At 63.9% G+C, this 57,671-nt stretch carries 51 protein-coding genes and 1 pseudogene (1 of these 52 running past the window's edge); 18 read left to right on the forward strand and 34 right to left on the reverse strand.

Going from position 1 to position 57,671, the window contains the following annotated elements:
* Positions 1-191, forward strand: a pseudogene (locus tag K288_RS50780) (IS701 family transposase); the annotation flags it as partial.
* A 214-nt stretch (positions 192-405) separates the two neighbouring features.
* Here K288_RS50780 and K288_RS49685 read toward each other — a convergent pair.
* From K288_RS49685 to K288_RS0123145, 7 genes are all read right to left on the reverse strand, one after another.
* Positions 406-1,077, reverse strand: coding sequence for a class I SAM-dependent methyltransferase (locus tag K288_RS49685; protein ID WP_051334684.1), 672 nt, complete (start codon positions 1,075-1,077; stop codon positions 406-408).
* A gap of 110 nt (positions 1,078-1,187) precedes the next feature.
* Positions 1,188-1,892: an ABC transporter ATP-binding protein gene (locus tag K288_RS0123120; RefSeq protein WP_027581698.1), complete on the reverse strand. Its 705-nt coding sequence runs from the start codon at positions 1,890-1,892 to the stop codon at positions 1,188-1,190.
* Entirely contained in the window at positions 1,876-2,607 is a 732-nt protein-coding gene (locus K288_RS0123125; protein ID WP_027581699.1) for an ABC transporter ATP-binding protein, read from the reverse strand. Before K288_RS0123125 ends, K288_RS0123120 begins: the two co-directional genes overlap by 17 nt.
* Entirely contained in the window at positions 2,604-3,596 is a 993-nt protein-coding gene (locus K288_RS0123130; RefSeq protein WP_027581700.1) for a branched-chain amino acid ABC transporter permease, read from the reverse strand. The genes K288_RS0123125 and K288_RS0123130 overlap by 4 nt, the downstream gene beginning before the upstream one ends.
* Positions 3,596-4,474 carry a branched-chain amino acid ABC transporter permease gene (locus tag K288_RS0123135; protein WP_027581701.1) on the reverse strand — a complete coding sequence of 293 codons (879 nt, stop codon included), beginning with the start codon at positions 4,472-4,474 and terminating at the stop codon, positions 3,596-3,598. Before K288_RS0123135 ends, K288_RS0123130 begins: the two co-directional genes overlap by 1 nt.
* A 172-nt stretch (positions 4,475-4,646) precedes the next feature.
* Positions 4,647-5,891 (reverse strand): ABC transporter substrate-binding protein, encoded by a 1,245-nt coding sequence (locus K288_RS0123140; RefSeq protein ID WP_027581702.1) that lies wholly within the window; start codon positions 5,889-5,891, stop codon positions 4,647-4,649.
* Positions 5,892-5,979: 88 nt separating this feature from the next.
* Entirely contained in the window at positions 5,980-6,798 is an 819-nt protein-coding gene (locus tag K288_RS0123145) for a putative hydro-lyase (protein ID WP_027581703.1), read from the reverse strand.
* A gap of 120 nt (positions 6,799-6,918) precedes the next feature.
* On the opposite strand from K288_RS0123145, the gene K288_RS0123150 reads away from it, so the two are divergent.
* From K288_RS0123150 to K288_RS49690, 5 genes are all read left to right on the forward strand, one after another.
* The gene (locus tag K288_RS0123150) at positions 6,919-7,836 is read left to right on the forward strand and encodes a LysR family transcriptional regulator (protein WP_027581704.1); all 918 of its coding nucleotides are present in this window, start codon (positions 6,919-6,921) and stop codon (positions 7,834-7,836) included.
* Positions 7,837-7,867: 31 nt separating this feature from the next.
* A complete protein-coding gene (locus tag K288_RS0123155; RefSeq protein WP_027581705.1) occupies positions 7,868-9,118 on the forward strand; it encodes a Zn-dependent hydrolase in 1,251 nt (416 codons plus the stop codon).
* 30 nt (positions 9,119-9,148) lie between these two features.
* A complete protein-coding gene (locus K288_RS0123160; protein WP_027581706.1) occupies positions 9,149-10,060 on the forward strand; it encodes an NAD(P)-dependent oxidoreductase in 912 nt (303 codons plus the stop codon).
* A 179-nt stretch (positions 10,061-10,239) separates the two neighbouring features.
* Entirely contained in the window at positions 10,240-11,823 is a 1,584-nt protein-coding gene (locus K288_RS0123165; protein ID WP_027581707.1) for a tyrosinase family protein, read from the forward strand.
* Between the two features lie 7 nt (positions 11,824-11,830).
* Positions 11,831-12,601: a DUF2182 domain-containing protein gene (locus K288_RS49690; protein WP_051334685.1), complete on the forward strand. Its 771-nt coding sequence runs from the start codon at positions 11,831-11,833 to the stop codon at positions 12,599-12,601.
* A gap of 207 nt (positions 12,602-12,808) precedes the next feature.
* On the opposite strand, the gene K288_RS0123175 is transcribed toward K288_RS49690, so the two are convergent.
* Positions 12,809-13,888: a tartrate dehydrogenase gene (locus tag K288_RS0123175; RefSeq protein WP_043160497.1), complete on the reverse strand. Its 1,080-nt coding sequence runs from the start codon at positions 13,886-13,888 to the stop codon at positions 12,809-12,811.
* Positions 13,889-14,123: 235 nt separating this feature from the next.
* Between K288_RS0123175 and K288_RS0123180 the strand changes: the two genes are divergently transcribed.
* A complete protein-coding gene (locus tag K288_RS0123180; RefSeq protein ID WP_027581709.1) occupies positions 14,124-14,897 on the forward strand; it encodes an SDR family oxidoreductase in 774 nt (257 codons plus the stop codon).
* 118 nt (positions 14,898-15,015) lie between these two features.
* Here K288_RS0123180 and K288_RS46335 read toward each other — a convergent pair whose 3' ends face one another.
* On the reverse strand, positions 15,016-15,729 hold the full coding sequence (locus K288_RS46335) for an alpha/beta hydrolase (RefSeq protein ID WP_244443225.1): 714 nt from the start codon (positions 15,727-15,729) through the stop codon (positions 15,016-15,018).
* Positions 15,730-15,965: 236 nt separating this feature from the next.
* On the opposite strand from K288_RS46335, the gene K288_RS0123190 reads away from it, so the two are divergent.
* The 4 genes from K288_RS0123190 (at position 15,966) to K288_RS0123205 (ending at position 21,060) form a co-directional block, all read left to right on the forward strand.
* Positions 15,966-17,393 carry an amidase family protein gene (locus K288_RS0123190; RefSeq protein ID WP_043160505.1) on the forward strand — a complete coding sequence of 476 codons (1,428 nt, stop codon included), beginning with the start codon at positions 15,966-15,968 and terminating at the stop codon, positions 17,391-17,393.
* 274 nt (positions 17,394-17,667) lie between these two features.
* The gene (locus tag K288_RS0123195; RefSeq protein WP_027581711.1) at positions 17,668-18,990 is read left to right on the forward strand and encodes an MFS transporter; all 1,323 of its coding nucleotides are present in this window, start codon (positions 17,668-17,670) and stop codon (positions 18,988-18,990) included.
* A gap of 6 nt (positions 18,991-18,996) precedes the next feature.
* On the forward strand, positions 18,997-19,662 hold the full coding sequence (locus tag K288_RS0123200; RefSeq protein WP_027581712.1) for a sulfite oxidase-like oxidoreductase: 666 nt from the start codon (positions 18,997-18,999) through the stop codon (positions 19,660-19,662).
* Positions 19,663-19,833: 171 nt separating this feature from the next.
* Positions 19,834-21,060: a bifunctional alpha/beta hydrolase/OsmC family protein gene (locus K288_RS0123205; protein ID WP_027581713.1), complete on the forward strand. Its 1,227-nt coding sequence runs from the start codon at positions 19,834-19,836 to the stop codon at positions 21,058-21,060.
* Positions 21,061-21,115: 55 nt separating this feature from the next.
* Here the strand turns inward: K288_RS0123205 and K288_RS0123210 are convergent, their stop codons facing one another.
* The 15 genes from K288_RS0123210 to K288_RS0123280 all read right to left on the reverse strand — a co-directional run bounded on the left by K288_RS0123210 (position 21,116) and on the right by K288_RS0123280 (position 34,223).
* Entirely contained in the window at positions 21,116-22,120 is a 1,005-nt protein-coding gene (locus tag K288_RS0123210) for a zinc-binding alcohol dehydrogenase family protein (RefSeq protein ID WP_027581714.1), read from the reverse strand.
* 84 nt (positions 22,121-22,204) lie between these two features.
* Complete coding sequence (gene paaK, locus K288_RS0123215) at positions 22,205-23,530, reverse strand: phenylacetate--CoA ligase PaaK (RefSeq protein ID WP_027581715.1); 1,326 nt, start codon at positions 23,528-23,530, stop codon at positions 22,205-22,207.
* A 24-nt stretch (positions 23,531-23,554) separates the two neighbouring features.
* Positions 23,555-24,019: a hydroxyphenylacetyl-CoA thioesterase PaaI gene (gene paaI, locus K288_RS0123220; protein ID WP_027581716.1), complete on the reverse strand. Its 465-nt coding sequence runs from the start codon at positions 24,017-24,019 to the stop codon at positions 23,555-23,557.
* 124 nt (positions 24,020-24,143) lie between these two features.
* Positions 24,144-25,223, reverse strand: coding sequence for a 1,2-phenylacetyl-CoA epoxidase subunit PaaE (gene paaE, locus K288_RS0123225; protein WP_027581717.1), 1,080 nt, complete (start codon positions 25,221-25,223; stop codon positions 24,144-24,146).
* A gap of 118 nt (positions 25,224-25,341) precedes the next feature.
* Positions 25,342-25,845, reverse strand: coding sequence for a 1,2-phenylacetyl-CoA epoxidase subunit PaaD (gene paaD / locus K288_RS0123230; RefSeq protein ID WP_027581718.1), 504 nt, complete (start codon positions 25,843-25,845; stop codon positions 25,342-25,344).
* A complete protein-coding gene (gene paaC / locus K288_RS0123235; protein WP_027581719.1) occupies positions 25,839-26,615 on the reverse strand; it encodes a 1,2-phenylacetyl-CoA epoxidase subunit PaaC in 777 nt (258 codons plus the stop codon). Before paaC ends, paaD begins: the two co-directional genes overlap by 7 nt.
* 108 nt (positions 26,616-26,723) lie before the next feature.
* Positions 26,724-27,011: a 1,2-phenylacetyl-CoA epoxidase subunit PaaB gene (gene paaB / locus K288_RS0123240; RefSeq protein WP_027581720.1), complete on the reverse strand. Its 288-nt coding sequence runs from the start codon at positions 27,009-27,011 to the stop codon at positions 26,724-26,726.
* Between the two features lie 10 nt (positions 27,012-27,021).
* Positions 27,022-28,014, reverse strand: a complete 993-nt coding sequence (gene paaA / locus K288_RS0123245; protein WP_027581721.1) for a 1,2-phenylacetyl-CoA epoxidase subunit PaaA — start codon at positions 28,012-28,014, stop codon at positions 27,022-27,024.
* Positions 28,015-28,088: 74 nt separating this feature from the next.
* The gene (gene paaX, locus K288_RS0123250) at positions 28,089-28,958 is read right to left on the reverse strand and encodes a phenylacetic acid degradation operon negative regulatory protein PaaX (RefSeq protein WP_027581722.1); all 870 of its coding nucleotides are present in this window, start codon (positions 28,956-28,958) and stop codon (positions 28,089-28,091) included.
* Between the two features lie 113 nt (positions 28,959-29,071).
* Positions 29,072-29,842 carry an alpha/beta hydrolase gene (locus K288_RS0123255; protein WP_027581723.1) on the reverse strand — a complete coding sequence of 257 codons (771 nt, stop codon included), beginning with the start codon at positions 29,840-29,842 and terminating at the stop codon, positions 29,072-29,074.
* Positions 29,843-29,983: 141 nt separating this feature from the next.
* Complete coding sequence (locus tag K288_RS0123260; protein ID WP_027581724.1) at positions 29,984-31,270, reverse strand: DUF445 domain-containing protein; 1,287 nt, start codon at positions 31,268-31,270, stop codon at positions 29,984-29,986.
* Between the two features lie 224 nt (positions 31,271-31,494).
* Positions 31,495-31,971: a phasin gene (locus tag K288_RS0123265; protein ID WP_027581725.1), complete on the reverse strand. Its 477-nt coding sequence runs from the start codon at positions 31,969-31,971 to the stop codon at positions 31,495-31,497.
* 178 nt (positions 31,972-32,149) lie between these two features.
* Positions 32,150-32,749, reverse strand: coding sequence for a GNAT family N-acetyltransferase (locus K288_RS0123270; RefSeq protein WP_027581726.1), 600 nt, complete (start codon positions 32,747-32,749; stop codon positions 32,150-32,152).
* Positions 32,746-33,843 carry an alpha/beta fold hydrolase gene (locus K288_RS0123275; protein ID WP_201449713.1) on the reverse strand — a complete coding sequence of 366 codons (1,098 nt, stop codon included), beginning with the start codon at positions 33,841-33,843 and terminating at the stop codon, positions 32,746-32,748. Before K288_RS0123275 ends, K288_RS0123270 begins: the two co-directional genes overlap by 4 nt.
* Entirely contained in the window at positions 33,840-34,223 is a 384-nt protein-coding gene (locus K288_RS0123280) for a hypothetical protein (RefSeq protein WP_027581728.1), read from the reverse strand. The genes K288_RS0123275 and K288_RS0123280 overlap by 4 nt, the downstream gene beginning before the upstream one ends.
* A gap of 174 nt (positions 34,224-34,397) precedes the next feature.
* Between K288_RS0123280 and K288_RS0123285 the strand changes: the two genes are divergently transcribed.
* Positions 34,398-35,318 carry an alpha/beta hydrolase gene (locus K288_RS0123285; RefSeq protein ID WP_027581729.1) on the forward strand — a complete coding sequence of 307 codons (921 nt, stop codon included), beginning with the start codon at positions 34,398-34,400 and terminating at the stop codon, positions 35,316-35,318.
* Positions 35,319-35,425: 107 nt separating this feature from the next.
* On the opposite strand, the gene K288_RS0123290 is transcribed toward K288_RS0123285, so the two are convergent.
* The 6 genes from K288_RS0123290 to K288_RS0123320 form a co-directional block, all read right to left on the reverse strand.
* Complete coding sequence (locus tag K288_RS0123290; RefSeq protein ID WP_027581730.1) at positions 35,426-38,665, reverse strand: cytochrome P450; 3,240 nt, start codon at positions 38,663-38,665, stop codon at positions 35,426-35,428.
* Between the two features lie 139 nt (positions 38,666-38,804).
* Complete coding sequence (locus K288_RS0123300; RefSeq protein ID WP_027581731.1) at positions 38,805-39,797, reverse strand: alpha/beta hydrolase; 993 nt, start codon at positions 39,795-39,797, stop codon at positions 38,805-38,807.
* Between the two features lie 11 nt (positions 39,798-39,808).
* Positions 39,809-41,356, reverse strand: a complete 1,548-nt coding sequence (locus K288_RS0123305; protein ID WP_027581732.1) for a wax ester/triacylglycerol synthase family O-acyltransferase — start codon at positions 41,354-41,356, stop codon at positions 39,809-39,811.
* Positions 41,357-41,430: 74 nt separating this feature from the next.
* Positions 41,431-42,231, reverse strand: coding sequence for an alpha/beta hydrolase (locus K288_RS0123310; protein WP_027581733.1), 801 nt, complete (start codon positions 42,229-42,231; stop codon positions 41,431-41,433).
* Complete coding sequence (locus K288_RS0123315) at positions 42,232-42,480, reverse strand: DUF6489 family protein (RefSeq protein WP_027581734.1); 249 nt, start codon at positions 42,478-42,480, stop codon at positions 42,232-42,234.
* A 146-nt stretch (positions 42,481-42,626) separates the two neighbouring features.
* Entirely contained in the window at positions 42,627-43,880 is a 1,254-nt protein-coding gene (locus K288_RS0123320) for an FAD-dependent oxidoreductase (RefSeq protein ID WP_027581735.1), read from the reverse strand.
* 195 nt (positions 43,881-44,075) lie between these two features.
* Between K288_RS0123320 and K288_RS0123325 the strand changes: the two genes are divergently transcribed.
* From K288_RS0123325 to K288_RS0123350, 6 genes are all read left to right on the forward strand, one after another.
* The gene (locus tag K288_RS0123325) at positions 44,076-45,668 is read left to right on the forward strand and encodes an ABC transporter substrate-binding protein (protein ID WP_027581736.1); all 1,593 of its coding nucleotides are present in this window, start codon (positions 44,076-44,078) and stop codon (positions 45,666-45,668) included.
* Positions 45,669-45,757: 89 nt separating this feature from the next.
* Entirely contained in the window at positions 45,758-46,738 is a 981-nt protein-coding gene (locus tag K288_RS0123330; RefSeq protein ID WP_027581737.1) for an ABC transporter permease, read from the forward strand.
* A gap of 66 nt (positions 46,739-46,804) precedes the next feature.
* The gene (locus K288_RS0123335; protein WP_027581738.1) at positions 46,805-47,764 is read left to right on the forward strand and encodes an ABC transporter permease; all 960 of its coding nucleotides are present in this window, start codon (positions 46,805-46,807) and stop codon (positions 47,762-47,764) included.
* Positions 47,761-48,747, forward strand: coding sequence for an ABC transporter ATP-binding protein (locus tag K288_RS0123340; RefSeq protein ID WP_027581739.1), 987 nt, complete (start codon positions 47,761-47,763; stop codon positions 48,745-48,747). The genes K288_RS0123335 and K288_RS0123340 overlap by 4 nt, the downstream gene beginning before the upstream one ends.
* Positions 48,744-49,739, forward strand: coding sequence for an ABC transporter ATP-binding protein (locus K288_RS0123345; RefSeq protein ID WP_027581740.1), 996 nt, complete (start codon positions 48,744-48,746; stop codon positions 49,737-49,739). The genes K288_RS0123340 and K288_RS0123345 overlap by 4 nt, the downstream gene beginning before the upstream one ends.
* Positions 49,740-50,099: 360 nt before the next feature.
* Positions 50,100-51,905, forward strand: a complete 1,806-nt coding sequence (locus K288_RS0123350) for a gamma-glutamyltransferase family protein (protein ID WP_027581741.1) — start codon at positions 50,100-50,102, stop codon at positions 51,903-51,905.
* Positions 51,906-52,031: 126 nt separating this feature from the next.
* Here K288_RS0123350 and K288_RS0123355 read toward each other — a convergent pair whose 3' ends face one another.
* The 4 genes from K288_RS0123355 to K288_RS0123370 form a co-directional block, all read right to left on the reverse strand.
* Positions 52,032-52,775 carry a hypothetical protein gene (locus K288_RS0123355; protein ID WP_027581742.1) on the reverse strand — a complete coding sequence of 248 codons (744 nt, stop codon included), beginning with the start codon at positions 52,773-52,775 and terminating at the stop codon, positions 52,032-52,034.
* A gap of 118 nt (positions 52,776-52,893) precedes the next feature.
* Positions 52,894-55,992 carry a MexW/MexI family multidrug efflux RND transporter permease subunit gene (locus K288_RS0123360; RefSeq protein ID WP_027581743.1) on the reverse strand — a complete coding sequence of 1,033 codons (3,099 nt, stop codon included), beginning with the start codon at positions 55,990-55,992 and terminating at the stop codon, positions 52,894-52,896.
* Between the two features lie 18 nt (positions 55,993-56,010).
* Positions 56,011-57,201 carry an efflux RND transporter periplasmic adaptor subunit gene (locus tag K288_RS0123365; RefSeq protein WP_027581744.1) on the reverse strand — a complete coding sequence of 397 codons (1,191 nt, stop codon included), beginning with the start codon at positions 57,199-57,201 and terminating at the stop codon, positions 56,011-56,013.
* Between the two features lies 1 nt (position 57,202).
* Positions 57,203-57,671 carry the 3' portion of a TetR/AcrR family transcriptional regulator gene (locus K288_RS0123370; RefSeq protein WP_027581745.1) on the reverse strand. 233 nt of this gene lie beyond the right edge of the window, so only the last 469 of its 702 coding nucleotides appear in the window; the start codon falls outside the window, past its right edge — the gene reads right to left on this strand; it ends in the stop codon at positions 57,203-57,205.

Raw genomic sequence — 57,671 nt, forward strand, 5'->3', positions numbered from 1 at the left:
GGCTCGGTCACTACGAAGGACGCGGTTGGCGTGGCTTCCATCATCACGCAACCCTGTGCATCGCAGCTTACGGCTTTCTGATCGCCGAACGGGCGACGATTCCCCCCTCACGACCTCGTTCCGCCGCGCCGGTCCAGGTACCTCCCTTACCCGACAATTATCGACCCAGAGGCTCCGCCCGCGCGGCCTGAGCGCCACATCCCAAACTCGATCGCAACCATGCGCATGCGCCTGATCCAGGCGCTCATCAAAACCTTACCGCGATGTCCTTGTTGCGGCGGCGTCGCTGCTTCAAAGGGACGAAGAAAACCCATGACGCAGTAAGATTAGCGTAGCATAGTCCGCCGATGGTCAGGCGAACGGCGCGGCGGATTACGCCTTCGGCTAATCCGCCCTACGTTTTTCTCAGCGTCGCGCCGAGACGATCGCGTAGCGGCGCTTCCAGGGCGTACCGTCGGGACGCGGCACGATCTCTTCGTAGTCCTCGATTCCGACCTGCCCAAAGCCCGCCTGCCGGTGCAGCGCGACCACGGTCGCGGCATCGCGCGCACGGAAGCCGAACTCCTCGCGGACGAATGGCGGCGGCGTCTCCTGCGGGTCGGGATTGACCGTGGCGACTACGCTCAGTCCATCAGGCCGCAAGATCCGACGCATCTCGGCAAGAGCACAGACCGGGTCGGGCCAGAAGTAGATGACGTTGACCGCGAAGACACGGTCGAAGCTTGCATCCGGATGGGGAATTTCCTCGGCGGACGCCAGCTCGAAGGCGGCGCGGCCGGATCGGACTACGTCGGCGTTGGAAGCCTTCGCGGCCTCGACCATGGTCGCTGAGATATCAATGCCCGCATAGGAAAGATCGTGCGCGCGAGAAAGCAACTCGGGCAGCAGCTTGCCATTGCCGAAACCGATCTCGAGGATGCGGTCACCGCTCCGAAGCTGCAGGCTTTGGTAGACCGCCGAGGTTATGGCGGCATTGATCTGGTTCAGCCTCTCGCTGATGGCGATGCCGGCTTCGCCCTCCGGCTTGCCGAGTAATCGCGCCATTTCCGATGGCGGCAAGGAATTGATATCGACCACACTCACCTCCTGATGCCGCCGGAATGTGAGCGAGCGATCAGGTGCACGCAAGCGATTACCGGCCACTCGCGGTCTTTTGAGCATGCGCGAGGCGTTCTCGCGAGCGCTCGTCACAAACCGAGATAAGCCTTGCGCACGTCGGGATTGGTGCTGATCTCGGCCGCCGGTCCCTTCATCAGCACGCGGCCGGTCTGCAGGATGTAGGCGCGGTCGGCGATCTCCAAGCATTCGGCCATGCGCTGCTCGACGATCAGCACCGTCAGACCGGTGTCGCGGATGCGCTTGACCGCCTGGAAGATCTCGTCGACCAGCTTTGGCATGATGCCCTGCGACGGCTCGTCGAGCATCAACAGCCGTGGGCGGGTCATCAACGCGCGGCCGATCGCGAGCATCTGCTGCTCACCGCCGGACAGCGTCTCGGCGCGCTGCTCCAGCCGTTCCGAGAGACGCGGGAACAATTTGAACACGAGATCCAGCGGCTCGTCGCGGTTAGCTTCGCTGCGGTAGAGATAGCTGCCGAGACGAAGATTGTCGCGCACCGAAAGGCGTGGAAACAGCCGGCGATTTTCCGGCACGAAGGCGATGCCGCCGGCGGTGATCATATGCTGCGGCTTGCCGTCGATCCGCGCGCCGTCGAAGCTGATGGTGCCCGAGCGCGGGCGCTCGGCGCCGGCGATCGATTTCAGCAATGTCGACTTGCCGGCCCCGTTGGCGCCGGCGACGCAGACGATCTCGCCCTTGGCGACCTCGATCGAGACGGCGGAGATCGCAACCAGCCCCTGATAGGCGGTGGTGATTTCATGCACCGACAGCATGACGATCCCCAAGATAGGCGGTAATGACCTTCGGATCGCGGACGACCTCGGACGGCTTGCCCTCGACCAAAACCTTGCCGAGGTCGAGCACGATGGCGCGGTCGACGAGCGGCATCACGATCTCCATGACGTGCTCCACCATCAGCACGGTGACGCCGGTCTCGCGCACCTTGCGCACCAGTTCGACGCCGGTCTTGGCCTCCACCGGCGTCAGACCGGTCAGCACTTCATCGAGCAGCAGCAGTTTCGGCTCCGTCGCGAGCGCGCGCGCCACTTCGAGACGCCGCTTTTCGGACGGTACCAGATCACTCGCGAGCACGTTGGCGCGCGCAGCCAGCCCGCAGAATTCCAGCACATCATAGGCCTTGCGGCGCGCTACGCGCATCACAGTGTTGCGGATCAGCGCGCCGACGATGACGTTGTCGATGACCGTCATGGTCTCGAAGCTTTTCACGACCTGGAAGGTGCGGCCGATGCCGCGCTGGCAACGTTCCGCCGCCCGCATTCCGGTGACGTCTTCGCCGTCGAACCAGATCGAGCCCTGGGTCGGCGGCAGCACGCCGGCGATCAGGTTGAACAGGGTCGACTTGCCGGCGCCGTTCGGCCCGATCAGCCCGACGATCTCGCCACGGCCGACCGAGATCGAGACGTCGCTGTTGGCGACGAGGCCGCCGAACCGCTGCCACACGCCACGGGTTTCCAGGAGCACCGTCATCGCACGGCCGCCTTGCGCCAAAAGAACTTGGGCCGTGCGAACAGGCTCACCAATCCCCGCGGCAGTGCGAGCGAGATCAGCACGATCAGCGTGCCATAGACGATCAGGTCCACGCCTCGTCCCGAACCGCCGATGAAGGATCGGGTCAGTTCGGTCAGCGGGATCAGGATCACAGCGCCAAGCACCGGTCCCCACAGCGTGCCGATGCCACCGAGCACCGCAGGCAGCGCCATCAGAAGCGAGAACTGGAAACCCATCACGCTTTCAGGATCGATGTAGGACACGAACTGCGCATAGAAGCTGCCGCCGACCGCGACCAGGAACGCGGACACCGCGGCCGCCCCCATCTTGGAATTGAACACGACGACGCCAAGGCTTTCGGCGGCGTCCGGATTGTCCTTCACCGCGCGCCACCAATAGCCCCATTTGGAATCCTCCAGCCACCAGGTGACAAACCAGGCGACGCAGGCGAGCGCCAGCGCGAAATAGAAATAGGGCAGCTTGCTACGCGTGAACTGGAATTTCAGCCAGCTATCGCCGCGCACCGGGATGTCGATGCCAAGGGCGGCACCTGCCCAGTCCCAGTTCTGGATCAGCAGCAGCCCGATCTCGGCGATGACGATGGTGGCGATGACGAAATAGTGCCCGCGCAGGCGGAAGCAGGGATAGCCGAGCGCCATCGCGATCAGCGCCGACAGCACGCCGCCGGCGAGCATGCCGAACCAGGGCAGCACGCCGAACTTGGTGAACAACAGTGCGGTCGTATAGGCCCCGAGCCCGAAATAGAGCGCGTGGCCGAGCGAGATCTGCCCGCAATAGCCGGACAGGATGTTCCAGCTCTGCGACAGCGCCGCATACATCAGTGTCAGCACCATGACGTTCTGGACGTAGACGTCCTTGACGAACAACGGCACCAGTGCGGCGACGGCCGCAAGACAAAAGGCGACGATCAACTCGCGGCGGCGGCGCCTGGCGAAATCCTTGTCCATCACATCGACCCGAACAGGCCGCGCGGGCGGACGAAGACGACGAGCAGATAGACCGCGTAAATGCCGACCGATTTCAGCGACGGCGGCAGGATCAGCGCGGTGGTCGCCTCGACCAGGCCGACGATGATGCCGCCGGCGAAGGCGCCGAACACGCTGCCGAAGCCGCCGAGCGCCACCGTGACATAGGCGATCAGCGCAAAGGACGCGCCGACGTCGGGATAGACATAGAAGAAGATCGCCATGATCGCGCCGGCGAGACCAACCAGCGCCGCGCCCAGCCCCCAGCCGAGCGCGAACACCCGGTTCTTGTCGATGCCGACCAGCGCAACCGCGCCGGCGTCCTCACGCGTTGCTTCCAGCGCGCGGCCGAAATCGGTGCGGTGGATGAAGAAGTACAGCCCCGCGAAGGCCGCGATCGACACCAGCGCGCCGACGAGCTGCGGCTCCGGCAGGAAGATGCCGCCAACCGAGATGGTCTTGCCGCCAAGCCAGGAATTGGTGACGCTGCGATAGTCCGGCGTGAAGAAGAACTGCGCCAGTCCGCGCATCACGATGGCAAGGCCGAAGGTCGAGAAGATCTGCACCATGCCGGCATTGGCCTTGGCGCGCACGGCAAAGCGCACGATCAATAGATAGACCACCGCCCCGAACACGAACAGCGCCGCCGCCACCAATGGCGCCGACAACAGCGGGTCGATCGCGAAGAACGCGAACAGGAAGAATGTCGCGTACATCGCAATCATCAGGAACTCGCCATGGGCGAAGTTCACGACGTCCATCAGGCCGAAGATCAGCGCCAGCCCGACGGCGATCAGTCCGTAGAGCAGCCCCATCAGGAGGCCGCTCGCCAGCGACTGGATAATGGTCTCGGCTGTCACTGCTGTTTCTCCGCACCGACCTCGCCATCCGTCATTGCGAAGAGCGAAGCGACGAAGCAATCCACTGTTCGATCTCGTGGCGGCGTGGATTGCTTCGTTTTACTCGCAATGGCGGAACGTGCAGTTATCATCGAGTCCAAGATCACGATAGTTCTTCCCCCGCCCGCGCCGCTTACTTCATCGGCCAGACGGCTTCGGCGACCGCCGCCTGCGGCGGGAAGATCGTGACGAACTTGCCGCCGACATATTGCAGCAGCACCGGATCGGCGTCGTTGTTCTGGCCCATGTCGTCGAACTTCACGCGCTTCCAGGGCATGATGGTCGTCTCGCCCGGCATATCGGTCGCAACTAGCGCCTCGCGGATCTTCTCGCCATCGGTGGACTTGGCGCGATTGATGGCGTCGGCCATCACGATCAGGCCCATGAACTGGCGCGACGAATAGTCGTTGAAGTCCTTGCCCGACTTCTCCTTGTACATCGCGTTGATCTTGCCGACCATCGGACGCTTGGCGGCGAGATCGAGCGAGAAGCTGCCGCGCGAGATCACGCCTTCGAGCTTGTCGCCGACCGCATCATACAGCGCCTTCTCGGAGAAGCCGGCGTCCTGCGCCACGATCGCGGGCGGCTTGTAGCCGAGCTCGGCCATGGTCTTCACCAGGAGGATGCCGTCGGTGGTGTAGCTCGAGGGCATCAGCACGTCGGCATTGCCGGCCTTGAGCTGCTGCACTTCGGCCGACAGCGACGGCGAGTTGGCGCGGTACTTGATGTCGGCAACGATCTTGTAGCCGCGCTCGCGCGCGAGCTTGGTCTGCGCGTTGCCGGAGTCGGTGCCGAAGATTGTATCCTCATGGAACAGCGACAGCGTGTCGATCTTGGTGCCCTTCTTCTTCATCGCATCGAAGAAGTCGAACATCGCGGTCGAGAACATCTCGTCGTGAGGTGCTGCGCGGAAATAGAACTTCAGGCCGCGGCGATGCAGGCTCGGCGAGGAATTGTCGGCCGAGATGAAGGGGATCTGGTAGCGCTCGCAGATCTGGCTGACGGTGACGGCAACCGCGCTCTGGTAGGTGCCGACGATGGCGCAGACCTTCTCCTGCGTGATCAGGCGTTCGGCTTCGGCGCGGCCCTTCTGCGGATCGGCCTGGTGATCGGCGAACACGAGACGGACTTTTGCACCGCCGAGGCCGGACAGGCCCTCGCCCTTGGCCAGCGGCAGCTCGAAATCATAGTTCTTGTTGATGATGTCGGCGGCGGTCTCGAATGCCTTCTGCGCGTCGACGCCGATCTGGGCGCTGGCGCCTGACAGCGGATAGATCACGCCGATCACCACCTCACTGGTTTGCGCGCGCGCAGCGATCGGCGCGAGCGCGGCGGCAGCAGTGGCTCCAAGCAGCACATTACGGCGAGTGATCGTCATCTGCGGAAATTCCCCTATTGAACGAAGGCTATCGAATGAAACGGAAGACGGCTGCGGTAAAGCCTCAAGAAACGGCAAGCGCTGCCCTTTAGAGCACGGCCAACTGCTTGTTCCTGAGATCGGTAATCAACATCAGTCCCGGCGCGTGCGTGATCGCGAATGGCAGCTTTGCATTCGCGATTACCGCCTGCGGAGTCACGCCGCATGCCCAGAATACCGGTATCTCATCGGCTGCGACCGGAACCGGATCGCCGTAGTCGGGCTTCGCGATATCGTTGATGCCGATCAGATGCGGATGGCCGAGATGCACCGGCGCGCCGTGCACGGACGGAAAACGCGAGGTGATCTGCACCGCGCGGATCGCATCGGCCGGCTTGAACGGACGCATCGACACCACCATCGGCCCCGCGAACGGGCCTGATGGGCTGCAGGCAATATTAGTGCGGTACATCGGCACCCGCACGTTGCGCTCGATGTGGCGGATCGGCAGCCCCTCGTCCATCAGCGCTTCCTCGAACGAGAACGAGCAGCCGAGCACAAACGCGACCAGATCATCGCGCCAGTGCTGCATGATGTCGGTCGGCTCCTCCGTCACCTCGCCGTCGCGCCAGACGCGATAGCGCGGCACATCGGTGCGGATGTCGAGGTCAAGGCCGAGCGCAGGGATGCGCGGGTCGCCAAGATCGGACATGCCGATGATCGGGCACGGCTTCGGGTTGAGCTGGCAGAAGCGGTGGAAAGCGCCGGCAAGCTTTTCCGGCAGAATGGCAAGATTGCCCTGGACGAAACCGTTGGCCACCCCGGCGGTGCTCGAAGCCATCCCGTCGCGGTAGGCCAGCCGGGCCTCTCGGCTCGGAAGCGTGGTGTCGGCGCCACCGGCTTGCTGCACTGCCGTAAAAACAGTCATTAAATCGACCTGCCTAATATCTCAACAAGCGCAGCCAACACCAAGCGTGCTATAAAGTCTAATCTTCCTTTCTAATCGAATTCGATAAATCCCATTTATCGAATGGGAAAAAAGCTTCCAATGCTTGATTTCAGGTCGATCGAAACGTTCCTCTGGGTGGTCAAGCTCGGAAGCTTCCGCGGGGCGGCACAGCGGCTCAACACGACCCAGCCGGCGATCTCGCAGCGCATCGCCCAGCTCGAACGCGAGTTGGGCGTGAAGCTGCTCAACCGCGACCATCGGGTGGCCTCGCCGACGCCGAGCGGCCGGCAGATGATGGTCTATGCGGAGAAACTGATCGGGCTGCGCTCGGAAATGATGGCCGAGATCGGCGACCGCTCCGCGATGCGCGGCGTGCTGCGGCTCGGCGTCGCCGAGACCATCGTGCACACGTGGCTGACGCGCCTCGTCAAAAGCGTCAACGAGGTCTATCCGAACCTGTCGCTGGAAATCGAGGTCGACATCACGCCGAACTTGAGCGCGCGGCTGCTCGCGCAAGAGATCGAGCTGGCCTTCGTGGTGGGGCCGCTGTCGGCCTCGGGCGTGCAGAGCCGCGTGCTCTGCGACTATCCGATCGGATTTCTGGCGAGCCCGGCGCTTGGTCTCGGCAATGGCACGGTGGCGCGGCACGAGCTGGCGCGCTTTCCGATGATCACCTTTCCCCGCAAGACAGTGCCTTATGAAAGTGTGCGCGCGGTGTTCGACCGGCCGGACTTGCCGCCGATCCGGCTGCACGCCAGCGCCTCGTTGGCAACCGTGATCCACATGGCGGTCGAAGGGCTCGGCATTGCGGTCATCCCCTCCGCCATCGTCGAGAACGAACTCGCCGACGGACGGCTGCAACTGCTCGATACCGACATCAAGATGGCGCCCCTCACCTTCAACGCGAACTGGCTCACCTCCCCCGACATTGCCGCGGTCGAGCGCGTCGCCGACCTCGCGCACCAGATCGCGCAAGCGAGCCCGTCGGTTGACGAGGCGCTGCGGGCGCGTCATTGAACAAATTCCAGAACACGAATGGAACGAGCGCATGAGCCGAGCCGCATCCAACCTGCAGATCGATTCCGCCCGCCTCTGGGGCGCGATTCACGAAACCGCGAAATTCGGTGCGACGCCGAAAGGCGGCGTGCGGCGGCTGACCTTGAGCGCCGAGGACAAGCAGGTCCGCGACTGGTTCCGCAAGGCCTGCGAGGACGCGGGGCTCGAGGTTCACGTCGACGCGCTCGGCTCGATGTTCGGCCTGCGCAAGGGCCGCGACATGTCGAAGCCGCCGATCGGGCTCGGCTCGCATCTCGACACCCAGCCGACCGGCGGCAAATATGACGGTGTGCTCGGCACACTCGCCGCGCTTGAAGTCGTGCGCACGCTCAACGATGCCGGCATCGAGACCGAGATGCCGATCTGCATCTGCAACTGGACCAACGAAGAAGGCTCGCGCTTCGCGCCGGCGATGATGGCCTCCGCCGCCTATGTCGGCGATTTCACCACCGACGACATCCTGTCGCGGAAGGATGCTGAGGGCGTCACGGTCGGTGATGCCCTTGACAGCATCGGTTATCGCGGCGCGACGCCGGTCGGCACGCAAAAGTTCTCCGGCTTCGTCGAATTGCATATCGAGCAGGGCCCGATCCTGGAGGCCGAGAACAAGACCATCGGCGTGGTCGATTCCGGCCAGGGCGTGCTGTGGTACGACGGCAAGATCACAGGCTTCGAGAGCCACGCGGGCTCGACCCCGATGCCGCTGCGGCGCGATGCGCTAGCGACGTTGTCGGAGATCGTGCTGGCGATGGAGAGCATCGCCAGGAAACACGGGCCGAACGCGGTCGGCACCATCGGCGAGGCCGTGATCGCAAACCCGTCGCGCAACGTCATTCCCGGCGAGATCGCCTTCACCGTCGATTGCCGCAGCGCGGACGCCGCCATCATGGACGCGCTGGACAAGGACCTGCGCGCCGCGATTGCCGAGATCGCCGCCCGCCGCAAGGTCGAGGTCGCGCTCGACCTAGTCTGGCGCAAGCCGCCGACGCATTTCGATCCCAAGCTTGTCGATGCCGTCGAGAACGCCGCGGAGCAACTCGGCTACTCGCACCGGCGCATCACCTCAGGGGCCGGCCACGACGCCTGCAACCTCAACACGATGATGCCGGCGGCAATGGTGTTCGTGCCCTGCAAGGACGGCATCAGCCACAACGAGCTCGAAGACGCAACCCAGCCCGATTGCGCCGCCGGCGCCAACGTGCTGATGCATACGGTGCTGGCGCTCGCCGGCGTCGCGTCCTGATCGGTCCATCAAGCAAGACGGAGAAGTGCTGTGCGCGGGGTTTTTGTCGACGCCAATGAATCGCTTGCCGTGATCTTCGAGCGGCTGGAGAAACCAGGCGATCCCAAGGTGCGAGTTCATCGCGATCCCGACATCACGCCGGACCAATATCCTGTTGTGCTCGACGGCGCCGAAATCGCCATCGTCGACCACACCGCGCTGCCAACCGATATCGCCAAGCAATGCGCCGGGCTGAAGCATGTCGTATTCCTCGGCACCGGCGCGCGCAGCTACATGAATCCGGAGGAGCTTACCGAGCTCGGCATCTCCGTGCATCTGATCAAGGGCTATGGCGACACTGCCGTGGCCGAATCCGCTGTTGCGCTGATGTGGGCCTCCGCGCGCGTGCTGGCGCAGATGGACCGCGAGATGCGCGCCGGCAACTGGCTGCGCGAGGACGGCATGCAGCTCACCGGCAAGACGCTCGGCCTGATCGGCTTTGGCGGCATCGCGGCTGAAGTTGCGCGTATAGCACTCGGATCCGGCATGAAAGTGATCGCCTGGAACCGCTCGCCGAAGAGCCATCCGGGCGTCGAGTTCGTCGACCTCGACACGCTGCTCGCGCAGAGCCACGTCGTCTCGCTGCATCTTCTGCTCAACGACGACACAAGAGGCTTCATCACCCGCGAACGCATCGCCGCGCTGAAGCCGGGCGTGATCTTCATCAACACCGCCCGCGCCGCCATCGTCGACGAAGCCGCGATGATCGATGCGCTGAAGTCAGGCCACATCCGCCACGCCGGCCTCGACGTCTTCAACACCGAGCCGCTGCCTGCGGATCATCCGCTGACGAAACTGCCGAACGTCACGCTGTCAGCGCACTCCGCCTTCCGCACGCCGGAGGCAAGCGAGAATTTGATCCATGCGGCGCAGGAGCATTGCCGCAGGATTGCGGCGTCCTGAACCGCTCACATTCGTTCTATTAGATCGGTGGCTTTTCCTGCTGGCTCGGCGCCGCAACGCGCCCGAGGCCATTTACGCGATCGCCGGCATGCACTATCATTGATTGTATTAGGTCATATAACTTTACCTTAAGTTTGATAACCAGATTTCGATAGTGCAGTTGTTTCGGGAGGCTTTCGATGGCTCGCGTGCGCAAAGACGTGTGGCAATTGCCGGCGAACGATAAGACCCTGTTCTGGTACGGCGAAGCGATCAAGGTATTGCAGGCCAAGCCAATTACAGACATCACCAGTTGGTGGTCGCTTGCCGCGATGCATGGCATCGACAAGCAGCTTTGGATCGATCTCGGTTATCTCGACGCCTCCGTGGCATTGCCCTTCGACCCGGACGCGGAAGGGTTCTGGAACCAGTGCCAGCACGGCTCCTGGTACTTCCTGCCCTGGCATCGCGCCTATCTTGCCGCATTCGAGGCCATCCTGCTCGATGCCATCGTCAAGAAAGGCGGCCCGGCCGATTGGGCGTTACCGTACTGGAACTACGATCCGACCAAGCGCGACACGCTGAAATTTCCTGCTGCCTTTGCACCCGAGCTGCTCGACGATGGCAGCAAGAACCCGCTGTGGGTCAAGGAGCGGTATGGCCGGACCGGCAACGGCAGCATCGTCATCCTGAAGACCGATGTAGCGGTTGGCCAGTTGTGGCAGGAGCCGGAATTCTTCGACGGACCTGGTGACATTCCGACTTCGTTCGGCGGCACCCAGACAGCCTTCAGCCACGGTGGAACGGGCGCCGGGCTGTTGGAACAACGGCCTCACGGCCCCGTGCACGTCCTCGTGGGTGGCACGAAGGAAGGCACAAGTTCGGACATCCTGAAGAACAATGGACTAATGGCGATGTTCGAAACCGCCGGCATCGATCCGATCTTCTGGCTGCACCATGCCAACATCGATCGTCTGTGGGAGTCCTGGCTTACCGCACGCCATCATCCTCAGGATCCGCCCGACGCCTACAAGAATCCAACCGACACCGACTGGCTGGACCAGCCGGCAGGTCAGTTCGTGATGCCGAGACCGGACGGCACGACGTTCACGACCACTGCAAGGCAGGTATTGAACACGAAGGATCCAGCGCTCAACTATGAGTACCAGGATATTGCGATCCCCGGTCAGCGCCCCCTTCTCGTGGCGCGCTTGAACAGGCTGGGCGTCGCCCCGGCCGATGCCAACCAACTCGCGGGAGCGCTTGCCATGGCGTCGCGGAAGAGCACGGAACTTGTGGGGCAAACCAGCACTGCGGTCCGGATTGCCGGCGCGGCGACCGATGCCAGCGTCCAGCTCGACAGCAGCGCAACCAGCAACTTGACCGCGAGCCTCTCCGTCAGACCGCAGGCTGCGCCCGGCGCGGCGCCGCAAGCGCCGGATCGCGTCTACCTTGCGCTCGAGAACATCACCAGCACCACCGACGCAGGGGTATTCAACGTCTATGTGAATCTTCCCAAGGGCGCCAATCCTGCGGAGCATCCCGAAAACCTCGCGGGTGTCGTCTCCCTGTTCGGCGCCCGCGCCGCCAGCAAGGCCGGCGGCCCTCATGCCGGTGCCGGTATGACGCAGACCCTGGAGATCACCGACATTGTCGATGCGATGCATCTGAAGGGCGAACTGAATACGCAAACGCTCGATGTCAAATTCGTTCCGCAGACGCCTATAACCGCGAACAGCAAGGTCGACGTCGGCCGGGTGAGGATCTACCGCCAGACCAGGTGACGTCGTGATGGGCCGCATCCCGCTGCCGACGATGGTTCGACAGATGTCGCCGGCGTTGCTGGTCACCAGCCTGTTCTGCTGGCTGCTGCTTTACGCAACCAGCCAGGAGCTGCAATCGGTCCCGCTGTGCACGCCATCTCAAACGCTGGTCACTGCGGGAGCCGCCTTCTCCACGATCTATGGCATCAATGTAACGGCAGTCCTGGCGACCGGATTGTGGATCATCATGGTCATTGCAATGACCGCGCCGCTGCTGGCACAACCGATCGCGCAATTGCGGCTGCGCAGCCTGGCGCGACGTCGGGACCGGTCGGTTGGCTTGTTCGCGGCCGCCTATTTGCTGCTCTGGATCGCTGCCGCGCCAGTGCTGCTGGCGGCGCCGAGGGCCATCGAGGTTCTTGCCGGCACCACGGGCCTGCCGGCGATCGCAATTGCTGTTGCGATCGCGGCCATATGGCAGGCAACGCCGTTGCGCCAGAGAGCGCTCAATCGCTGCCATCGCGCGCCGAATCTTTCGGCTTTCGGCAGAGCCGCCGATCGCGACTGCATCCAGTTTGGCCTGACGCACGGCTTCTGGTGCGCGGCGACCTGCACGCCGCTGATGCTGCTGCCGATGACGGCTCCAGCACTTCACCTGCCCCTGATGCTCCTGCTCTCGGTCGCCCTGCAGCTCGAGCGCCTTGCGCCCGCGCGGGCGCCGTCATGGACGCTGCGCATCCTCCCGGGCCAGTTCGCCGCGGTGACGTTGTTCAGATCGATCAGATGGACCTTGCGATGATCATCGGCATTCCCGTCTACGACAAAGTGGACCTGCTCTCGCGCACTTGACCCACCCCCTCATGGTGAGGAGGCGCGCCGCGCCGCCTCCGGACGATGCTTCGCATCGCCGGGAGGACCATGAGGCCCCAATCTCGCCCGCGACCATCCTTCGAGACGCACGCGATGCACGTTCCTCAGGATGAGGGCGACGCAGGCGGAAGCTCTGTCAGTCCACCATCTCCGCGACAGCCTTGCCGCAGGCGGTTGTGTCGGCGTTGCCGCCGAGGTCGCGGGTGCGGAGCGTGCGTTCGGCGAGCGTGCGCTCGATCGCACCGACCACTGCGTCCGCCGCCTGCTTCTCCCCGAGATGCTCCAGCATCATCGCGCCTGACCAGATCATGCCGATCGGGTTGGCGATCCCCTGCCCGGCGATGTCGGGCGCCGAGCCGTGCACGGGCTCGAACACCGACGGGAAATCGCCTTCCGGATTGATGTTGCCCGACGGCGCAATGCCGATGGTGCCGGTGCAGGCCGGGCCGAGATCGGAGAGGATATCCCCGAACAGGTTGGAGCCGACCACGACGTCGAACCAGTCCGGATGCAGCACGAAGTTCGCGGTCAGGATGTCGATGTGGTACTTGTCCCACTTCACCGACGGATACGTCTTGGCCATCGCCTCCACGCGCTCGTCCCAATAGGGCATGGTGATCGAGATGCCGTTCGACTTCGTCGCCGAGGTCAGATGCTTCTTCGGCCGCGACTGCGCGAGGTCGAAGGCAAATTTCAGGATGCGGTCGACGCCGATGCGGGTCATCACCGTCTGCTGCGTCACGAACTCACGCTCGGTGTCCGGGAACATCCGCCCGCCTACGGACGAATATTCGCCTTCGGTGTTCTCGCGCACCACCCAGAAATCGATATCGCCGGGCTTGCGGTTCGCCAGCGGCGACGGCACGCCCGGCATCAGCCGCACCGGGCGCAGGTTGACATACTGGTCGAACTCGCGCCGGAACTTGATCAGCGAGCCCCACAGCGAGACATGATCCGGAATCTTGGCCGGCCAGCCGACCGCGCCGAAATAGATCGCGTCATGCTTGCCGATCTGTTCCTTCCAGTCATCCGGCATCATCTGGCCGTGCTTTTCGTAATAGTCGTAGGAAGCGAAATCGAAATGGTCAAACTGCACGGCGACGCCATGGTTCTTCGCCGCGGCCTCGAGGACGCGCAGGCCTTCGGGCATGACTTCCTTGCCGATGCCGTCGCCGGGAATGACCGCGATCCGATACTGTTTCTTTGCGTTGGCCATCAAGAACACCCTTGTGATTTGCCCGGCTTGAGCCGCCGTCTATTCTCGGGCTCTGCAATGGACCAAACTTCGCTTTCGCGCAACGCTGCAGTGCAATGTTGACCTGCGGGGCATGATCCCGAAAAGTGGACACCGGTTTTCGGGCTGGATCATGCCCCAAACGATAGGGCGCGTGATCCGCCTACCAATTCCACCGACTTTTTTCCGATCCCCTCCAGCAACAGCGAGTATTGCCATGGACCTGCATCTGCGCGGCAAACGCGTCCTGATCACCGGCGCCTCCAAGGGCATCGGCGCGGCCGCCGCCGAAACCTTTGCCGAGGAAGGCTGCCATCTGCTGCTGGCCGCCCGCAGCGGCGACCAGTTGAAGGCGCTGGCCGACCGCCTGCGCTCGGCGCACCAGATCGATGCCGCCACATCCGTCGTCGACCTGCGCAAGCCGGAGGATCTGGCGCGATTGGCAAAAGAGGCCGCCGATATCGACATCCTCGTCAACAATGCGGGCGATATCCCCGGCGGCTCGATCGACAAGATCGATGAGGCGACCTGGCGGCACGCCTGGGAACTCAAGGTATTCGGCTATATCAACCTCACCCGCGCGATCTACGCGCAGATGAAGGCCCGCGGCGGTGGCGTGATCATCAATGACATCGGCGCCGCCGGCGAGAAATTCGATGCCAATTACGTCGCCGGCAGTGCCGGCAACGCCGCGCTGATGGCGCTGACCCGCGCGCTCGGCGGCAAGAGCCTTGCCGACAACATCCGCGTCGTCGGGATCAATCCGGGCCCGGTCGGCACCGACCGGCATGTGACATTGCTCAAGACCCGCGCCAAACATCAGTTCGGCGACGAGAACCGCTACAAGGAATTCCAGAAGAGCCTGCCACTCGGCCGCCCCGCCCACGCGCGCGAGATCGCCGACCTCATGGCGTTCCTGGCGTCCGACCGCGCGGGCTACACGTCGGGCGTGATCTATACGGTGGACGGCGGCATCAGCGCGGGGTGGTGATGGATTCGATCGTAGCCCGGGTGGAGCGAAGCGCAACCCGGGACACCTGCGCCTGCGATTGCGAGCACCCCGGGTTACGCTCCGCTCCACCCGGGCTACGGCCAATTCGCGATGAAGCCTATGGAGCCTCGCACAATTGCCGGATCAGTGCCGTGATCCGGCCCTCCGGCGACATGATCTCGTCCATGATGGAAAAATGATCGGCGCCGGGAATCTCCTCATACGTCACCGGCAACCCATAATTGGCGCGGTGCCCGGCAAAATCGGCGGTCTCCTTGCGCAAGAGCGGCAGTTCGCCGCTGCCGACCACGAGCGACAACGGCTTCGGCGGCCCGCCCGCCTGCCGCATCGGTGAATTGCGGTGGGAGGACGCCTCGTCGAGCCCGAGCTTGACGTTGAGATAACTCATCCGGATCGGCTCGAGATCATAGATGCCAGAGATCGCGACCCCGCCCCGGACATGCCGGTTCGACAGCGCCATCGCGGTCAGATGCCCGCCGGCCGACCAGCCGGAGACGACGATGCCATTTTCGGCCGCGCCCAGCGCCGGCAATTGCTCGGCGAGGAAGTCGGTGCCGGCGTGGATCTCGGCGACGATCTCGTCAAGCGTCGCCTCCGGCGCCAGCGTGTAGCCGATCAGCGCGACATTGATGCCATGCGCGATCGGTCCCTCGGCCATCACCGTGAAGAACTCCTTTGACCGCATCTGCCAATAACCGCCGTGGATGAACAGCAGCGTCGGTGCGCGCTCGCCCGCTTTGAGGAAATCGATGCGGTTGCGCTCGCGCGGGCCGTAGCGAAGGTCGATATGATTTGGATGGCGCTTGCGCAATTCGGCGGAACGCTCCCCCAGCCTCCGACAATATCACCGCTGCCTACAACTGCGGCACCGTTGTTGAGGCCGCGGTCAAGCTCCTCCTGGCTCATGGCGCGCCAGTCGAGCGCAGAGAAGGGTATCGTCATCAGCAGATCTCCGGTTGCAGCTATTCCCCCAGCACGTTTCCACTTTTCGGGAAAATGGTCTAGAGCACTATCTCCCTCCGCTGCTACGAACTGCAATCAATGGAGATGCCAGTGACGGATCAAGGCCTTGTGCGGGCGACCGCCTGCACAGTCGTGGACAAATTGCGCACCGGCGAGGTCACCCCGCTCGACCTGCTCGATGTCCTGGAAAAACGGATCGCGGAGGTCGACGACAAGGTCAATGCGCTGCCCATCCTGTGCTTCGACCGTGCGCGAAAGCGCGCCGAAGCGCTGATGCAGAAACCGGCCGCGGAGCGGGGCCTGCTTGCCGGCCTGCCGGTGCCGATCAAGGACCTCACCAATGTCGCTGAGGTCCTCACCACGCAGGGATCGCCGATCTTCAAGGATACCGTGGCCACAAGGTCCGATATCGTTGTCACGCAACTGGAAGCGAATGGCGGTGTGGTCTACGCCAAGTCGAACACGCCGGAATTCGGCGCCGGCGCCAACACCTTCAACGAAGTGTTCGGCGCGACATTGAACCCCTGGGACACGTCACGCTCGGCAGCCGGCTCTTCGGGCGGAGCGGCGGTCGCGCTTGCGACCGGAATGGCGTGGCTTGCCCACGGCACCGACATGGGTGGCTCGCTACGCAACCCGGCCAGTTTCTGCGGCGTCGTCGGAATGCGGCCCAGCATCGGCCGCGTCGCCCACACGCCGAGCGCCATGATCGATCGCAACCTGACCGTTCACGGCCCGATGGCGCGCACTGTCGAAGATCTCGCGCTGTTGCTCGACGCGATGAGCGGCGAGTATGCCGCCGACCCGCTGTCGCTGCCCGCGCTCGCGACCTCGTTTTTGTCCGCCGCGCGTTCCGGCAAGAAGCCGAAGCGCATCGCCTACTCGCCCGATCTCGGTATCACCCCCGTCGATCCCGAAGTCAGGGCGGTCACGCAGAAAGCGGCGGAACGCTTTGCCGAGGCAGGCGCCATCGTCGAAGAGGCGCATCCCGATCTCAGCGAAGCCCATGAATGCTTCCATGTCCTGCGCGCGTTCGACTTCGCCGTCACCAAGGCGGGCCTGCTCCGCACCAAGCGCGACCTGCTCAAGCCGGAGGTGATCTGGAACATCGAGGAAGGCCTGAAGTTGACGGTCGAGCAGATCGAGCGCGCCGAAGCCCAGCGCGTCGCCTTGACGGCACGCACCCTCGAATTCTTCGGGACCTACGACCTCTTGCTGACGCCTGCGACCATCGTCGCGCCGTTCCCGATCGAGAACCGCTATGTCGCCGAGTGCGACGGCAAGAAGTTCGACAATTACGTGCAGTGGCTCGGCATCGTCTATGCGATCACACTTGCGTGTTGTCCGGCGCTGTCCCTGCCCTGCGGCTTCACCGCATCCGGCCTACCGGTCGGACTGCAGATGGTGGCGCCACCGCGCGGCGAGGCCAACCTGCTCGCCGGCGCCAAGGCGCTGGAGGATATTTTGGCCGTGTGCGGCAGCACGCCAATCGATCCGAGGGCGCCGAGGTAAGGCTTGCGGATCTCCGCTCTCGCCCCTCATCCTGAGGAGCGCGCTTGCGCGCGTCTCGCAGGATGAGGCCACCAGATGGGCCTCATGGTTCTCCCGGCGATGCGAAGCATCGTCTGGTGACGGCGCTTACGCGCCTCCTCACCATGAGGGGAGAGAGACGCGTCCATCGGCAATTGCGCTGGCGACATTTGACGTGCTACCGGGGCCTCAACCGCTCTCGACGCCGTGATGCATGTCGGGCCGGATGATCAAATTGCCGTTCGTGGAGTTCCATATGACAGATCAGGCCGCCAGCATCGGCGACGAGCCCCTCGACATTCAGGACGTCGAACGTCGCATCAAGGCGATCTTCATCGGCTCGGTCGGCAATCTCGTCGAGTGGTACGATTTCTACGCCTACACTGCTTTTGCGCTGTATTTCGCACCGGCGTTCTTTCCCGGCAGCGATCCGGTGGTGCAGCAGCTCAATGCGGCCGTGGTGTTTGCCGCGACCTTCCTGATGCGGCCGCTCGGCGGCTGGCTGTTCGGCTTCATCGCCGACCGTTACGGACGACGGCTGTCGCTCACGGTTTCCGTGGTCTGCATGTGCTTCGGCTCGCTGATCATCGCGGTGACGCCGACCTACGCCACGATCGGCTTTGCCGCGCCCGCGATCCTCGCATTGGCGCGCGTGATCGAGGGCCTCAGCCTTGGCGGCGAATATGGCGCGAGCGCCACCTATCTCAGCGAGGTCGCCGACGCCAAGAATCGCGGCTTCTATTCGAGCTTCCAATACGTCACCTTGATCGGCGGCCAGCTCACTGCGATCATCGTGCTGCTCCTGCTGCAGAAGGTGTTCTTGACGCCGGAACAGCTAAAGGACTGGGGCTGGCGGATTCCCTTCGCGATTGGTGCGGCGCTTGCCGTGATCGCAGCGGTGATGCGGCGCAGCCTGCAGGAAACCGATGCCTTCGAGGAAGCAAAGAAGGCCAGCAAGCCGACCGGCTCGATCACGAAGCTCCTGAACTACCCGCGCGAACTGCTGCTGGTGGTCGGCCTGACCGCGGGCGGCACCGCGGCGTTCTACACCTTCACCACCTATATGCAGACCTTCGTCAAATTGTCGGTCGGCCTCACCGAAGACCAGACCACTTTCGTGATCTTCGGCTCGTTGATTTTCGCAACCATTCTTCAGCCGCTCTACGGCGCGCTGTCCGATCGCATCGGCCGCAAGCCGCTCCTGATCTTCTTCGGCGTAGCCGGCACGCTCGCCACCGTACCGATCCTGACCGCGCTGAAAGATACCAAGTCGCCCTTCATCGCATTCCTCTTGATCTGCGGCGCCTGGATCTTCACCGCCGGCTACACGTCGATCAACGCCGTGGTGAAGGCGGAACTGTTTCCGACCAATGTCCGCGCGCTCGGTGTCGGCCTGCCCTATGCGATCACGGTGTCTCTGTTCGGCGGCACGGCACCGGCCGTCGCGCTCTATTTCAAGAGCCTCGGCCATGAGCAATGGTTCTATTACTACCTCAGCGGCATGATCTTCCTCTCGCTCCTGATCTATGCAACCATGCGCGACACCAAGAGTGAATCGGCGATGCATCGCCACGAGTGACGCCAAATGGCTGACGACCAGGAGCCGCCGCCGGAAAGCAAGCTGACGCGCAGCAAGGAGCGCTGGGCACGCGAGGGCCGCTTCCTCACCGGCAGGATCTCGCGTCCCGAGGAGCAGCGCCTGCCGCCGGGCCAGCATCTCACCCGCGACTGGCCGACGCTCGATCTCGGATTGACGCCGGAGATTTCCCGCGAGCGTTGGCGGCTCGACGTCTATGGCGCAGTTGAACATCCGGTGTTCTGGGATTGGACCCAGTTCACCGCGCAGCCGCAGTCGCAATTCATCTCCGACATCCATTGCGTCACCACCTGGTCGCGCTACGACAATCAGTGGCAGGGTCTTGCGACCCGCGATCTCTTGGCTGCCTGCGAGCCGCATGAAGATGCACATTTCGTGGTGCTGCATTCCTACGACGGTTACACCACGAATCTGGCGCTGGAGGATTTTGCCGCCGAGGACGCGCTGCTGGCCCATAGCTGGTCAGGCAAACCGCTGACCGAAGAGCATGGCGGCCCGGTGCGGCTCGTTGTGCCGCATCTCTATTTCTGGAAGAGCGCCAAATGGCTGCAGGCGATCGAATTCCTCACGCGGGATGCGCCGGGCTATTGGGAAGTCCGCGGCTATCACAACCGCGGCGATCCCTGGAAGGAAGAACGTTACTCAGGCGACTGACTGCTGTCGGTGGCGTTCTTCACCTCTCCCATAGGAAGAGGTCGAATTTCGAGCGTAGCGAGAAATTCGGGTGAGGGGTTACGTTCTACGAGGGACCTGAACCCCTCACCCGGCGCTGCGCGCCGACCTCTCCTATGGGAGAGGTGAAGAAAACCGTGATGGAGGGTAGCCGTGCCGACTGAACGATTCCAGTTCGCAAGCTCGGAAGGACACCAGCTCGCCGCCGCGCTGGATACGCCTGACGGCGAGATTCACGCTTATGCGCTGTTTGCGCATTGCTTCACCTGCGGCAAGGATGTGCTGGCGGCCAAGCGCATTGCGGTCGCGCTTGCCGCCAAAGGCATCGCGGTGCTGCGCTTTGATTTCACGGGGCTCGGCTCCAGCGAAGGCGATTTCGCCAATTCGACCTTCTCGTCCAACGTCGCCGATCTCGTTCGTGCCGCCGATCATCTGCGCGAAAGCCGCAAAGCGCCCGATCTCCTGATCGGCCACAGCCTCGGCGGCGCTGCGATCCTCGCTGCTGCCGCGCAGATTCCGGAGGCGAAGGCCATCGTCACCATCGCCGCGCCGTCCGATCCCGCCCACGTCACCCACTTGCTCAAGGACCAGGTCGACAACATCCGCGAGAAAGGCGAAGTGGAGGTCTCGCTCGCCGGTCGCCCGTTCCGCATCAAGCGCGAATTCCTCGATGACGTCGCCGAGCAGAATCTGCTGGCGCAGGTCGCGAAGCTGCACAAGGCGCTGTTGATCATGCATGCGCCGACCGACGACACCGTCGGCATCGAGAACGCCACCAAGCTGTTCATCGCGGCCAAGCACCCCAAGAGCTTCGTCACGCTCGCCGATGCCGATCACCTCCTCACCGACAAGCGCGACACCACCTATGCCGCCGACGTCATCACGGCCTGGTCCGAGCGCTATATCGGGCCTGCGGTGCTCGGGCCTGCCGCAGATCGCACCGAGGCGCCGCGCCATGTCGTGGTGCGCGAGACCCGCGACAGCAAATTCCAGCAGATTGTCACCACCGGCCCGCACCGATTGCTGGCCGACGAACCGGTCGCGGTCGGCGGCGAGGACTCAGGTCCCGGCCCCTACGATCTCGTGCTCGCGGGACTTGGCGCCTGCACCTCGATGACGATGCGCATGTATGCCGACCGCAAGGCGCTGCCGCTCGATCGCGTCACGGTGACGCTGACGCATAGCAAGATCTACGCGAAGGATTGCGCCGAGTGCGAGACGCGCGATGGCATGCTCGACCAGATCGACCGCGTGATCAAGATCGAGGGCCCGTCGCTCGACGCCGACCAGCGCAAGCGGCTGATGGAGATCGCCGACAAGTGCCCGGTGCACCGCACGCTGACGTCAGAGGTGCGCATCGTGACGAAGCCTGCGGATTGATCGGCAGTTGGCGTGACGCGATGTCTCCGCGGCGACGCCGCGCCCCCTCTCGCGCTCACGGCCGCAAGATGACGCGGTCGCGCGACGAGCCGGCCACGGCGAGGAACGCCGATTTCGCCTGCTCCAGCGGATAGATCGCGCTCGCCTTGATCGGAAACGGCTTCAGGTGCCCGCTCGCGAAGCCGGGGCCGAGTTCACGCAGCACCGCGCCGGTCGCCACCGACGACAGGCCCAGCGTGTCGATGCCGACATAGGTGTGCTGGCCGCGATAGAATTCGAGGATATTGAACTGCACGATGCGGTCAACCGCCGCGATCAAGATCTGCCGCCCACGCAGCGCCAGCGATTTGTGCGCGGCCTGAAAATAGGGATCGCCGACGGTGTTGAAGACGATGTCGGCGCCCTTGCCATCGGTGAGCTCGCGCACGCGCGCCGCCACATTGGTGCTTGAGGCATCGATCATCTCGACCTTCGCGTTGCTGTGTCCTTCATAGGGCTCGCTCTTGCGCACCACGCCGATGACACGCGCGCCTTGCCAGGTGGCGATCTGCACCGCCGCCTGCCCGACCTTGCCGTTGACGCCCATGATCAGCACGGTCTCGTCGGGTTTTGGCAACCGCGCACGGCGAAAGCCCTCGGTCGCGGTAACAAAGGGCACGCCGATGCCCGCACCCTCCTCCCACGAAATCCCCTTCGGCTTCTCCACCACCGCCTCGGACTCGACCGCGAGATGCGTCGCATGCGTGCCGTCGCGGCGAATGCCGAGATCGCCGGACGAGCCGAACACCTCGCGCCCGATCCACCCTTCGGGCCCGTCGATCACGACGCCGGCATAGTCACGGCCCGGCGTGCGCGGGAACACCGCGTAAGGCATCAGCCCGGTCGCGGCCTTCACATCGGAGGGATTGACGGCGGCAGCCTTGATCTCGATCAGCACCTCATTCGCCGCGCGCGTCAGCGCGTGCGTTTCGATGGTCGGCGCAAGCGCGGCAGGGTTGTCAGCTTTCGCCAACAGGCGAACGCAGCGGGCTTGGATTGTTTGGGTGCTCGGTGTCGGCATCGGGGCGCTGGTCCATTACAACAAGATGGTGGTAGCAGCTCCGCTCGCAATGACGTAGAGAGAGCGCGGCGCGCTTGAAGCGAGTTACCCCCTCGGCCGCTTGTCGTAAACCCGTTTGGCCTTGCCGAGCGAGCGCTCGAGGGTTTCGGGGGCGACGGCATGGACGCGTGCGGTGATTCCGATCGTGTTCTTGATGAAGATCGAGACCTTCTCGGCATGCACGACAAGGCCTCTGCCGTCCCAGCTTTCGGGGCGGGCCTCGGCGAGCACGGTCATCTCGTCCATGCGGCCTTCGCGCGAGAGTTCGATGATGAAATGGCCGCCGCACCAGTCGGTCGCAAGCAGCGCCTCCTCGATCTGGGTCGGGAACACGTTGACGCCACGCAGGATGATCATGTCGTCCGAGCGACCGGTGACCTTCTCCATCCGCCGCATGCCCGGCCGCGCGGTGCCCGGCAGCAAGCGCGTCAGGTCGCGGGTGCGGTAGCGGATCACGGGAAAGGCTTCCTTGGTCAGCGACGTGAAGACCAGTTCGCCCTTCTCACCGTCAGGGAGCACCTGTCCGGTCTCGGGATCGATCACTTCGGGGTAGAAATGATCTTCCCAGATGTGCAGCCCATCCTTGCTCTCCACGCATTCCTGCGCAACGCCCGGGCCGATCACCTCGGAGAGGCCGTAGATGTCGGTCGCGTCCATGTCGAAGGCGTGCTCGATCTCGGCGCGCATCGCGTTGGTCCAGGGTTCGGCGCCGAAGATGCCGAACTTCAGCGAGGAGTTTCGTGGATCGAGTCCCTGCCGCCTGAACTCATCCAATATCGCCAGCATGTAGCTCGGCGTCACCGTGATGATGTCGGGCCGGAAATCATTGATGAGCTGCACCTGCCGCTCGGTCATGCCGCCGGAGACCGGCACCACCGTGCAGCCGAGCTGCTCGGCGCCGTAGTGCACGCCGAGCCCGCCGGTGAACAGGCCATAGCCGTAGGCATTGTGGATGATCATGCCGCGGCGGCCGCCGGCGGCGCGGATCGATCGCGCCATCACGTCCGACCAGATGTCGATATCGGCTTGCGTGTAGCCGACCACGATCGGCTTGCCGGTCGTGCCGGAGGAGGCGTGGACGCGCACCAGCTTCTCGCGCGGCACCGCGAACATGTTGAACGGGTAGTTGTCGCGCAGGTCGGTCTTGACCGTGAACGGGAATTTCGCGAGGTCGGAAAGCTCGCGGAAATCGAACGGACGCACGCCGGCCGCATCGAAGGCGCGCTTATAATGCCCGACGTTGTCATAGGCGTGCTGCAACGACCAGGCGAGCCGCTTGGTCTGCAGCGCCATGATCGCATCGCGCGAGGCGCTTTCGGTCTCGTCCATCTCGGCGCTGTAACCACTTCCCGTCGACTTGAGCTTTGGCATGGCGGTGGCGCGTTTCCCTGATGTCTATTTTTGCTTGGTCTCGTTGTCCGCCGCCGGCAGCCAGGTGCCGCCGATCACGCGGGAGTGGCCGCGGAATTCGGCGATCACATCATCGCCTGCGGTGACGCGGACGTCATAGATTCCGGATCGCCCGCTGCGCGAGATCTCGCGCGCGGTGGCGGTCAGGCGGTCGCCGAGCTTGCCGGGCCGGATGAAGGTGATGCTGCCTTGCGCGGCGACGACGCGTTCATTGTGGCTGTTGCAGGCGAAGGCGAAGGCGGAGTCGGCCAGCGTGAAGATGAAGCCGCCATGGGCGATGCGCTGGCCGTTGACCATCTGCGGCGCAATCGTCATCGCAAGCGTCGCCTGCCCCGGCTTGATCTCGACGATCTCCATGCCGAGGCCCTTGCTGGCGTCGTCCTCCTTCCACATCGCCTCGGCGCAGGCGCGCGCGAGGTCTTCAGGCGAAAGCGTGGCCTTGACGTTCACGTTCAACTCCCTGTCGCCGGGCCCGTTGGAAGGGGCCTCGTTGCGTTAGTTGTGAGGCGCAGCGGCGAAGGTGTCAACGCTTGCGCTCGTCATTCCGGGGCGCGAAGCGAACCCGGAATGACGATCACACGTGGTCGTAATCGACCACGACCTTGTCGGAGCACGGCCGCGCCTGGCAGGTCAGGATGAAACCGGCCTGCAATTCCCAGGGCTCCAGCGAGTAATTCAGCTCCATCTCCGCCTTGCCCTCGACGAGCTTGGCGCGGCAGGTCGAGCACATGCCGCCCTTGCAGGCGAAGGGCAGGTCGATGCCGGCGCGCAGCGCAGCATCGAGGATGGCCTCACCGTCCGCCACCGGCACTTCGCGCCGCTTGCCGTCGATGATCAGCGAGGCCAGTGCCTTCGGCGGCGCGCCCGGCTCCACGATCTTTTTCGGCCGCGGCTTGCCGCCGAACTCGGAGACGAAGCGCTCGACGTGGATCTTGTCATCGCCGAGGCCAAGTTCACGGCAGGTCGCCTCGATCTCCTCGCTCATCCCGATCGGGCCACAGATGAAGACGTGATCGACGCTCGCCGCCGGCACCAGCGAGCGCAGCAACACCCCCACCTTCTCGCCGTCGAGCCGGCCATGCAGGATCGGGATGTCCTGCTCCTCGCCTGAGATGACGTGGAACAGCGAAAACCGCTGCATGAAGCGATCCTTCAATTCCTCCAGCTCTTCGAGGAACAGCATGCCCGATGTCGAGCGATTGCCGTAGAACAGGAAGAAGCGGCTTTGTGGCTCGCGCGCCAGCACGCCCTTGATGATCGACAGGATCGGCGTGATGCCACTTCCCGCGGCAAAGCCGACATGGACCCGCGCCTCCTCGGGCGCCGGCGCGACGCCGAAGCGGCCGGTCGGGGTCATCACGTCGAGCTCGTCGCCGGCCTTGAGGTCTTCCGCAGCCCAGTTCGAGAACGCGCCGCCGTCGACCTTCTTCACGGCAATCCGCAGTTCGCCATCGTCTGGGCCGGAACAGATCGAATAGGACCGGCGCACTTCCTCGCCGTCGAGCGTGGTGCGCAGGGTCAGGTATTGACCCGGCGCAAAGCTGTAATCGCTAGCGAGCTCCCTCGGGATCGCAAACGTCATCGATATCGCGTCCGCGGTTTCACGACGCAGGTCGTGGACGGCAAGGCGATGAAAGCGGGGTGAGAGCGACATCAACTATCTCCCACCGTCATTGCGAGGAGCGAAGCGACGAAGCAATCCACCTCTCCGCAAGTGGAAGCATGGATTGCTTCGCTTCGCTCGCAATGACGGAGTGCGACAACAAACATGGTCAATGACACTTGAAGTAATCGAATGGTTCGCGGCAGCTTCTGCAGCGCCACAGCGCCTTGCAGGAAGTCGAGCCGAATTCGGACAGGAGTTCTGTGTCTTCGGAGCCGCATTGCGGACACGCCACCTGCTGCTGGCCGAACAACGCGCGGCGCGAGCTGCCGGGCAGCGGCGGCGCGATGCCATATTCCTTCAGCTTGCGACGACCGTTCTCACTCATCCAATCGGTGGTCCAGGCCGGCGACAGCACAGTGTGGATCTTCGGGCCGCGAATGCCCTCGCGCTCCAGCGCCAGCTCGATCTCGAGCGCGATCATGTTCATGGCGGGACAGCCGGAATAGGTCGGCGTGATCGCGACCTCGACCCGCCCATCATGAACCGCGACATCGCGCAGCACGCCGAGATCGGCGATGGTCAGCACGGGAATCTCGGGGTCGACCACCTGAGCAGCCGCCTCCCAGGCGCGCCGGCGCAGATCGACGTCGCTGATGACAGCGGTCACCATGTTGCCCCCGGAAACGTTCGCTGCAGCGACTGCAATTCGCTGAGGAGATGACCGAGATGTTCGCTATGCCGGCCGCTGCGGCCGCCCTGCTGCATCCAGTTGCTCGCGGGCAAGGCAAGCGTCGCCTCGTTCACCACGGTGGTGATCGTCCTCAGCCATTGCGCATGCGGCGGCGCTGGATCGATCGCGATGCCGGCGTCGATAAGGCCGCGCTCAGAGTCGTCGACGGCGAACATCTCGCCGGTGAAGGACCAGAGGTCGTCGATCGCCGTCTGCGCGCGACGATGGCTTTCCTCGGAGCCGTCGCCGAGCCGGATGATCCATTCCGACGAATGCCGGAGATGATAAGCGCTCTCCTTCTCGGATTTCGCCGCGATCGCCGCGAGCGTCGCATCCTTCGACTGCATCATCGCGCGCCAGTAGAGATCGGCGAAGGCGGCATAGAAGAACTGCCGCACCATGGTGCGGGCGAAATCGCCGTTCGGCTGCTCGACCAGCAGGAGATTGCGGTACTGCCTGACATCGCGCAGATAGGCGAATTTGTCCTCGTCGTTGTCTTTGCTTTCGACCTTGGCGGCGTAGCTGTAAAGCTCGCGTGCCTGTCCGAGGAGATCGAGCCCCATATTGGCAAGCGCCATGTCCTCTTCCAGGGTCGGCGCGTGTCCGCACCATTCCGACAGACGGTGGCCCAGGATCAGCGCATCGTCGGCGCGCCGCAGCGTGTAGAGCACGAGAGGCGTTTCGGAGACCTGAACATTTGCAACGGCCATGGCGATCCACCTGCTTGTTCACTCGTCATTGCGAGGAGCGAAGCGACGAGGCAATCCACGTCTCGGCATGCGGCAACATGGATTGCTTCGCTTCGCTCGCAATGACAGTTACATATGTCCGACTTCCTCGGGCACGTCGTAAAACGTCGGGTGCCGGTAAATCTTCGACTCCGCCGGCTCGAACATCATGCCCTTCTCGGCCGGGTCGGAGGCGGTGATCGCGCTCGACGGCACCACCCAGATCGAGAGGCCTTCGCCGCGGCGGGTGTAGATATCGCGCGCAGCCTGCAGCGCCAGCGTTGCGTCGGCGGCATGCAGGGAGCCGACATGCTTGTGCGCGAGCCCGTTGCGGCTGCGGATGAAGACTTCCCAGAGTGGACTATTCGGCGTGGCCATCCCGGCCTCCCTATTCGGCTGCCTGTGCAAACTGCCGGCGCTTGCGCTTCTCGGCGTAAGCAGCCGCCGCCGCGCGCACCCAGGCGCCCTCGTCATGCGCCTTGCGGCGCGCGGCGAGGCGATCGCGATTGCAGGGGCCGTTGCCCGCGAGCACCTGCTTGAATTCCTCCCAGTCGATCGGGCCGGGCACCCAATACCCGGCTTCGTCCTGCTTCATTTCAGGATCGGGAATGGTGAGTCCCAGGAATTGCGCCTGCGGCACAGTCGCATCGACGAATTTCTGCCGCAGCTCGTCGTTGGAGAAGCGCTTGATCTTCCATTTCGTCGAGGTGTCGCTGTGCTGGCTCACCTTGTCGGGCGGTCCGAACATCATCAGGACCGGCCACCACCAGCGGTTCAGCGCATCCTGCGCCATCGCCTTCTGCTCGTCGGTGCCGCGGCACAGCATCAGCATGATTTCAAAGCCCTGGCGCTGATGGAAGGATTCCTCCTTGCAGACACGGATCATCGCCCGCGCATAGGGCCCGTAGGAGCAGCGGCACAGCGGAATCTGGTTCATGATCGCGGCGCCGTCGACCAGCCAGCCGATCGTGCCGATATCGGCCCAGGTCAGCGTCGGATAATTGAAGATCGAGGAATATTTGGCCTTGCCCGCCAGCATCGCGTCGACGAGCTCTTCGCGCGAGGTGCCGAGCGTCTCGGCGGCGGCATAGAGGTAGAGCCCGTGGCCGCATTCGTCCTGCACTTTTGCCAGCAGCGCGGCCTTGCGGCGCAGCGTCGGGGCGCGCGTGATCCAGTTGCCCTCAGGCAGCATGCCGACGATTTCGGAATGAGCGTGCTGGGAAATCTGGCGCGTCAGCGTCTTGCGATAGGCTGCGGGCATCCAGTCGTTCGGCTCGATGCGCTCATCGACATCGATGCGCGCCTGGAACGCGGCGGCGCGCGCGGCGTCCTCGACATTGCGGTCATCTGCGTCAGACGTATTCAGCGCCTGCGTGTACATGCCCGACCTCCCGAAATTTATTGTCTTTGATGTATATCAAAATTTGAAGTGTTGCAAGCATTTTTGTAACATATTTACACCCCCTCAAATCGCCGGGAAAGTTCCGCGCCGGGCTTCGGCAGCGGGCCGTCCTCATTGGTCGCGTGCTGGTCAAGCCATTGTTCGGACAAGGCAAGGACGCCGCGATAGATTTCGCCGCAGAGCTTTCGCGCCGCACTCCCCGGCCAGTCCGTCGGCAATAATGCGGTCGGCAGCAGCGGATCGCGCAGCACCACGCGGCGGTAGTAGTGGATCAGCAGGATGCGGGCGGTGAAAGCGTCGGCGTCGGTGAGTTCCTCGCCGCGCGCGAGCCAGGCGCGCAGCGGCTCGAACGCCCTGATGAACTTCTGATAGGCGTCCGCAGTGCGATGGAGCGGCCAGCTCTCGCTGAGCAGCCGCCGCCCGTTTTCATCTTCGGCCGAGACTTCCAAACGAATGGCGCTGGAGGCCTCATCGGGGATCGGCGCACCCGACGGCGCGACCCACACGCCTGGCAATGGAGTGCCGAAGCCGGCGTTCTTCAGCGCCTCGCGCGCGGCATCGCGGTCCTCGCCATTGCCAATCAGCAGCAATTCGAAGCGCCCGGTCCAGTCAGACGGCGGCGGATCATAGATGTGCCTGGTCGCGGTGTCGAAGGTTTGCCGCCCTCTCTCATTCAATCGGTAGAAGCTGTTGCGACCGACCTTGTTGCGCTCGAGCCAGCCATCGGCCGCGAGCCGCGACATCGCGGTGCGCACCACGCCGCCATCGATGTCGAGGAAAGCAAAGAAATCCAGCAGCGTGCCGAGCCACACCGAGCCGCCGCGCGGCACGATGGCGTCGCCGAACACGGTGATGACGATCGAGCCGGTGCGCGACGGCTCGCGCTTCAACTGGTCGATGATGCGGTCAAGCGGCTGCGGCATGCGTCCACGCATACCGCGTTTCGCGCGTGTGCGACAATGTTGCTCTGCTCCCTCGCCCCGCTCTTGCGGGGCCGAGACGAACCTCTCCCGCAAGGGCGGGGCGAGGTGAAGAACTACCGGTCTGGATCGGGATAAAGCACGCTGCGCCAGCCGCCGCGATCGAATGGCGTCCACTCCCCTTCACGCTGCGCCAGCCGATCGGCGACCGCATAGACGACAGCGGGATGGTGGCCCATGCCACAATGGCTGCTCTCGACTTCGATGCTTTCCGACATCGCCGAGGCCTGTTCGCGGCAGCCCTGCCAGGCGCAGATGCCATCGGTGCGGCTGAAGATCGCCGTGGTCGGCACCGGAGGCGCGTCGGCCAGCGATCCACCGAAGCGCGGATCCTCTTCGTCGGCGCGGCGGCCGCTCGCGATCTCGTAGACGCGCCAAGCGTTGGTCGATTTCGGCCCGGCGGCGAACGGGCTGCCGAGCGTGATCACCTGCCGCACGCGTTCCGGCATCATCTTGGCGAGCTGGCGCGCATAGAGGCCGCCAAGGCTCCAGCCGACGAGCGAGACCTTGCGGCCATGGGTGTCGTTCATCTCCTGCACGAGATCGACCATCCCCTGCTGCACGCCCGTACGCAGGCCGAGATTGCGTCCCTGGCGCCAACCGCTCACCGCATAACGCTTGCTGCTCAGGAACTCGCGGAGCGGCCGCGTCGAGAGATCGGATGCGACCAGGCCCGGCAGCACCAGCACCGGATGGCCATCGCCGCGCGGCGCGAGGCTCAACAGCGGCAGGACACCGAGTAAGGCGCCGAGTTCGTGGATAGCGCGCCCCTCCAGCAGCATCAGCGTCCTGGACGGCGGGCGAAGCGTCTCCGCGGCAAGGGACATCGTATCTCCTTCGCTCCGGCCTTCGCACTGCAGCAGCCGGCCAATGGATCAATGGGCAATTAAAGTTAGGGAAACGGTCCTCTTCTTTCAAGCGAACCAGATCACACAGATCACAACAAAAACGCCCGCGTGCCCGATCGGTCACACGAGCCGCAGCAGGTATTCGATGGTGTACAGGATCAACCCGGCAAGGCCGCCAATCAGCGAGCCGTTGAAGCGGATATATTGCAGGTCCCTGCCAACGTTGATTTCGAGCAGCGAAATCAATTGCTGCATGTCCCAGGCCTTCATCTGATCGGCGATGAAGGTCGAAACGCCGCTCTTCTGCTCGGCGACCACCGTCCGCAGAATCGCGACCAATCCCTCGTTGATCTCGGCGCGCAGCTCGGCATCGCCGGCGAGCGCCTCGCCCGCCTCCACGAACATCCTGGCCATATACTGCTGCAGCACCTGCGTCTCTCCCGAGGCGCTGCGCTCGATGAAGTCCTTCACGTTCGCCCAGATGTTGCGCGCGAGGCTTCCGAGCTCCGGCCGCGCCAACAGATCGCGCTTCAATCGGTTGATCCGATCGGCAAAGGCGTGATCGCTGCCGAGTCGTTCGACGAACGACAGCAGCATGCGGTCGAACTCGCCGCGGAACGGATGCTTCGGATCGTCACGGACCTCCTCGAAGAACTTCGTCGCGGACGCGATGATCCGGTTCACGACAAACTTGTCGGCGCGATAGAGTCGCAGCAGCGTCGGCATTTCCGCGCGGACCTTGTCGCGGATGACCGCCATGGTCTCCTTCGTCGTCAGCGTCTGGTGCAGGACGCGCAGGAGGTCGTCGAGCAGGCCCTCGTGCTTTCCCTCCTGCACGAAGCCGCGCAGCGCGCCGGCGGCAAGGGGCGCCAGATCGATCGCCAGCAGTTGCGCGGTGACGCGGCGGCTGACGAACTTCATCAACCCCGAATTCTCCGTTGCCGAGAATGCCTCTGGCAGGAGATGCAGCACAAAGCGCGCGAGATCGGTCGAGCGCTTGCGGTCGCGCAGCCAGTCGGCAATGAAGGCGGCGAAATCGATCTCGCGCAGCTTGGCGTCCACCGGCCCTGCTTCGAGAAAATTCTTCTCGATGAATTCGCCGAGCTTCTCGGCGATGCGGCCCTGATTGCTCTGGATGATTGCGGTGTGCGGGATCGGCAATCCCAGCGGCCGTTTGAACAAGGCGACGACCGCATACCAGTCGGCGAGCCCGCCGATCGTCGCCGCTTCCGCAAAAGCCGCGATGAAGCCGAACACGGGATGCACCGGCAACAGCGCTTTCGCGGCGAGGAACAGCACGAACGTCGCAGCTAACACCCCGGTCGCCAGCCACTTCACGCGCCGCAACTCCGCCGCGCGGATCGCATCGGCGGGAGTGACGAGGGTGAAGGTGGCGGGAAGGGTCATGACGCTTTCGCGCAGAGATTCATGTCGAGGCACAGTAGCCGTCATTGCGAGCGAAGCGAAGCAATCCATGTCTCAACAGGAGAAGGATGGATTGCTTCATCGATACCGCTCCTCGCGATGACGGAGAGCGCAACACCGACGATGTATGGGAACGGAAGTCAAAAAAGAAGGCCCGCAACCGGCGGGCCCTTCGGAAAACCAAAAAGTTGGCAGGCCTGATACGATCAGGCGGTCTTGCCGTAGACCTTGCCGAAATTGTCCTGCGCGGACTTCGCACCTTCGGTGACGAGCTTGCCGAGATATTCGGTCGTGGCCTTGGCCCGCGAGACGAACACTTCGCCACGCGCACGCACCAGGTCCGACTGGATCTGCACCGCCTCGTTCAGCGACTTGGCGGAAGCCAGCTTGTCGATACCGTTGAAGAACGCTTCCGCATCCTGATAGATCGCTTCCTGGATATTGCGGCTGATCTTGGCGGCCTCGGAAACCGAACCGGAAACGGCGGTTTCGATCACGGCGGTCACCTTCTCAGAGCCGGCGTGCAGGTCAGCAGCACGAACCTTGGCGGTCTCGGCCTGCTTCTTCACGAACTCACGGGCGGCTTCCGGCACTTCCAGGTTCTGCAGCTTGTTAAAAGCTTCAGTCACAGGCGCAAACGCCTGCTTGACACTATCAAACACGGAATTGGTCTCAGTGGTCATAGGGTCTCTCCATCCTCGGTTAGAGCTATGGGCTCACCCCGTCCAGATCTGGCCCAGGGCGTCATCCTTATGCCATGGTTAATGGTGCGCCGCAATATTAATTGTGCGTTGCAATATCACAAATCCGTGAACAGCTACGATAGTAGGCAGCTTGCCCGTCCGGCGGGCGGCAGGCTGGTCAAACCTGTCGCTGAACCGCGCTCGGCAAGCCGTAGGCCTCCATCTGGGCCCGAACCTGCGCCACATTGTGCCCGAGCACCACGATGTCGTGGGTCGCGCCGGCGGCATCCCGGACATGGTCGCGCAGCAGCGCCTCGGCCCTGAAACCGAGGCCCTCGAACAGGGCAATCGCGCCCCGCTGGTCCACCGTCATCTGTACCGAGAGCTTCTCAAGGCCGGCACTGAGCGCAATGGCGAAAGTCTCCTGCGACAACGCCCGCCCCACCCCCTGCCCGCGGACGTCCAGCGACACCACCATCCGGATCTCGCCGACATGGGGCGACCAGGAATGGCGGTCGCGCACCAGCGTGCCACAACCGACCACGGCGCCATCCCGCATCGCCAGCAGGCTCACGATGTCGCCGCGCCCGATCTCCTTGACCCACGCCGAGAGCACCTTCGGCTCGCTGATATTGCGCGGCAGGAACAGCAGATCATGCGTCGGCAGCTTTTGCGCGAAAGCCAGCACCGCCGCTTCATCGGCGCTCGACATCAGGCGGAATTCGATCTCGCCGGCTTCGGTCTTGACGCGCCGCGGATAGGAACGTGTTTCACTCATGTCGATCGCTGCCCCAGCCATGAATCCAGTTTCGGCCACAGCCGTTTGATCGCGTTGGCACCGGCGACCAGGCTGACGTGGCCACCTTTGAGGATCACCTCTTCCTTGTCAGTCGAGCCGACTCTCGCGATCAGGTGCCGCGCCGCCTCATAGGGCACGATGTGATCGTGCTCGGCGACCGCGTGCAGGAGCGGCACCTTGACGTTCTCGAGCTTCGCCGCGCGTCCGCCGACCGACATGGCGTCGTTGTAGAGCTTGTTGTCCCACATCAGGTCCTTGGTGATGGTCCGGAAATAGTCGCCGGCGAGCGGCAGCGTGTCGGTCGCCCAGCGATCGAACATCCGGTACGACTTGACGAACTCGTCGTTCCAGATGTTGTCCCAGAGCTGCACCTGGCTTGCGGCGCGCGAGGCCGGCCGCAGCATCTCGAACGACGACAGGATCAACTCGGGCGGCATGTTGCCGACGCTGTCGATGAGGCGGTCGACGTCGAAGTAACGACGGTCAGCGAAATTCGAGAACAGCTTCATCTCGCGGAAGTCGATCGGCGTGGTGAAGCAGATCAAATTCTTCATCGGCCCGTCATGGAAGATCGAGCCATAAAGCAGCGACAGCACGCCGCCAAAGCAATAGCCGATGACGGAGACGTCGGTCTCACCGGAATCCTGCTGCACCCGGCGGACACAGTCCGGAATGAAGTCGAGGACGTAGTCCTCCATCCTGAGGCTCTTCTCTTCCGGTTTCGGCGCGGTCCAGTCCAGCATGTAGACGTCGTAGCCGCGCTTGAGCAGGAATTCGATGAAGCTTTGTCCCGGCACCAGATCGAGAATGTAGCCGCGGTTCGTGGTCGCCATCACGATCAGCACGGGCACGCGGTAGATTTCATCCGCGACAGGCCGGTAGTGGTAGAGCTGCATGGTTCCACGGCTGGCCAGCACGTCCTTTGGCGTGGAGCCGAGCGCGGGACCCGAGGTCGAGAAATATTCGACGCCCTTGATGCTGCGCTGGATCGCCCGCTGCACCTCGGACTGGATGCGCTCCGCAAGCGACGCTGCATCATTCCCCAAAGCCGCGTTCATCGAGGGCGCGTTCATTTTTGCGCTTTCTCCGCGGGCGGACGCTTGGTGCGTGGCGGCCGCGGCTTGCCGGCTGCAGCGCTCTCCGCATTGCCCGCGTCGCGGTTGATCTGGCCCAGCAGCGCCTTGATCTCGTTGAGCTGGCCTTCGATCGATTGCAGGCGCTCGGCCATGCCGACGAGTTGCGATCGGCTCGGCAGGTTCATGCTCACGAGATATTTCTCCATGAGCTCGCCAAGCTGCTTCTGCGCACCAGTCGCGACGCCGCCGGCCTGATTCATCAGCCGACTGAATTCCGGCGTCCCCATCGCGTGGTTGGCGAAGGAATTGAATCCCTTTTCCAACTCGCCGATCATCGTCTGCCAGATGACGGCGGGATCGTTGCCCTTGTCGGCCATGGCGCCCTCTCCCAAATGGTTGCGAGCGCTTGCCACGCTTCTCTTCACTCCATACCACACCGTTGCAGGCAGCCGGTCAACCCAAGTTGACATTGAACGCATCGTCGGAAAGCTTCTGCGCTGCGGCAAACCGTGGCATAGAGTATCGATCAAGAACCCAGCCGAGGAGGCCCCGTGACCACCCTCGCCCACCGGCCGCCGCAGATGATCCGCGCCAATGGCATCGACATCTGCTACGAGATCTTTGGCGACGAAAATGCCGAACCGATGCTGCTGATCATGGGTCTCGGCGCCCAGATGGTCCTTTGGGACGATGAATTCTGCGAACAGCTCGCCGCGCGCGGCTTTCGCGTGATCCGCTTCGACAACCGCGACATCGGCCAGTCCGGCAAGCTCACAGGCGGCGGGCGGCTGACGCCGTTCGAACTCTTGAAGCTGCGTCTCTTCAAGATCCCCATCGCCGCGCCCTACAAGCTGATCGACATGGCCAAGGACACCGTCGGCCTGATGGACGCGCTCGGGCTGAAGTCGGCGCATCTGGTCGGCGCCTCCATGGGCGGCATGATCGCGCAGGAAGTTGCAATCTCCTTTCCGCAGGCGGTGCGCTCGCTCACCTCGATCATGTCGACGACAGGCGATCCGAAGGTCCCGCCGCCGAGTCGCGAGGCCATGGCGATGCTGATGGCGCCACCGCCGAAGACGAAGGGCGAATACATCGAACGCTTCGCCCAGACCTGGAAGATGCTGCGCGTCGGCTCCTTCCCGGAAGACGAGGCGCTCGATCCTTCGCGGGCGCTGCGCAACTATGAACGCGGCCTCAACCCCGCCGGCGTCGGCCGCCAGCTCCGCGCCATCCTCGCCTCCGGCAGCCGCAAGCAACGCCTCGGCGCGGTGAAAGCGCCGACACTCGTCATCCACGGCACCGTCGATCCACTGGTGCATCCGGCCGGCGGGAAGGACACCGCGGTCTCCATCCCCGGCGCCAAGCTCCTGATGGTCGACGGCATGGGCCACGCATTGCCGATCCCGATGTGGCCGGAGATCATCGATGCCATCGACCAGCACGCGCATCGGGCTGCGGTGACGGCGGCGTGACGAAACCGTAGGATGGGTAGAGCGCAGCGAAACCCATCATTGCCACCAAGCGCACAGATGCGATGGGTTTCGCTGCGCTCTACCCATCCTACAACCGCACTTAGCCGCTATCCGCCTGCCCAGACGTCGAGCACGTAGCGGTTCTTGGCGCCGAGCTCCTCGATCCAGCGCGTCGCCGCGCCGGCATCGTTCCCGTTGTGCTCGCGATGGATCGACATCAAGGTTCCCTTGACATCCGGCTCCATCTTGCCGCCGTCGCCGCAGACATAGATGATCGCGCCCTTGCCGATCAGGTCCCAGACGCGGCTCTTCTGCGCGGCAATCAGGTCCTGCACGTAGGTCTTGGAGCCGTTGAGGCGCGAGAACGCGGTGTGCAATTCGGTGACGCCATCGGCCGCGAACGCCTTCAGCTCGTCGGCATAGATGAAATCCTGATCCGGATGACGGCAGCCGAAGAACAGCATCGCCGGTCCGAGATTGGCGCCCCGCGACTTCCGATGCGCGCGCTCCTGCAGGAAGCCGCGGAACGGCGCCAAGCCTGTGCCGGGGCCGATCATGATCAGCGGCACCGACGCATCATCCGGCAGGCGGAAGCCGGCCTTGGTCTCGCGCACGGTGGCATGGATGGTGTCGCCGACCCGGCGGCCTGAAAGATAATTCGAGCAGACGCCCTTGTAGACGCCGCGGCCGGAGCTTGCCGGCGCCTCCACCACGCCGACGGTGACGCTGCAACGCGCCGGATCACCTGAGGGCGAGGGCGAGGACGAGATCGAATAATAACGCGGCGCCAGCAGCGACAGCATTTCCAGATAGATGTGGAACGGCAACTCGCAGGCCGGATGTTCCTCCAGGAGATCGAACACCGATCTGCACTTGTCCATCACCTCGCTGCGATAACGTTCGCCGGATGCGTCGTCATCGCCGGCATAGGCGAGCAGCTTCGGCTTCGTGATCGGGCAGCGCGTATGCTCGGCCATGACCTGGATCTGCTTGCGGGTCGCGACCTGCTGCAGCTCCACGAATTCGGTGAGCAATCGCCCGACCGAGATGGCATCGCCAACCGGCAACTGCGCGCGGCGGCCTTCCGCCACCTGCAGCCTGATCTGGTCCGCCGGCAGGAAACCGAAGCGGCGCGCGACCTGATCCACCAATGTCGGATCGTTGCGCGGCACCACGCTCAAGTGATCGCCGACGCGGTAGGTGATGCCGGGCGGCAGCTGCACCTCGATATGCCGCGTCGAGCGCTCGGACGGATTGGCGCCGGACTTGTTCTGCAGTTCGGCATTTTCCAGCACCTTCATCGCGACCGCGCCGCCCTGCGCGACGATGGTGTTGACCGAGGTCGGCGCCACCGGCTCGACCGCATAGAGCGGCTCGTCCTCCGGCGTGCGAGTAAAATTCCAGTCGATCCCGAATTCCTTGGTCGCGACCTGCGCGGCGGCCGGAAACCATTTCTGGAACTGGCCGTCGAGATCGGCCCTGGCATCGCCCTCGCCGCGCGGATAGACGGCGCGGGCGCCGTGCGCGGTGAGCTGTTCATCGATGAAGCGCGGCACCGACTGGTACGTCGCCGCCCAATCGCTGTTGCCGCAGCCGAACACCGCGTAGCGCACGCCGGCGAAGGCATCCTTCGCAAGATCGCTGCCGAGCCATCTCACGAACTCGGTCGCGTTGTCCGGCGGCGCGCCATTGTAGGAGGCGCAGATGATCAGGACGCCACCTTCCTTCGGCAGCTTCCCGACATACTCGTCGAGCGGACCGAGCCTGGTATTGAAGCCATTGACCTCGGCGAGATCGGCCATCCGCGTCGCCAGTTCCTCGGCCGAGCCGAGGTTGGAGCCGTAGAGCACCAGCATCGGCGTATTGTGCCCAAGGCGCGGTTTCGGCCGCGGTGTCCTTGGCGCGGCCGAAACCGCTGCAGCCGCTCCCGCAAAAGCGCCCCGCTCCCTGTCCTCGCGCGGCCGCACCTTGATCTTGAAGCCCTCGGGCTTGATGGTCAGCGTTTCCTTCAGGTGCATCTGGTAGCGATGCACGTCGATCAGTTTGAAGCGCTGCAGGATCATCCCGAGCGCGAGCGCCGCCTCATGCATCGCAAAGCCGCGGCCGATGCAGGCGCGCTGGCCGTTGCCGAACGGCTTCCAGGCATTGATGGGACGCTTGGCTTCGGCCTCGCGGCTGAAATTCTCGGGATCGAACACATCAGGGTTCGGCCCCCAGACGCTGGGGTCACGATGCAGCGCCATCACCAGCACGGTGATGAACGTGTTCTTCTTCAGCTTGTACTTGCCGCCGATGGTCTCGTCCTGCAGCGGCGCGATGCCATAGGCCGGCGCCGGCGGCCACAGTCGCAGCGACTCTTTCAGAACTTGCGTGATGTAGGTGAGCTGCGTGACCTGCTGGTAGGTCGGCTTGGCGTCGATATCGGGGCCGAGCACGCGGTCGACCTCCTCATACGCCTTCTTCAGCACCTCGGGATGTTTCAACAACGCATAGATCGTGCTCGACAACAGGCCGCTCGTGGTCTCATGGCCCGCGATCAGGAATGTGTTGATCTGGTAGCGGATGTTGACATCGTCGAGCTGCTCGCCGGTGACGCGGTCGACGCCGGTCATCATCGCGGCCAGCATGTCCTTCTGGCCCTCGCCGACATCAGCCTGGCTCCGCCTGCGCTCGGCGATGATCTCGTCGACCATCTTGTTCATGAAGGCGACGTCTTCGGTGAGCGTCTTGCGCCGCTGATGCATCCACAGGCGTTCCAGCGGCAAGCCGCGGGTCATCATGATGGTCTCGAGCGAGCGCACCAACGACTCCACGAATGGGTGATAGTCGCGGCGATAGAACGAATTGAAGCGGTAGTCGAAACCACAGAGCCCGATGGTGTCGAGCGTCAACGCCGTCATGTCGTGGACGACCTCGATCTCCTCGTCGGCATTGAGCCGCTCCCATTTCTTCACTAGCTGCTCGGCAATATCGACCATGCTCGGGTGGTAGGACTGCATGGCGCGGTTGCCGAACGGCTGCAGCAGGATGTTGTGCGCCTTGTTCCAGTTCGGCTCCTTGGTGTCGGCGGTGAACAGGCCGTCGCCGCCGACCGCGCGCACCCGCCGCAGCGAGCCGCGCACCGCCTTGTCGAAGCGCTTTTCGTCGGACAGTTCGTCGACGAGGTCATGGCCGGAGACGATCACGAGCGGGGCGCCCATCATGTCGAGCCAGTAGATCGGCCCGAGCTCCTTGGCGAGCCGCACCAGATGCTGTACCGGCGCGGTCGAATCCAGCGACAGCATGTTGCCGACCACGGGCATGGTCGGCGGATGCGGGATCGGAGCCAGTCGGTTGCCGGACGCCATGTGGGGAATGTCTCCTGATCTCGTCTCGATCTCAGCCGTCATTGCGAGCGAAGCGAAGCAATCCATCGCGCCGCAAAAAGAAAGAATGGATTGCTTCGTCGCTCCGCTCCTCGCAATGACGAGGCGTTAGCTTTCGTACCTATCCAAACCGCCTTCTACGCCATTCGATCAGCTTGGCGCTGACTTCTTCCGGCTTCTCCTGCTGCGTCCAATGGCCGCTGCCCCTGACCAGGTATTTCTCGAGGTCCGGGATCAGCTTCTCCATGCCGTCGGCCGAAGACGGCGGCAGCACCGCATCGTTCTCGGCCATGATCATCAGCGACGGCACCCGCACGGTGTGATCGAGCCCTTCGGAGCGTTGCCAGTTGCGCGACATGTTGCGGTACCAGTTGATGCCGCCGGTGAAGCCGGTCTTGGTGAAGGCATCGACGAACACCTGCTTCTCCTCCGGCGACAGGATCGGCGTGCGCGGATCGCGCTTGGCATCGTAGTTCGCGATCATCTGCGGGAATGCCAGGTTGAGCCGCGGCGATGCGCCGACGCCGGCGACTACCTCTTCCGCGGGAGCATCAGGTCCTCGCGCCGGCTTGCGCATGAAGGCATCGAAGGTCTGCTCTACCCGGCTGCCAAAAATCTTGTCCGGCTCGCGCGCGGGGTCCTGGAACTGGACGATATACATGTGCTCGCCGAACCGCTTGCGCAAAAGTTCGATCGGATCGGCCCAGGCGCGATTGGTATGCGGGGTATTGATGCCGACCACGCCGGCGACGCGGTCGGGATGCCGAAGCGGCATCTGCCAGACGACGAAGCCGCCCCAGTCGTGACCGACGAAAACGGCCTTCTCGATCTGGAGATGATCGAGCAGGCCGACGAGATCAGCGGTCAGTTGCTCGATATCATAGGCCTCGACCGGCTCCGGCCGGTCGGTTACGCCATAGCCGCGCTGGTCCGGCGCGATCACGCGGATGCCGGCTTCGCCCAGCGCCTTGATCTGGTGACGCCAGGAGAAGGCGAGCTCCGGCCAGCCGTGGCAGAGCACCATCGGCGGCTTGTCGGTCTTGGGCCCTGCTTCGTAGAAGCCCATACGGATGCCGTTGGTCTGGACGAATTGCAGCGCTGGCATTTCCATCATCGAGACAATCCTTATTCAGCAGCACTCTTGGTCTCGGCTGGCGGCGGCACGAACGCCGCTTCCAGCGCATCGAATTCGGCCGGCAGCATGTCGCACAGAACCTGCACATGCGGAATGATGTTGGCGCCGGCGACGAAACCGAAATCGAGCTGGTCGCGATAGCTCTGCACGGTGATGTTGAGCGCGATTCCGTGGGTCGAGATCGACACCGGGAAGATATGCAGCAGTTCCGCGCCCGCGGCGTAGAGCGTCTGTCTTGGCCCCGGCACATTGGAGACGGTGATGTTCGCCGCCGGCGGCAGCACGTTCGACAGGTCCGAGCGGCTGTAGAGCAGCGCCAGGACCTGCACCAGGATCGGCGCACCCAGCATCGAGACGTTGGAGACCTGCGGCATGAACGCCCGCAACGGATGCGACATCTCCTTCGCCTTGGTGGATTGCGCGATGATCGCCTCCAGCCGCGCCTTGGGATCCTCGATGTTGGTCGCAATCGAGCAGATCATGCCGAACACCTGGTTGTTCGACTCGGTGTTGCCCTCCTCGCGCAGCGAGATCGGCACCGCCGCGGTCAGCGATTTGTTCGGCAGCGCGCCCTGGCTGATCAAATGGCGACGCACCACGCCGGAGGCGAGCGCCAGCACCACGTCATTGAGCTTGCCACCGGCCGCTTTTGCCACCGCCTTGGCCCGCGACAGCGAGACCGAAGTGCCGGCAAAGCTGCGCTCCGATGAGATCGCCTTGTTCAGGATGGTCGGCGGCGACACCATGCTGGCGAGGCTTTCGCGCGATTTCGGATCGGAGACCTTGGTCACGACTTCCGACACGCTCTTCAGCATCGCCGGCACGGCGCTTGCGAACTTGATCGCGTTCTCGATCTGGAACATGGCGTTGTCGAACAGGATCGAGCCGAGATCGCTCTTGCCCGAGCGCGGCAGCTCGATCGTCCTTGGCGCCGCCGCGGCATCGAACGGCTGGCTCCAGAGCTGCTGATAGGAATCGATCAGGTTGGCCGCGATATCGCGCGGCTCCCGCGCGACCTTCCGCGCGGTCGGTGGATCGACCTTCCTCGGGATCGGCGAGATGTCGTAGATCATGCTGGTGAGCGCGGCGCCCGCGCCGCCGTCGATGCAGGCATGATGCATCTTGGAATAGAGGCCGATCTCGTTGTTCTGCATGCCCTCGAAGACGTAGAACTCCCACAGCGGCCGGGCGCGATTGAGCAGCTTGGCATGGATCCAGCCGACGAGGCGCTCCAGCGTGGCGCGGTCATGCGGCGCCGGCAGGCTGCCGCGGAAGATGTGGCGGTCGATGTCGAACTGATCGTCCTCCACCCAGGACGGGTGGTCGATGTCGAGCGGCGCCTTCTCCAGGCGCGATTTCAGGATCGGCGCGATGTGCAGTCGCGAGGCGATCATCGCCTTGAAGTCTTCGAAGAAGTCGCCCTTGTAGTCGTCGGGCAGGCGGAAGATCGCCATGCTCCCGACATGCATCGGCATTTCGGGCGTTTCCAGATAGAGAAACGACGCGTCCAGCGACGACAGTTTCTTGGCGTCGGCCATGGCTCCCTCCCGGTGATTGTCGTGCGGCGCCTTGATGGCGCTCTCATTCGGACGGCCGCTTGCGGCGGCGGCGATCAGGATTGTGCCTGTTCCGGGGGTGGATAGGCAATGGCAAAGGGGCCGAACCGGTCAAAATGCCTGAACTCGCCCTCTGCCAACGCCAGCCGGTCGGCGACCGCCCAGAGCGCCGCGGGATTGACGCCGAGCCCGATATGGCTTGCGAGCAGCACCTCGATATTTTCGGCCGTTGTCGACGGGCGCAGCACGCTGGTGCGCCAGTTCACGATGCCGTCAGTGCGCGAGTAGATCGAGGTCGTCGGCACCGGCATGTCACCGGCGATCGCCTCCCGTATCTCGGGAATGTCGTCGACGCTCTCGCCCGTCAACGCCTCGTAGAGCCGCGTCGCGTTGGTGGCACGGATATCGCCCGCAAACGGGCTGCCGAGCGTGATGACCGAGCGCACCATATCCGGCGCGTTCAGCGCCAGATCGCGCGCATAGACGCCGCCAAGGCTCCAGCCGACGATGCTGACCTTGCGTCCGGTAGAGTCGGTGATCCGCTGCAACAGATCGCGCATCGACTGGCGCGTCCGGCTGAGGCCGCGGACATTGCGGCCCAGGCTCCAGGCATAGGTGTCATGGCCGAGCGCCTTCAGGTACCGCCGCATAGGCGCCATCGACAGGTCGCTCGCCAGGAACCCCGGCAGCGTCAGCACCGGATGGCCGTCACCTCTCGGCGCGCGCATCAAGAGCGGCAGCAGCAGGAGGCTCGAATTGAACTCGAACACACCCCTGCCCTCGATCAGCATGAGGCAGATGTTCGGTGGACGCAGCTGGCGTTCGCTTAACTCGGGACTGCCATCCACGGCCGTCATCTATTTCCTGTCCTTCTTCGGGGGGCTGCCGAGGCCGGCCATCGCCACAAACATGTCCTGGAAACGCTCGGCCAGTTTGGGATCGAGCCAGGTCTGCATCAGCGCCTCAGGCGAGACCTTCTCGATGTTCTGTGTCATCTGCTGCTGCAGCTTTTCCATAACCGCCATCTGCATCGGCGCGACATCCGGAAGGCCGAAGAACTGCCTGGCTTCGAGCGGCGTGCAATCTATTTCGACGTTGACCTTCATGACCGCTCCTCAATGCAGTTGACGCAAGAACATGACCCGGAAATCGATTCTTCGAAAGGATCGTGCCGTGGTGCAGTATCGCCGCGAGAGGGCTCATCACGCAAGCGGGACGATGACCGCTGGCGGCCGGTGTCGCCCCGCCAGGCTCAACCAAAGCGCTCTACGGCAAACGGCTTCGCATCCGCAAACGGCGTCTCGCCGGACATCATCTCCGCAAGCAGCCGGCCGCTTACGGGCCCGAGCGTCAGCCCGTGGTGCTGATGGCCGAAATCGAACCAAAGCCCGGGGTGGCGCGGCGCCTTGCCGATCACCGGCAGCATGTCGGGCAGGCAGGGCCGCGCGCCCTTCCAGGGCTCAGCCTCCACGGGGTCGCCCAGCGGGAACAGGTTGCGCGCCCGCGACACCGCCCGCTCGACCTGGACCGGAGAGGCCGGCGCATCGCGATGGGCGAACTCAACGCCGGTGGTCAGACGGATGCCTCGGTTCATCGGCGCCAGACAATAGCCGAGATCGGAATCGAGCACGGGATGGTTGAGCATGGCGTTGCCGCCCGGCTTCAGGTGCAAGTGATAGCCGCGCTTGACCTGCAGCGGGATCGAATAGCCGAGCGGGCCGAACACCTGGTCGGACCACGGGCCCATCGCGACCACGACCTCGCGGGCGGTCACAGTCCCTTCGCTGATTGCCACGCGCCATCGTCCGCCGGACTGTTCGAGCGTGCGGGCGTCGCCGACAAAGAAGCGGCCGCCCCTGCGGCCGAACAGCGCGGCATAGGCCTTCGCCAGCCCGCCGGGATCGGCGACCGAGCCCGGCGTCGGCGAATATACCGCGCCGGCGAAGTCGCCCGACAGGTTCGGCTCGCGCGCGGCAATGCCCTGGGCATCGAGGACTTGGTTTGAGACGCCATATTGCTTCGCACGCTCGGTATCGCGCACGGCCTTGGCGAAGGTCGCCTTGCTGCGATAGAGTTTGAGCCAGCCGGTCTTGCGCAGCAATTCCGGGACGCCGGCTTCTGCAATTAACGCTTCGTGCTCGATCAGGCTCTGCCGGATCAGCGGCATCTCGGCGAGCGCGCTGTGCAATGCCCTCTCCGGCGAGGAGGCGAAATAATAGCGCGCGAGCCATGGCAGGAAGATCGGCAGATCGGCGACGCGGTAGCGCACCTGCGGCGCGCGGTTCAACGCATAGCGGAGGAGTTCGCTGAAATCCCGCGGGAACATGTAAGGAAAAACCGAGGCACATTCGATGATACCGGTGTTGCCGTAACTCGTCTCCTCACCAGCGGCATCGTGCCGGTCGACAAGGACGACGTCGCGGCCTCGTTTTTGCAGATGCAAGGCGGCACCGACACCAACCATGCCTGCCCCCAGGACAACGACGTCGGCCCTCAGTTCCGCCATCAGTACTCCGAAAGTTTGATATCGCGCGTGAGTCCGCCGATGAGGGTCAAGCTAATCATTGCGGCACCGCTGCGCAAACTGATCTCACCTTCTACGGGAAATCGCGCTTGCGCACCCGGTAAACTTTGGCAACATTGGCATGCAGTATCCTACCAACAGCGCGCATCGCGGGACCAAGACGGGGAACAGGTTCAAATGTCGGTACGTCATCATCTGCTTGCGGCAATAAGTCTTGCCATCGTCGCGACGACGACACCTGTTTCGGCCCAGACGCTGCGCTACGCCAATCAGGGCGATCTCAAATCGCTGGATCCGCATACGCTGAACGAGACGACCACCCATGCTCATCTCGGGCAGGTCTATGAAGGCCTCACTGCGCGCGACAAGGATCTGAAGATCATCCCGGCGCTCGCCGAAAGCTGGGAGACGCCGGAGCCAACCCGCTGGCGCTTCCATCTGCGCAAGGACGTCAAATTCCACAACGGCGATCCCTTCACGGCCGACGATGTGGTGTTCTCGGCCGACCGCGTCCGCGCCAAGGGCTCCAATCTGCAGACCCGCATTCCCGCCGACGCCAAGGTCGTCAAGGTCGACGACTACACCGTCGACTTCATCCTGACCTCGCCCAATCCCATCCTGAATTCGCAATGGGATACCTGGTACATCACGGACAAGAAGTGGGCCGAGGCGAACAACGCCACGCAGCCCACGCCGGCATCAGCCACCACACCGAGCTTTGCCTCGCTCAACGCCAACGGCACGGGGCCTTTCATGGTCGAGAGCCATCAGCCCGGCGTGAAGACGGTGTTCAAGGTCAATCCGAACTGGTGGCGCAAGCCCGAACACAATTTGAAGGAAATTGTCTTCACCCCGATCAGTTCGGATGCGACCCGCGTCGCCGCGCTGCTCTCGGGCGAGGTTGACATCATCGAGCCGGTTCCGATCCAGGACATCTCGCGCGTCGATTCCAGCCCGAACGCGCAGGTTCTGAAGGGACCGGAGATCCGCACCATCTTCCTCGGCATGGACCAGGCCCGAGATGAGCTGCTCTACTCCAACATCAAGGGCAAGAACCCGTTCAAGGACATCCGTGTCCGCGAAGCCTTCTACAAGGCGATCGACATCGAACTGATCAAGAACCGCGTGATGCGCGGGTTGTCGACGCCGTCGGCGCTGATGGTCGCGCCGCAATTGTTCGCGCTGTCGAAGGATTTCACCCGTCCGAAATTCGATCCCGACGGCGCCAAGAAACTCCTGATCGAAGCCGGCTATCCCGACGGCTTCGAAGTCACGATGGATTGCCCGAACGATCGCTATGTGAACGACGCGGCGATCTGCCAGGCCGTGGTTGGCATGCTCGCCCGTATCGGCGTGAAGGTGAATCTGCTTGCACAGCCGAAGGCGCAGTATTTTGCGAAGGTGCTGAAGCCCGGCGGCTACCAGACCTCGTTCTACATGCTGGGCTGGACGCCCGGCACGCTCGACTCGCACAACGTGATGTATGACATCATGGGCTGCCGCGACGATCCGAAATCGCCGCGCGGCGAGACCAATCTCGGCGGCTACTGCAACAAGGAATTCGACGCCATCACCGACAAGGTGCTGCAGGAGACCGACACCGCCAAGCGCGACCAGTTGATCAAGGCAGGCTTCGAGATCGCGATGAAGGACTGGGCCTATATCCCGCTGCATCAGCAGGCGCTGGCCTGGGGCGTCTCGAAGAAATTGAAAGTGGTGCAGCGCCCGGATAACCAGGTCCTGCCCTACTGGATGGTCAAATCGGAATAAAGCTTCGCCGTTCTAAGGTCCCGGCAGCGCCGCGCTTCCGGGACCTCTGTTTTAGCAGCGGCGGCACCGCAACCGGGTGAAAGGAACAGATGCTCGCTTTCACGCTTCGCCGCGCCATTCAAGCCATCGGGGTGATGATCGCCGTCGGGATCATCGCCTTCGCGATGTTCCGTTTCGCCGGCGACCCCGTCAGCCAGATCGTCTCGATCGACACGCCCGCGGCCGAGCGCGAGGCGGTGCGCAAATCGCTCGGGCTCGATGATCCCGTGTTGATCCAGTTCGCGCGCTATTTCGCCAACGCCGCGCAGTTCAAGTTCGGCGTCTCCTATCAGTTCCGGCAGCCGGTCTCGACGCTGCTCGCCGAACGGCTGCCGGCGACGCTGGAGCTTGCGATCTGCGCCACGATATTCGCGATGGTGTTCGGCATTCTGATGGGCGTCTATGCCGCGCTCAGGCGCGATTCCTTCCTCGCCAAACTATGCCAGGCGGTATCGCTGATCGGCATCTCGCTGCCGACCTTCCTGATCGGCATCCTCTTGATCTACCTGTTCGCGGTCACCTTGGGCTGGCTGCCTTCATTCGGCCGCGGCGAAGTGGTGCGGATCGGCTGGTGGACGACCGGCCTGCTCACGGTATCCGGGCTGAAGGCGCTGATCATGCCCTCGATCACGCTCGGCCTGTTCCAGATGACGCTGATCATGCGGCTGGTGCGCGCGGAGATGCTGGAAGTGCTGCGCACCGACTATATCCGCTTCGCCCGCGCCCGCGGGCTCACCACACGCGCAATTCATTTCGGCCACGCGCTGAAGAACACGCTGGTTCCCGTCATCACCGTGGCCGGCCTGCAGTTTGGCTCGGTTATTGCATTCTCGATCATCACCGAATCCGTGTTCCAGTGGCCGGGCATGGGATTGATGTTCGTGCAGGCGGTGCAAAACGTCGATATCCCGATCATGGCGGCGTATCTTCTGATGGTCTCGCTGATCTTCGTCACGATCAATCTCGTGGTCGATATCCTCTACACCATCGTCGACCCGCGCCTGCGCGCCACCATCAGCCGTCCGGCCTAGAGCATGATCCGGAAAAGTGGAAACCGGTTTGCCGAAAAGATCATGCTCAAATAAAGAAGCCACAGCATGTCCGACGCAGTCGTCCAACAGCAAACTGAAACCGCGCATGCCGGCGCTGGCTGGATTCGGCGCGCGATCGACAGCGACCTGTTCTATTCCTTCCGCCGCTCGAAGCTGACCATGCTGGCGGCCGCGGTCACCGTGCTGTTTTTCCTGCTCGCGATCTTTGCGTCCGCGCTCGCGGTGCAGAATCCATTCGATCCGGCGCAGCTCCAATTGATGAACTCACGCATCTCGCCGCTCTGGACCGCCGACGGCCAGAGCCCGTTCCTGCTCGGCACGGACGAACAGGGCCGCGACGTCTTCTCCGCCATTCTCTATGGCTTGAGGATTTCGCTCATCGTCGGCGTGCTCGGCATGCTCCTCGCCGGTGCGATCGGCATCGCGCTCGGATTGATCGCAGGCTATGTCGGCGGCGCCGTCGACGCCGTGATCATGAGGATCGCCGACGTCCAGATCACCTTCCCCGCCATCCTGATCGCGCTGATCGTCAACGGCGTCGCCAAATCGCTGTTCGGCAACCGGCTCGATGCCGTCAGCATGCTTGCCGTGCTCGTGGTCGCGATTGGCCTGAGTTCATGGGTGCAATATGCCCGCACGGTGCGCGGCTCGGTCATGGTCGAGAAGAACAAGGACTATGTCGCCGCCGCGCAACTGATCGGCCTGCCCGCGCCCAAGATCATGCTGCGCCATGTGCTGCCCAATGCGATGGGCCCGATCCTCGTCATCGCCACCATCAACCTGGCGCTCGCGATCATCACCGAGGCGACGCTGTCGTTCCTGGGGTCCGGCATGCCCGACACCATGCCCTCGCTCGGCACGCTGATCCGCATCGGCAACAATTATCTCTTCGCCGGCGAATGGTGGATCGTCGCCTTTCCCGGCATTGCGTTGGCTGGCCTCATCCTCTCGATCAACCTGCTCGGCGACTGGCTGCGCGACGCGCTCAATCCGAAACTCCGATGACCGTGCCCGTCCTCTCCGTGCGTGACCTGAAGGTGGAGTTCGCCACCCGCCGCGCAACGTTGCGTGCCATCGACGGCGTGTCCTTCGACATCGCCAAGGGCGAGGTCCTCGGCGTCGTCGGCGAATCCGGCGCCGGCAAGTCGGTCACGGGCCTTGCCGTCATTGGCCTGATCGATCCGCCCGGCCGCATCTCCGGCGGCGAGATACATCTTTCGGGCATGCGCATCGATCACTTGCCGCCGGAGGAACTCCGGCGCGTGCGAGGCAAACGCATCGGCATGATCTTCCAGGATCCGCTGACAAGCCTCAACCCGCTCTATCGGATCGGCGACCAGATCGTCGAGACCATCCGCACCCACACCAACCTCTCCGAAAGCGCCGCGCGCAAGCGCGCCATCGATCTGCTCGCCGAGGTCGGCATCCCCGCGCCGGATAAGCGCGTCGACGGTTATCCGCATGAATTCTCCGGCGGCATGCGCCAGCGTGTCGTGATCGCGCTCGCGATCTGCGCTGAGCCGGAGCTGATCATCGCCGACGAGCCGACGACCGCACTCGACGTTTCCGTGCAGGCGCAAATCATCACGTTGATCAAGCGGCTGGGCCGCGATCACGGCACGGCTGTGATGCTGGTGACCCACGACATGGGCGTGATCGCCGAAACCTGCGACCGCGTCGCAGTGATGTATTCCGGCCGCATCGCCGAGATCGGCCCGGTGCAGGATGTCGTCCGCAATCCGCTGCATCCCTACGCCAAGGGACTGATGGGCGCGATCCCGACGCTTGCCGGCGAGGACAAGCGATTGGTGCAGATCCCCGGCTCGATGCCGCGATTGTCGGCGATCCCACCCGGCTGCCCGTTCAACCCGCGCTGCGCCTTCGCTTTCGACCGCTGCCGGATCGAGCGTCCCGAACCGACCCGCCAGGGCGCGCAGGCTGTCGCCTGCCATCTCTACGACCACGCCGCCAAGGAGAGCGCGGCATGACATCGCTGATCGAGGTCAAAAATCTCCGCCGTGTGTTCAACGTGTCAAAGCCGTGGCTCAACCGCGTGCTCGAAGGCGGCCATCTCGAATTCCTGAAAGCGGTCGACGGTGTCACCTTCGATATCCGCAAAGGCGAGACCTTCGCACTGGTCGGCGAATCCGGCTCGGGCAAGACCACGGTGGCGCGCATGGTGGTCGGCCTATTGCCGCCGAGCTCGGGCGAGGTCGTGATCGACGGCGTCTCGATGACCGATCCGAGGCAGGCGCAGGCGCGCCAGCGCTTGCGCCGCCGTATCCAGATGATCTTCCAGGATCCCTATGCGAGCCTCAATCCGCGCTTCCGGGTGGATGCCATCGTCTCCGAGCCGATCCGCGCCTTCGAGCTGATCCAGGGCGAGCGCGACATCCGCGCGCGCGTCGGCGAATTGCTCTCCCTGGTCGGGCTGCATGCCGATGACGGCCTGAAATATCCGCATGAATTCTCCGGCGGCCAGCGCCAACGCATCGCGATCGCCCGCGCGCTCGCCTCGGAGGCCGAGTTCATCGTCTGCGACGAGCCGACCTCGGCGCTGGACGTTTCCGTGCAGGCGCAGATCCTCAATTTGATGCGCGACCTGCAGGACAAGTTCGGCCTCACCTACCTCTTCATCAGCCACAACCTGGCCGTGGTGCGCCACATGGCGAGCCGGATCGGCGTGATGTATCTCGGCCGCATCGTCGAGGTCGCGGAGGGCCGCGCGCTGTTCAATAATCCGCGCATGCCTTACACCAAGATGCTGCTCGGCGCGGTTCCAGATCTCGCAATGAGCGGCCGCCAGCGCATTCCCGTGAAAGGCGAAATCCCGAATCCGATCAACCCGCCGCCGGGATGCGCCTTCAATCCGCGCTGTCCGCTGGCGTTCGATCTGTGCCGCCAAAAGGCGCCGGAATTGATCGACGGCGTCGCCTGCCATGCCGTGAATGTGCCCACGGAGGCTGCCGTACCAATATGATGTACCTGCATCGGCCACGAATTCTTCACCTCTCTCGCGCTTGCGGGGGAGGGAGAACTTGCACCTTGCGTTCGGCAACTTCGCCGCGGAGCGGCCTTTAGAGTCACCTCTCCCGCTTGCGGGAGAGGTCGGATCGCATCGCCAGATGCGATCCGGGTGAGGGCTCTCTCTCCTTGGGGAGTCCCAATGCGGAGCCACCCTCACCCCAGCCCTCTCCCGCAAGCGGGAGAGGGAGCCCAGCTCGCGCGCGGATGCAATTCGGACTGATCCTATCGGGGTTGAGCCATGCCGGCCGCGCCGTTGGCAGCGCGCCGCGCCTGTGATCAAGTGCGGCCGCACAAGAACAACCGGTGGCCAGCCATGAGCAACATCAATCCCGATCCGTTCACGACACGTCCCGAGATCGAGGGCACATTCGGCGTCGTCACCTCGACGCACTGGATCGCGACCGCGGTCGGCATGGCCACGCTGGAGAAAGGCGGCAACGCCTTCGACGCCGGGGTTGCGACCGCCTTCACGCTGCAGGTGGTCGAGCCGCATCTGAACGGCCCCGGCGGCGACGTGCCCGTCATCGTGCATGACGTGAAGCGCGGCAAGACCGAGGTGATCTGCGGCCAGGGCCCCGCGCCGGCCAAGGCGACGATCGCGCACTATCGCAGCGAGGGGCTGGAGATGGTCCCCGGCACCGGCCTGCTCGCCGCCTGCGTGCCCGGCACGTTCGAGTCCTGGATGCTGCTGCTGCGCGACTACGGCACGCTGCGCCTGCGCGACGTGCTGGAGCCCGCGATCGCCTATGCCAGCGAAGGCTTTCCGCTGGTTGAACGCGCGGCCGCGACGATCAAGATCGTCGAGCAATTGTTCCGCAAGCACTGGCCGACCTCGGCCGAGGTCTATCTGCCCAACAACGAAGTGCCGAAGCCCGGCACGATCTTCACCAACAAGCGCCTCGCCGAGACCTACGCCCGCATCCTGAAGGAAGCGGAAAGCGCAGGCAGCGACCGCGTCGCGCAGATCGAGCGCGCGCGCCAGGCGTGGTCGAAGGGTTTCGTCGCCGAAGCGATCGATAAATTCTGCCGGACCCAGGAGGTGATGGACGTCTCCGGCTCGCCGCATCGCGGCGTGCTCTCGGCCGACGACATGGCGCGCTGGCAGCCGACGATCGAGGCGCCGCTGACCTACGATTACGGCCGCTATACCGTGTGCAAGGCCGGCGTCTGGAGCCAGGGCCCGGTGATGCTGCAGCAGCTTGCCCTGTTGAAGGGCTTCGACCTCGACGGCCTCGATCCCACCAGCGCCGATTTCATCCATCTGCAGATCGAATGCGCCAAGCTCGCTTATGCCGACCGCGAGACATTCTACGGCGACCCCAATTTCACCGATATCCCGATCGAGACGCTGCTGTCGGACGCCTACAACGACGAGCGCCGCAAGCTGATCTCAAAGGACAAGGCCTCGCTCGACTTCCTCCCCGGCTCGGTCGAAGGCTTTGGCGGGGTGGTGAAGCTAAGGCGCGCCGAGGGCCACCGCGAGGCGGTCGGCGCGATGGGCGCGGGCGAGCCAACGGTCGGCCGCTTCGGCGAGGTGCGCGGCGACACCGTGCATTTCGACATCATCGACAAGGCCGGCAACATGATCTCGGCGACGCCCTCCGGCGGCTGGCTGCAATCCTCACCGGTCATCCCCGAGCTCGGCTTCTGCCTCGGCAGCCGCGCCCAGATGTTCTGGCTGGAAGAGAATCATCCCGCCGCGCTGGCACCAGGCAAGCGCCCGCGCACGACGCTGTCTCCTACCATGGCGCTGCGCGACGGCGAGCCATATCTGGCCTGGGGCTCGCCGGGCGGCGACCAGCAGGACCAATGGATCACGCAGTTCTTCCTGCGCCACGTCCATGCCAAGCTGAACCTGCAGGAGGCCATCGACGCGCCGGCCTGGCATTCCGAGCATTTCCCGATCTCGTTCTGGCCGCGCACCGCGCGTCCGGGCGTGCTCGTCGTCGAAGGTCGCGTGCCCAAGGCAAGCATCGACGAGTTGCAGCGTCGCGGCCATATCGTCGAGGTCGGCCCCGACTGGTCGGAGGGACGGCTGACGGCGGCCTCTCGCGTGGGGCGCAAGCGCCGCGCCGCCGCCAATCCGCGGGGCATGCAGGGCTACGCCGCGGGAAGGTAGCGGGTCGCCAATAGCTCACCTTGCGTCATTGCGAGGAGCGAAGCGACGAAGCAATCGATTCTCTCTTCACGCGCGGAGAGATGGATTGCTTCGCTCCGCTCGCAATGACGAGGAGAGAGATGCGCCTTAAATCACCAGCTCGCGCAGCACGCGCCGGCAATCCATCTCGTATTCGAGATCGACCACCGGCGGCCGGGCAAAGTGCCAGGTCAGGCCGGAACGGGTGGCGCCGCGGCGCACCAGTTCGTCGGCGAGGTGCGGATGGAAATCGTGCACAGTATAGGCATGCACGCCGGTGGTGTCCTGCCAGGTGAAACCGAATTCGGCGAGCCGTCGCTCCATCTCGCCGACGGTGAAGCGCACCTTCTCCTGCCAGGCTTCGGGGCTCATGTCGCGATAGCGCACGATGCGCTCGGGATAGCTGCCGGCGCCGCCGCGCGCCTCGGCGCCGCCGGCGATCACGAACGACGGCGAGGTCCCCGTGCTCGGGCGCGTGAACGAGAATGCGTAGAATGACGGTTCGGCGGGCGGATCGATCTCGGGACAGACATTGCTGCGCGCCACCGGATTGGTGGTGCCATCGAACAGCCCCCACTCCGCGAGCGTCTTCACATAATGCTCGTTGAAGGCGCGAAAGCCCTGCTCCGAGACCGCCGCCGGCGAACGCAGCTCGCAGGCGCAGAACGCGGTCAGCGGCCGTCCCGCCGCCTGGATATGGCTTGCGATCCGCGCAAAACCCTCGGCAAGCGGCACCAGCCTGTCAAAGCGCACGCGCTCGACCTCGAAGCCGGGATTGGCGGCCGCGCCGCTCGAATACTGGAACACGGCCGGAATGAAACGATAATTGCCGGGCGCGAAATCACTCACCATGTCTGTTCTCCCCAAATCATATTAGTCGCATGCGCGCGCATGTTTCGCAAAAAACCAAAAGGGCAGCAACGGTAGGACCGTCGCCGCCCTTTCGCTGAGACTTTGGGGCCAAGAAGTCTCAGGTAGGCTTGAGCGCCCCGCCATCGCCGAGCTCATAATCGGCGATCTGCTTGTTGCGCTCGGAAGTCGCTCTCGCCCGGTGGTCGGTGGCGATCGTCACGTAGACCGCGGGCAGCACGAACAGTGTGAACAGCGTGCCGATCAGCATGCCCGCGACCACGACGAGGCCGATCGAGAACCGGCTGGCAGCGCCGGCGCCCGATGCCGTCAAGAGCGGGATCAGGCCGGTGACCATCGCCGCCGTCGTCATCAGGATCGGACGCAACCGGATGCGGGCCGCCATCTCGATGGCCGAGCGGCGGTCGAGCCCCTCGTTGAGCTGCAGTTCGTTGGCGAACTCCACCATCAGGATGCCGTGCTTGGTGATCAGGCCGACCAGTGTCAGCAAGCCGACCTGGGTATAGATGTTCATCGTCGCCACGCCGAAGAACAGCGGGATCAAGGCGCCGACGATCGCCATGGGCACCGAGACCATGATGACCAGCGGGTCGCGCAAGCTCTCGAACTGCGCCGCCAGCACCAGGAAGATGATGATCACGGCGAAGGCGAAGGTGATGACGAGCTGGTTGCCCTCCTGCACATATTGCCGCGAGTCCGCCAGATAGTCATGGCTGAAGCCGGCCGGCAGCTTCTTCGCCTCGCCTTCGAGGAAGTCGACCGCCTGGCCCACCGTCACGCCCGGCATCGGCACTGCCGAGAAGGTCGCCGAGTTGAGCTGGTTGTAGTGCGTCAGCGCGTTCGGGTCGGTGCCCGTCTCGATCGAGACGACGGTCGAGATCGGCACCAACTGGCCGGTATTGGTCGGCACGTAGTAGCCGCCGAGCGCTTCCGGCGACAGGCGCACGGCACGCGGCACCTGCGGGATCACCTGGTACGAACGTCCCTCCAGGTTGAAGCGGTTGACGTAGTTGCCACCGAGCAGCGTGGCCAGCGTCGCGCCGACCTGCTGCATGTTGATGCCGAGATCACTTGCCTTGGACCGGTCGACGCGGACGCGCACCACCGGCTGGTTGAAATCGAGGTCGCTGTCGGAGACGATGAACATGCCGCTCTTGCGCGCAGCAGCCTTCAATTTCTCCATCTGCTCATAGATGGTCTGGAAGCTGACGGTCGAATTGATCACCATTTGCACCGGCAGTCCGCCCGGACCGCCCGGCAAGGGCGGCAGATTGAAGGCGAACGCATTGACGCCTTCGATCTTGGACAGCTCCGCCTGCACCAGCGGCTTCAATGCGATCGACGACCGCTTGCGCTCGTCCCACGGGGTGAGCAGCATGCCGGCGATACCGCTCTGCGCGCTCGGCGTGCCGTTCAGCACGAAGCGCAGATCCGTCTCCGGAAACTTCTGGAACACCTTGTCCATCTTCTCGCCGTAGAAGTCGACGTAGTCGATGTTGGCGTATTTCGGCGCCTTGGTCAGTGCGAATACGATGCCCTGGTCCTCTTCGGGCGCGAGCTCCTTCATCGTGTGCATGTAGAGGAAGCCGACGAGGCCAAGTATCGTCAACGCGAACAGGCCGGTGATCGGTCGGTAGTCGAGCGAGCGGTCGAGCTTGCGCCCGTACCAGCGCGTCACCGAGCCAAAGACACGGTTGACCACCCTCGCGAAACGTCCTTCCTCGGTGTTCTTCAGGAGCACCGAGCACATCATCGGCGACAGCGTCAGCGCGATCACGCCCGACACGATCACCGAGCCCGCCAGCGTGAAGGCGAATTCGCGGAACAATGCACCGGTGAGGCCGCCAAGGAAGCCGATTGGCGCGTAGACCGCGGCGAGCGTGATGGTCATGGAGATGACCGGCCCCACGATCTCGCGCGCGCCGATCAGTGAGGCCTGTACCGGCGTCTTGCCCTCCTCGAGGTGGCGGTGGATGTTCTCCACCACCACGATGGCGTCATCGACCACGAGACCGATCGCGAGCACCATCGCGAGCAGGGTCAGCAGGTTGATGCTGAAGCCCATGACCAGCATCAGGCTGCAGACACCGACCAGCGACAGCGGGATCGTCACCACAGGGATGATGACCGACCGAATCGACGCCAGGAACAGGAAGATCACCACGATGACGATCACGACAGCTTCGCCGAGCGTCTTTTCCACCTCGTCGATCGACGACTGAATGAACTTGGTGGAATCGTAGGCCACCTTCATCTTCAGCGACGGCGGAAGATTGCGCTCGAGCTCCGGGAACAAGGCGCGGACGCCCTTCACCAGGGTCAGCGGGTTGCCTTGCGGGGTCGCGTTGATGCCGATGAAGATCGCATGCTCGCTATTGAACGCGACACTCGCGTCCGTACTCTGCGCGGCAAGCTCGACCTGCGCGATATCCTCCATCCGGACGAAGCCGCCCTCCTTCGACTTCACGATCATGCGCTTGAATTCGTCGATGTTGCGCAGGTCGGTGTTGGTCGAGACGTTGGAGACGATGTAGTAGCCCTTGGACTGGCCGGCGGCGGCCTGGAAGTTGTTGGACGCAATCGCCTGCGCGACATCCGTGGGCGACACGCCGCGGCCCGCCATCTTGACCGGGTCGAGCCACAATCGCATCGCAAAGGTCTGGCCGCCGAGGATGTCGGCGGAAGCCACGCCGTCAACCGTTGACAGCAACGGCTGAACCACGCGCGTGAGGTAATCCGAGATTGCAGATCCCGACAGTTCCTCGCTGGAGAAGCCGAGATACATCACGGCCGTGGTCTGGCCGGTGGTCTTGGTGACGACCGGGTCGTTCGATTCCTTCGGGATCAGGTATTTGACCGAGTTGACCTTGGCCAGCACCTCGGTCAGCGCCTGGTTCGGGTCGAAGTTCAGCTTGATGTAGACCTGGATCGTGGAGGTGCCGAGCACCGAGGACGAGGTGATGTAGTCGACGCCTTCGGCCGAGGCGACCGCCTGCTCGATCGGCGTCGTGATGAAGCCCTGGATCAGGTCGGCCGACGCGCCGGGATAGCTGGTGGTGACATTGACCACCGTGTTCGACAGTTTCGGATATTGTCGGATCGGGAGCACGGTCGCAGCCCGCAAGCCGATCAAAAGTATCAGCAGGCTGACAACGACCGACAGGACCGGCCGCTTGATGAAGATGTCGGTGAAGGACATTTATCGGGGTCCTGCTTCTCAGTAGCGCGGCGGTTCGGCCGGGATCGGCGGTGTCGGCTCAGTGGAGATCGCAACGGCAGCGCCCGACTGCAGCTTGATCTGACCGAGCGCCACGATGCGGTCGCCGGGCTTCGCGCCTCGGACGATTTCGGTACGACCGCCAAATCGCTTGCCGGTCTGCACGAAGGTGCGCACCGCCGTCAGGCTGGTCTTGCCGTCGTTCTCCTTCTTCTCGGTGATCAGGTAGACCGAGTCGCCATAGAGCGAGTAGTCGACCGCGGTTTCCGGCACGGTGATCACCGGCGGCTTGTCGGGCAGCACCACCGTGGTGGTCGCGAACATGCCGGGCTTGAGGATCTTTTCGGGGTTGGCGACAGTGGCCTGCACGCGGATGTTGCGGGTGTCGGTCGCGACCTGCGGCTCGATCGTGGTCAGCTTGCCCTCGAAGACGCGATCCGGATAGGCGTCCACCTTGATGCGGACGGTCTGGCCGACCTTGAGCTGGCCGCTATCCTTTTCCGTCACCGTGAAGTTGTCGTAGAGCATCGACAGATCAGTCAGCGACACGATCTGGTTGCCCGCGGTCAGATATTGACCGACCTCGACCCTGCGCACGCCAAGCTCGCCATTGAAGGGGGCGCGGACCAGCTTCTGCGAGATCAGCGCCTCGGTCTTGGCAATGCCGGCCAGGGCCTGGTCATACGCAGCCTGGGTCGAATCGACCGTGGCCTGCGGCCCGAAATTGCGCGCCGCAAGCTGCTTGGCGCGTTCGAGCGAGAGCTGCGCCACCGTCGCCTGCGCCTTGTAGTTGGCGAGGTCGCCCTGCTCCGGTCCGTCGAACAGCTGGACCAGCGGCGAACCCGCTTTCACCTCGGCACCCGCGGTGAACAGGATATCCGTGATGCGTCCCGAGACGTCGGAGGTGACGTTGACCTGGTGCACGGCCGCGAGCTCGCCGACTGCGGTCAGGAGATTGGGCACGACCTCCGATTTCGCCTCGGCGGCATTCACCGTCACCGGCGGCGGCTTCATGTTGGCGAAGAACTCGCCGATCATCTTGGCGCGGAAATAGTTGAACCAGACCAGGCCGCCGACCACGACCGCCAGCAGCAATCCGACGATGATGAACCAACGCCCCATCCTGACCGGCCGCTTATGCGGCTTGTCGATCGGTTCGCCCTTGATGTTGGTCTCAGTCGCGATGTTCATGTCATGCACTTTCTGCTGTCACCGATTGTCCCTGGTTCGGTGACGGCTGACGGTTCAAATGAAAGGAAATCGCGGCTTCGGTCAGCCCGATGCCGCGCAGGATGAATTCGGAAAGCTGGCGCTCGAGATCGGGCGCGTCGGCGTAGGTGAGGCACGGCGTCGTCGGCAGCCGCGTCAGCGCCGACATCAGCACGACATGGTGCGCGAACCAGAACAGGTTGAGCGGCACGCTGCCGATGCGGGTAGCCTCGCCGGCGGCAACGGCACGTTCGATCGATGCGGTGAATACCGGCGCGATCAGTTCGCCGACCTTGCCGTAGAGCAGACGCGCGAACTCGCCGTCGTCGAGGTGGCTCGAAGTCATCAGCCGCAGCCGCTGCGCCTCTTCCTCATCGGGTCCCTGCGTGATCTCCAGGAAGTGCCCCACCATGCCCTTCACGAGTTCGACCAGGGTTGCGGTCGACGGCTCC

This window comes from Bradyrhizobium sp. Ai1a-2 (genome assembly GCF_000426245.1).
GTDB lineage: Bacteria > Pseudomonadota > Alphaproteobacteria > Rhizobiales > Xanthobacteraceae > Bradyrhizobium.

Coding starts and splice junctions, on each gene's coding strand:
- K288_RS0123120 (WP_027581698.1), bottom strand. CDS start 1,892: ATGCTGTCGGTGCATGAAATCACCACCGCCTATCAGGGGCTGGTTGCG.
- K288_RS0123125 (WP_027581699.1), bottom strand. CDS start 2,607: ATGACGGTGCTCCTGGAAACCCGTGGCGTGTGGCAGCGGTTCGGCGGC.
- K288_RS0123130 (WP_027581700.1), bottom strand. CDS start 3,596: ATGGACAAGGATTTCGCCAGGCGCCGCCGCCGCGAGTTGATCGTCGCC.
- K288_RS0123140 (WP_027581702.1), bottom strand. CDS start 5,891: ATGACGATCACTCGCCGTAATGTGCTGCTTGGAGCCACTGCTGCCGCC.
- K288_RS0123145 (WP_027581703.1), bottom strand. CDS start 6,798: ATGACTGTTTTTACGGCAGTGCAGCAAGCCGGTGGCGCCGACACCACG.
- K288_RS0123150 (WP_027581704.1), top strand. CDS start 6,919: ATGCTTGATTTCAGGTCGATCGAAACGTTCCTCTGGGTGGTCAAGCTC.
- K288_RS0123155 (WP_027581705.1), top strand. CDS start 7,868: ATGAGCCGAGCCGCATCCAACCTGCAGATCGATTCCGCCCGCCTCTGG.
- K288_RS0123165 (WP_027581707.1), top strand. CDS start 10,240: ATGGCTCGCGTGCGCAAAGACGTGTGGCAATTGCCGGCGAACGATAAG.
- K288_RS49690 (WP_051334685.1), top strand. CDS start 11,831: ATGGGCCGCATCCCGCTGCCGACGATGGTTCGACAGATGTCGCCGGCG.
- K288_RS0123175 (WP_043160497.1), bottom strand. CDS start 13,888: ATGGCCAACGCAAAGAAACAGTATCGGATCGCGGTCATTCCCGGCGAC.
- K288_RS0123180 (WP_027581709.1), top strand. CDS start 14,124: ATGGACCTGCATCTGCGCGGCAAACGCGTCCTGATCACCGGCGCCTCC.
- K288_RS0123190 (WP_043160505.1), top strand. CDS start 15,966: ATGCCAGTGACGGATCAAGGCCTTGTGCGGGCGACCGCCTGCACAGTC.
- K288_RS0123195 (WP_027581711.1), top strand. CDS start 17,668: ATGACAGATCAGGCCGCCAGCATCGGCGACGAGCCCCTCGACATTCAG.
- K288_RS0123200 (WP_027581712.1), top strand. CDS start 18,997: ATGGCTGACGACCAGGAGCCGCCGCCGGAAAGCAAGCTGACGCGCAGC.
- K288_RS0123210 (WP_027581714.1), bottom strand. CDS start 22,120: ATGCCGACACCGAGCACCCAAACAATCCAAGCCCGCTGCGTTCGCCTG.
- paaK (WP_027581715.1), bottom strand. CDS start 23,530: ATGCCAAAGCTCAAGTCGACGGGAAGTGGTTACAGCGCCGAGATGGAC.
- paaE (WP_027581717.1), bottom strand. CDS start 25,223: ATGTCGCTCTCACCCCGCTTTCATCGCCTTGCCGTCCACGACCTGCGT.
- paaD (WP_027581718.1), bottom strand. CDS start 25,845: ATGGTGACCGCTGTCATCAGCGACGTCGATCTGCGCCGGCGCGCCTGG.
- paaC (WP_027581719.1), bottom strand. CDS start 26,615: ATGGCCGTTGCAAATGTTCAGGTCTCCGAAACGCCTCTCGTGCTCTAC.
- paaB (WP_027581720.1), bottom strand. CDS start 27,011: ATGGCCACGCCGAATAGTCCACTCTGGGAAGTCTTCATCCGCAGCCGC.
- paaA (WP_027581721.1), bottom strand. CDS start 28,014: ATGTACACGCAGGCGCTGAATACGTCTGACGCAGATGACCGCAATGTC.
- paaX (WP_027581722.1), bottom strand. CDS start 28,958: ATGCCGCAGCCGCTTGACCGCATCATCGACCAGTTGAAGCGCGAGCCG.
- K288_RS0123255 (WP_027581723.1), bottom strand. CDS start 29,842: ATGTCCCTTGCCGCGGAGACGCTTCGCCCGCCGTCCAGGACGCTGATG.
- K288_RS0123260 (WP_027581724.1), bottom strand. CDS start 31,270: ATGACCCTTCCCGCCACCTTCACCCTCGTCACTCCCGCCGATGCGATC.
- K288_RS0123265 (WP_027581725.1), bottom strand. CDS start 31,971: ATGACCACTGAGACCAATTCCGTGTTTGATAGTGTCAAGCAGGCGTTT.
- K288_RS0123270 (WP_027581726.1), bottom strand. CDS start 32,749: ATGAGTGAAACACGTTCCTATCCGCGGCGCGTCAAGACCGAAGCCGGC.
- K288_RS0123275 (WP_201449713.1), bottom strand. CDS start 33,843: ATGAACGCGCCCTCGATGAACGCGGCTTTGGGGAATGATGCAGCGTCG.
- K288_RS0123280 (WP_027581728.1), bottom strand. CDS start 34,223: ATGGCCGACAAGGGCAACGATCCCGCCGTCATCTGGCAGACGATGATC.
- K288_RS0123290 (WP_027581730.1), bottom strand. CDS start 38,665: ATGGCGTCCGGCAACCGACTGGCTCCGATCCCGCATCCGCCGACCATG.
- K288_RS0123300 (WP_027581731.1), bottom strand. CDS start 39,797: ATGATGGAAATGCCAGCGCTGCAATTCGTCCAGACCAACGGCATCCGT.
- K288_RS0123305 (WP_027581732.1), bottom strand. CDS start 41,356: ATGGCCGACGCCAAGAAACTGTCGTCGCTGGACGCGTCGTTTCTCTAT.
- K288_RS0123310 (WP_027581733.1), bottom strand. CDS start 42,231: ATGACGGCCGTGGATGGCAGTCCCGAGTTAAGCGAACGCCAGCTGCGT.
- K288_RS0123315 (WP_027581734.1), bottom strand. CDS start 42,480: ATGAAGGTCAACGTCGAAATAGATTGCACGCCGCTCGAAGCCAGGCAG.
- K288_RS0123320 (WP_027581735.1), bottom strand. CDS start 43,880: ATGGCGGAACTGAGGGCCGACGTCGTTGTCCTGGGGGCAGGCATGGTT.
- K288_RS0123325 (WP_027581736.1), top strand. CDS start 44,076: ATGTCGGTACGTCATCATCTGCTTGCGGCAATAAGTCTTGCCATCGTC.
- K288_RS0123330 (WP_027581737.1), top strand. CDS start 45,758: ATGCTCGCTTTCACGCTTCGCCGCGCCATTCAAGCCATCGGGGTGATG.
- K288_RS0123335 (WP_027581738.1), top strand. CDS start 46,805: ATGTCCGACGCAGTCGTCCAACAGCAAACTGAAACCGCGCATGCCGGC.
- K288_RS0123340 (WP_027581739.1), top strand. CDS start 47,761: ATGACCGTGCCCGTCCTCTCCGTGCGTGACCTGAAGGTGGAGTTCGCC.
- K288_RS0123345 (WP_027581740.1), top strand. CDS start 48,744: ATGACATCGCTGATCGAGGTCAAAAATCTCCGCCGTGTGTTCAACGTG.
- K288_RS0123350 (WP_027581741.1), top strand. CDS start 50,100: ATGAGCAACATCAATCCCGATCCGTTCACGACACGTCCCGAGATCGAG.
- K288_RS0123355 (WP_027581742.1), bottom strand. CDS start 52,775: ATGGTGAGTGATTTCGCGCCCGGCAATTATCGTTTCATTCCGGCCGTG.
- K288_RS0123360 (WP_027581743.1), bottom strand. CDS start 55,992: ATGTCCTTCACCGACATCTTCATCAAGCGGCCGGTCCTGTCGGTCGTT.
- K288_RS0123365 (WP_027581744.1), bottom strand. CDS start 57,201: ATGAACATCGCGACTGAGACCAACATCAAGGGCGAACCGATCGACAAG.